54 protein-coding genes are annotated in these 57,110 nt (G+C 60.7%); 25 read left to right on the top strand and 29 right to left on the bottom strand.

Features of this window, described 5'->3' with window-relative positions:
* Window positions 1-90 precede the first annotated feature (90 nt).
* Together AC07YR_RS05215 and AC07YR_RS05210 are read left to right on the top strand one after the other, a co-directional pair.
* Window positions 91-1,086, top strand: a complete 996-nt coding sequence (locus tag AC07YR_RS05215; RefSeq protein WP_494733301.1) for an alcohol dehydrogenase catalytic domain-containing protein — start codon at window positions 91-93, stop codon at window positions 1,084-1,086.
* Between the two features lie 36 nt (window positions 1,087-1,122).
* Entirely contained in the window at window positions 1,123-2,430 is a 1,308-nt protein-coding gene (locus AC07YR_RS05210; protein WP_494733300.1) for an MFS transporter, read from the top strand.
* A 68-nt stretch (window positions 2,431-2,498) separates the two neighbouring features.
* Here the strand turns inward: AC07YR_RS05210 and AC07YR_RS05205 are convergent, their stop codons facing one another.
* A complete protein-coding gene (locus AC07YR_RS05205; RefSeq protein ID WP_494733299.1) occupies window positions 2,499-3,281 on the bottom strand; it encodes a GntR family transcriptional regulator in 783 nt (260 codons plus the stop codon).
* A 282-nt stretch (window positions 3,282-3,563) separates the two neighbouring features.
* On the opposite strand from AC07YR_RS05205, the gene AC07YR_RS05200 reads away from it, so the two are divergent.
* The 10 genes from AC07YR_RS05200 (at window position 3,564) to AC07YR_RS05155 (ending at window position 11,251) form a co-directional block, all read left to right on the top strand.
* On the top strand, window positions 3,564-4,346 hold the full coding sequence (locus AC07YR_RS05200) for a class I fructose-bisphosphate aldolase (protein ID WP_494733298.1): 783 nt from the start codon (window positions 3,564-3,566) through the stop codon (window positions 4,344-4,346).
* A gap of 53 nt (window positions 4,347-4,399) precedes the next feature.
* Window positions 4,400-5,731, top strand: a complete 1,332-nt coding sequence (locus AC07YR_RS05195) for an FGGY-family carbohydrate kinase (protein WP_494733297.1) — start codon at window positions 4,400-4,402, stop codon at window positions 5,729-5,731.
* Between the two features lie 61 nt (window positions 5,732-5,792).
* Entirely contained in the window at window positions 5,793-6,059 is a 267-nt protein-coding gene (locus AC07YR_RS05190) for a hypothetical protein (RefSeq protein WP_494733296.1), read from the top strand.
* 32 nt (window positions 6,060-6,091) lie between these two features.
* Complete coding sequence (locus tag AC07YR_RS05185; RefSeq protein WP_494733295.1) at window positions 6,092-6,292, top strand: hypothetical protein; 201 nt, start codon at window positions 6,092-6,094, stop codon at window positions 6,290-6,292.
* A gap of 269 nt (window positions 6,293-6,561) precedes the next feature.
* Window positions 6,562-6,945, top strand: coding sequence for a RidA family protein (locus AC07YR_RS05180; RefSeq protein WP_494733294.1), 384 nt, complete (start codon window positions 6,562-6,564; stop codon window positions 6,943-6,945).
* The gene (locus AC07YR_RS05175) at window positions 6,942-7,946 is read left to right on the top strand and encodes an FAD-dependent oxidoreductase (RefSeq protein ID WP_494733293.1); all 1,005 of its coding nucleotides are present in this window, start codon (window positions 6,942-6,944) and stop codon (window positions 7,944-7,946) included. Before AC07YR_RS05180 ends, AC07YR_RS05175 begins: the two co-directional genes overlap by 4 nt.
* Window positions 7,947-8,043: 97 nt before the next feature.
* Window positions 8,044-8,991, top strand: a complete 948-nt coding sequence (locus AC07YR_RS05170) for an ABC transporter substrate-binding protein (protein ID WP_494733292.1) — start codon at window positions 8,044-8,046, stop codon at window positions 8,989-8,991.
* A gap of 7 nt (window positions 8,992-8,998) precedes the next feature.
* Entirely contained in the window at window positions 8,999-9,958 is a 960-nt protein-coding gene (locus AC07YR_RS05165) for an amino acid ABC transporter permease (protein ID WP_494733291.1), read from the top strand.
* Complete coding sequence (locus AC07YR_RS05160) at window positions 9,955-10,758, top strand: amino acid ABC transporter ATP-binding protein (protein ID WP_494733290.1); 804 nt, start codon at window positions 9,955-9,957, stop codon at window positions 10,756-10,758. Before AC07YR_RS05165 ends, AC07YR_RS05160 begins: the two co-directional genes overlap by 4 nt.
* A 262-nt stretch (window positions 10,759-11,020) precedes the next feature.
* Window positions 11,021-11,251, top strand: coding sequence for a hypothetical protein (locus AC07YR_RS05155; RefSeq protein ID WP_494733289.1), 231 nt, complete (start codon window positions 11,021-11,023; stop codon window positions 11,249-11,251).
* 704 nt (window positions 11,252-11,955) lie between these two features.
* Here AC07YR_RS05155 and AC07YR_RS05150 read toward each other — a convergent pair.
* The gene (locus AC07YR_RS05150; RefSeq protein WP_494733288.1) at window positions 11,956-12,480 is read right to left on the bottom strand and encodes a MarR family winged helix-turn-helix transcriptional regulator; all 525 of its coding nucleotides are present in this window, start codon (window positions 12,478-12,480) and stop codon (window positions 11,956-11,958) included.
* A 284-nt stretch (window positions 12,481-12,764) separates the two neighbouring features.
* Here AC07YR_RS05150 and AC07YR_RS05145 point away from each other — a divergent pair, with 284 nt between their 5' ends.
* The 4 genes from AC07YR_RS05145 to dmpG all read left to right on the top strand — a co-directional run bounded on the left by AC07YR_RS05145 (window position 12,765) and on the right by dmpG (window position 17,296).
* A complete protein-coding gene (locus tag AC07YR_RS05145) occupies window positions 12,765-13,409 on the top strand; it encodes an NAD(P)-dependent oxidoreductase (protein WP_494733287.1) in 645 nt (214 codons plus the stop codon).
* Between the two features lie 1,150 nt (window positions 13,410-14,559).
* On the top strand, window positions 14,560-15,342 hold the full coding sequence (locus AC07YR_RS05140; RefSeq protein WP_494733286.1) for a 2-keto-4-pentenoate hydratase: 783 nt from the start codon (window positions 14,560-14,562) through the stop codon (window positions 15,340-15,342).
* Window positions 15,343-15,344: 2 nt separating this feature from the next.
* Window positions 15,345-16,286 carry an acetaldehyde dehydrogenase (acetylating) gene (locus AC07YR_RS05135; RefSeq protein WP_494733285.1) on the top strand — a complete coding sequence of 314 codons (942 nt, stop codon included), beginning with the start codon at window positions 15,345-15,347 and terminating at the stop codon, window positions 16,284-16,286.
* On the top strand, window positions 16,283-17,296 hold the full coding sequence (dmpG, locus tag AC07YR_RS05130) for a 4-hydroxy-2-oxovalerate aldolase (RefSeq protein ID WP_494733284.1): 1,014 nt from the start codon (window positions 16,283-16,285) through the stop codon (window positions 17,294-17,296). Before AC07YR_RS05135 ends, dmpG begins: the two co-directional genes overlap by 4 nt.
* A 169-nt stretch (window positions 17,297-17,465) precedes the next feature.
* Here dmpG and AC07YR_RS05125 read toward each other — a convergent pair whose 3' ends face one another.
* Window positions 17,466-18,068, bottom strand: a complete 603-nt coding sequence (locus tag AC07YR_RS05125; protein ID WP_494733283.1) for a PadR family transcriptional regulator — start codon at window positions 18,066-18,068, stop codon at window positions 17,466-17,468.
* 121 nt (window positions 18,069-18,189) lie between these two features.
* Between AC07YR_RS05125 and AC07YR_RS05120 the strand changes: the two genes are divergently transcribed.
* From AC07YR_RS05120 to AC07YR_RS05100, 5 genes are all read left to right on the top strand, one after another.
* A complete protein-coding gene (locus AC07YR_RS05120) occupies window positions 18,190-18,864 on the top strand; it encodes a class II aldolase/adducin family protein (protein WP_494733282.1) in 675 nt (224 codons plus the stop codon).
* A complete protein-coding gene (locus tag AC07YR_RS05115) occupies window positions 18,857-19,768 on the top strand; it encodes a VOC family protein (protein WP_494733281.1) in 912 nt (303 codons plus the stop codon). Before AC07YR_RS05120 ends, AC07YR_RS05115 begins: the two co-directional genes overlap by 8 nt.
* A 2-nt stretch (window positions 19,769-19,770) precedes the next feature.
* Window positions 19,771-19,965, top strand: coding sequence for a tautomerase family protein (locus AC07YR_RS05110; RefSeq protein WP_494733280.1), 195 nt, complete (start codon window positions 19,771-19,773; stop codon window positions 19,963-19,965).
* Window positions 19,965-20,780: an IclR family transcriptional regulator gene (locus tag AC07YR_RS05105; protein WP_494733279.1), complete on the top strand. Its 816-nt coding sequence runs from the start codon at window positions 19,965-19,967 to the stop codon at window positions 20,778-20,780. The genes AC07YR_RS05110 and AC07YR_RS05105 overlap by 1 nt, the downstream gene beginning before the upstream one ends.
* A 1,130-nt stretch (window positions 20,781-21,910) precedes the next feature.
* Window positions 21,911-22,819, top strand: a complete 909-nt coding sequence (locus AC07YR_RS05100; protein ID WP_494733278.1) for a YaaC family protein — start codon at window positions 21,911-21,913, stop codon at window positions 22,817-22,819.
* A gap of 685 nt (window positions 22,820-23,504) precedes the next feature.
* On the opposite strand, the gene AC07YR_RS05095 is transcribed toward AC07YR_RS05100, so the two are convergent.
* The 10 genes from AC07YR_RS05095 to AC07YR_RS05050 all read right to left on the bottom strand — a co-directional run bounded on the left by AC07YR_RS05095 (window position 23,505) and on the right by AC07YR_RS05050 (window position 32,806).
* A complete protein-coding gene (locus tag AC07YR_RS05095; protein WP_494733277.1) occupies window positions 23,505-25,001 on the bottom strand; it encodes an aldehyde dehydrogenase in 1,497 nt (498 codons plus the stop codon).
* Window positions 24,998-25,849 (bottom strand): 2-keto-4-pentenoate hydratase, encoded by an 852-nt coding sequence (locus AC07YR_RS05090; protein ID WP_494733276.1) that lies wholly within the window; start codon window positions 25,847-25,849, stop codon window positions 24,998-25,000. The genes AC07YR_RS05095 and AC07YR_RS05090 overlap by 4 nt, the downstream gene beginning before the upstream one ends.
* Before the next feature lie 299 nt (window positions 25,850-26,148).
* Entirely contained in the window at window positions 26,149-27,243 is a 1,095-nt protein-coding gene (locus AC07YR_RS05085) for a quinone oxidoreductase family protein (protein WP_494733275.1), read from the bottom strand.
* A 170-nt stretch (window positions 27,244-27,413) separates the two neighbouring features.
* Entirely contained in the window at window positions 27,414-28,325 is a 912-nt protein-coding gene (locus AC07YR_RS05080; RefSeq protein ID WP_494733274.1) for a VOC family protein, read from the bottom strand.
* 143 nt (window positions 28,326-28,468) lie between these two features.
* A complete protein-coding gene (locus tag AC07YR_RS05075) occupies window positions 28,469-29,251 on the bottom strand; it encodes an SDR family NAD(P)-dependent oxidoreductase (protein WP_494733273.1) in 783 nt (260 codons plus the stop codon).
* 50 nt (window positions 29,252-29,301) lie between these two features.
* A complete protein-coding gene (locus tag AC07YR_RS05070) occupies window positions 29,302-30,069 on the bottom strand; it encodes an SDR family NAD(P)-dependent oxidoreductase (RefSeq protein ID WP_494733272.1) in 768 nt (255 codons plus the stop codon).
* Between the two features lie 205 nt (window positions 30,070-30,274).
* Window positions 30,275-30,853, bottom strand: coding sequence for an SRPBCC domain-containing protein (locus AC07YR_RS05065; RefSeq protein ID WP_494733271.1), 579 nt, complete (start codon window positions 30,851-30,853; stop codon window positions 30,275-30,277).
* A gap of 98 nt (window positions 30,854-30,951) precedes the next feature.
* Complete coding sequence (locus tag AC07YR_RS05060) at window positions 30,952-31,815, bottom strand: nuclear transport factor 2 family protein (protein ID WP_494733270.1); 864 nt, start codon at window positions 31,813-31,815, stop codon at window positions 30,952-30,954.
* Between the two features lie 112 nt (window positions 31,816-31,927).
* Window positions 31,928-32,335 carry a nuclear transport factor 2 family protein gene (locus AC07YR_RS05055; protein WP_494733269.1) on the bottom strand — a complete coding sequence of 136 codons (408 nt, stop codon included), beginning with the start codon at window positions 32,333-32,335 and terminating at the stop codon, window positions 31,928-31,930.
* Between the two features lie 9 nt (window positions 32,336-32,344).
* Complete coding sequence (locus AC07YR_RS05050) at window positions 32,345-32,806, bottom strand: SRPBCC family protein (RefSeq protein WP_494733268.1); 462 nt, start codon at window positions 32,804-32,806, stop codon at window positions 32,345-32,347.
* A gap of 135 nt (window positions 32,807-32,941) precedes the next feature.
* Here AC07YR_RS05050 and AC07YR_RS05045 point away from each other — a divergent pair, with 135 nt between their 5' ends.
* Window positions 32,942-33,745 carry a GntR family transcriptional regulator gene (locus AC07YR_RS05045; RefSeq protein WP_494733389.1) on the top strand — a complete coding sequence of 268 codons (804 nt, stop codon included), beginning with the start codon at window positions 32,942-32,944 and terminating at the stop codon, window positions 33,743-33,745.
* Window positions 33,746-33,751: 6 nt separating this feature from the next.
* Here the strand turns inward: AC07YR_RS05045 and AC07YR_RS05040 are convergent, their stop codons facing one another.
* From AC07YR_RS05040 to AC07YR_RS05030, 3 genes are all read right to left on the bottom strand, one after another.
* A complete protein-coding gene (locus AC07YR_RS05040) occupies window positions 33,752-34,942 on the bottom strand; it encodes an oxidoreductase (protein ID WP_494733267.1) in 1,191 nt (396 codons plus the stop codon).
* Window positions 34,939-35,748 carry a fumarylacetoacetate hydrolase family protein gene (locus AC07YR_RS05035; protein ID WP_494733266.1) on the bottom strand — a complete coding sequence of 270 codons (810 nt, stop codon included), beginning with the start codon at window positions 35,746-35,748 and terminating at the stop codon, window positions 34,939-34,941. The genes AC07YR_RS05040 and AC07YR_RS05035 overlap by 4 nt, the downstream gene beginning before the upstream one ends.
* 718 nt (window positions 35,749-36,466) lie before the next feature.
* Window positions 36,467-37,357 (bottom strand): NmrA/HSCARG family protein, encoded by an 891-nt coding sequence (locus AC07YR_RS05030; RefSeq protein WP_494733265.1) that lies wholly within the window; start codon window positions 37,355-37,357, stop codon window positions 36,467-36,469.
* 72 nt (window positions 37,358-37,429) lie between these two features.
* Here AC07YR_RS05030 and AC07YR_RS05025 point away from each other — a divergent pair, with 72 nt between their 5' ends.
* Together AC07YR_RS05025 and AC07YR_RS05020 are read left to right on the top strand one after the other, a co-directional pair.
* A complete protein-coding gene (locus AC07YR_RS05025) occupies window positions 37,430-37,894 on the top strand; it encodes a MarR family winged helix-turn-helix transcriptional regulator (RefSeq protein WP_494733264.1) in 465 nt (154 codons plus the stop codon).
* Window positions 37,895-38,299: 405 nt separating this feature from the next.
* Window positions 38,300-38,848, top strand: coding sequence for a ferredoxin--NADP reductase (locus tag AC07YR_RS05020; protein ID WP_494733263.1), 549 nt, complete (start codon window positions 38,300-38,302; stop codon window positions 38,846-38,848).
* 105 nt (window positions 38,849-38,953) lie between these two features.
* On the opposite strand, the gene AC07YR_RS05015 is transcribed toward AC07YR_RS05020, so the two are convergent.
* Window positions 38,954-39,412 (bottom strand): MarR family winged helix-turn-helix transcriptional regulator, encoded by a 459-nt coding sequence (locus tag AC07YR_RS05015; protein WP_494733388.1) that lies wholly within the window; start codon window positions 39,410-39,412, stop codon window positions 38,954-38,956.
* A 395-nt stretch (window positions 39,413-39,807) separates the two neighbouring features.
* Between AC07YR_RS05015 and AC07YR_RS05010 the strand changes: the two genes are divergently transcribed.
* On the top strand, window positions 39,808-40,902 hold the full coding sequence (locus AC07YR_RS05010) for a CE1758 family FMN-dependent luciferase-like monooxygenase (RefSeq protein WP_494733262.1): 1,095 nt from the start codon (window positions 39,808-39,810) through the stop codon (window positions 40,900-40,902).
* Between the two features lie 259 nt (window positions 40,903-41,161).
* On the opposite strand, the gene AC07YR_RS05005 is transcribed toward AC07YR_RS05010, so the two are convergent.
* The 12 genes from AC07YR_RS05005 to AC07YR_RS04950 all read right to left on the bottom strand — a co-directional run bounded on the left by AC07YR_RS05005 (window position 41,162) and on the right by AC07YR_RS04950 (window position 56,669).
* The gene (locus tag AC07YR_RS05005; protein ID WP_494733261.1) at window positions 41,162-41,596 is read right to left on the bottom strand and encodes a GlcG/HbpS family heme-binding protein; all 435 of its coding nucleotides are present in this window, start codon (window positions 41,594-41,596) and stop codon (window positions 41,162-41,164) included.
* Window positions 41,593-43,779: a malate synthase G gene (locus AC07YR_RS05000; RefSeq protein ID WP_494733260.1), complete on the bottom strand. Its 2,187-nt coding sequence runs from the start codon at window positions 43,777-43,779 to the stop codon at window positions 41,593-41,595. The genes AC07YR_RS05005 and AC07YR_RS05000 overlap by 4 nt, the downstream gene beginning before the upstream one ends.
* 70 nt (window positions 43,780-43,849) lie before the next feature.
* Entirely contained in the window at window positions 43,850-44,062 is a 213-nt protein-coding gene (locus tag AC07YR_RS04995) for a hypothetical protein (protein WP_494733259.1), read from the bottom strand.
* 77 nt (window positions 44,063-44,139) lie between these two features.
* Window positions 44,140-45,087 carry a D-2-hydroxyacid dehydrogenase gene (locus tag AC07YR_RS04990; RefSeq protein WP_494733258.1) on the bottom strand — a complete coding sequence of 316 codons (948 nt, stop codon included), beginning with the start codon at window positions 45,085-45,087 and terminating at the stop codon, window positions 44,140-44,142.
* Complete coding sequence (locus AC07YR_RS04985) at window positions 45,084-47,123, bottom strand: alpha-amylase family protein (RefSeq protein WP_494733257.1); 2,040 nt, start codon at window positions 47,121-47,123, stop codon at window positions 45,084-45,086. Before AC07YR_RS04985 ends, AC07YR_RS04990 begins: the two co-directional genes overlap by 4 nt.
* On the bottom strand, window positions 47,123-49,288 hold the full coding sequence (locus AC07YR_RS04980) for a beta-galactosidase (protein WP_494733256.1): 2,166 nt from the start codon (window positions 49,286-49,288) through the stop codon (window positions 47,123-47,125). The genes AC07YR_RS04985 and AC07YR_RS04980 overlap by 1 nt, the downstream gene beginning before the upstream one ends.
* A 200-nt stretch (window positions 49,289-49,488) precedes the next feature.
* Window positions 49,489-50,601 (bottom strand): hypothetical protein, encoded by a 1,113-nt coding sequence (locus tag AC07YR_RS04975; protein ID WP_494733255.1) that lies wholly within the window; start codon window positions 50,599-50,601, stop codon window positions 49,489-49,491.
* A gap of 39 nt (window positions 50,602-50,640) precedes the next feature.
* Window positions 50,641-51,423, bottom strand: coding sequence for an IclR family transcriptional regulator (locus AC07YR_RS04970; protein ID WP_494733254.1), 783 nt, complete (start codon window positions 51,421-51,423; stop codon window positions 50,641-50,643).
* A 49-nt stretch (window positions 51,424-51,472) separates the two neighbouring features.
* Complete coding sequence (locus AC07YR_RS04965) at window positions 51,473-52,324, bottom strand: ATP-binding cassette domain-containing protein (RefSeq protein WP_494733253.1); 852 nt, start codon at window positions 52,322-52,324, stop codon at window positions 51,473-51,475.
* A complete protein-coding gene (locus AC07YR_RS04960) occupies window positions 52,308-54,125 on the bottom strand; it encodes a dipeptide/oligopeptide/nickel ABC transporter permease/ATP-binding protein (protein WP_494733252.1) in 1,818 nt (605 codons plus the stop codon). The genes AC07YR_RS04965 and AC07YR_RS04960 overlap by 17 nt, the downstream gene beginning before the upstream one ends.
* Window positions 54,122-55,066, bottom strand: coding sequence for an ABC transporter permease (locus AC07YR_RS04955; protein ID WP_494733251.1), 945 nt, complete (start codon window positions 55,064-55,066; stop codon window positions 54,122-54,124). The genes AC07YR_RS04960 and AC07YR_RS04955 overlap by 4 nt, the downstream gene beginning before the upstream one ends.
* Before the next feature lie 70 nt (window positions 55,067-55,136).
* Complete coding sequence (locus AC07YR_RS04950; protein ID WP_494733250.1) at window positions 55,137-56,669, bottom strand: ABC transporter substrate-binding protein; 1,533 nt, start codon at window positions 56,667-56,669, stop codon at window positions 55,137-55,139.
* Window positions 56,670-57,110 lie beyond the last annotated feature (441 nt).

The following is a 57,110-nucleotide window of genomic DNA, read 5'->3' as shown; positions in this document are numbered from 1 at the left end:
AGTAGACTCCCGCTCCGATTGTTCGGAGCCGGACAAAACTCTCACGGTCGAGGATCGCCCTCTGCCGTAACCAAGCAGAGAGGAGCGCAGATGCGCGCAGTAATTTTGGACGGGACTGGATCAGTCGAGGTTGCCGAGATCGAGGACCCGGTCGCTGGAGCTGGCGAGGTCGTCATTGCCCCCGAAGCCGTAGGCATTTGCGGAACCGACATCCACCTCGCCTCCGGCGACTACCCCACCGGCACCTTCCCCGTCGTCCCCGGGCACGAATTCGCCGGCACCATCGTCCAGGTTGGTTCCGACGTCAGCGGTTTCAAAGTCGGCGACCGGGTCTGCGTCGACCCGAACGTGGCCTGTGGAACCTGTGACCAGTGCCAGGCCGGTGCGACAAACCTTTGTCGGAACCTGGTGCCCATCGGAGTCACCAGCAACGGTGCCGTCGCGGAACTAGTCAAAGTCCCAACGTCAGTGGTTTTCGCCCTGCCCGACGGCATCGACTGGACGACCGCGGCACTCATTGAACCGCTGGCCTGCGTACTGCACGCCTTGGGCCGAGTTGCGCCGGTCACCGGCAAGCGCGTCCTGATCTACGGTGCAGGCTCCATCGGACTCCTCGCCGCCGCCCTCGTCAAGGCACGTGGCGCAACCAGCATCGACATCGTCGAACCCAGCCCTGTGCGGCGGGAAGCAGCCCTGGAATTCGGTGCAGACAACGCCTACTCCCCAGGGGAACGACCCACCGAACGCGACATTGACTTGGTTATCGAAGCCAGCGGCCACCCCTCCGCCGTTTCGGAGGCCATCGCCAAACTCGCCGAACGGGGCACCCTGCTGCAGATGGGCGTAGTCAGCCCCGCCGCCAGCATCAACCTCTTCCCCTACGACCTCTTCGACCGGGAACTGTCCTTCATCGGCTCACAGTCCCTCGCAACGTCTTACCCGGCAGCGATCGAGGCCATCCAGGAACTCCCGGAAATTGCATCCCGTATGGTGACCCACACCTTCGGGCTCGAAGACTACGCCGCGGCCCTCGAAGCGGCACACTCCGAATCCGCCCGGAAAGTCCACATCCAGCCTCAGCGCTAAGCCCGCCTCCCTCCCTTTCACGAAAGTACTCACTTGATGTCTGCACAATTCGCTGCAAACAGCACCACCCGCCCGCCTGTCTTGGACCGGCTCGGGCTGCCCCGCCCCCTGGTCTGGGGATTCGTCGGGCTCCTGCTCTTCATGATCGGCGACGGCGTCGAATCCGGCTACATTGCACCGTTCCTGGCCTCAAACGGCGCCGGCACCGAAACTAATGCCGCCGTGATCATTACCGCCTACGGCCTGATCGTCACCCTAGGATCCTGGCTCGCGGGAGCGCTCTCTGACGTCCTGGGACCCCGCAAAGTCATGCTCGTCGGCCTGGTCATCTGGGCTGTCTTTGAGGTGCTGTTCCTGGCCGTCGCGGTCCCCTCCCAGAACTTCACACTGATCCTGCTCACCTACGGCATCCGGGGCTTCGGCTACCCGATGTTCGCCTACGGATTCCTGGTCTGGATTCTGGCCGGAAGCCCGGCAAACCGGCTTGGTTCGGCGGTGGGCTGGTTCTACTTCGCCTTCACCGGAGGACTTCCCACCCTGGGCTCCCTGCTGGCCAGCGGCACCGAACCCCTCATCGGTGAATACATGACCCTGTGGATCTCCCTGGTCACCGTCATCGCCGGCGGCATCATCTGCCTCGTCGGGATCCGCAACGCAAAGGGCGGTGCCCGCTTGGCGGCTCCCGGTGTTACGGTCCGCCAGAGCATCATCAACAGTGTTTCCATCGCGGTAAAGATTCCCCGCGTCGGCCTGGGCTGCCTGATCCGCGTCGTCAACACCGCCCCCCAATTCGGATTCCTGGTCTTCCTTCCGACGGTCTTCGGCACCCAGCTTGGGTTCGGCACGGCCGGCTGGCTGCAGCTGATCTTCACCATGGGCTTCGCGAACATTTTCGCCAACCTGTTCTTCGGCGTCCTCAGCGACAAGCTCGGCTGGCACCGCACGCTGCGCTGGTTTGGTTGCATCGGCTCGGCCGTCAGCTCCTTGTGCTTCTACTTCGTTCCGCAGATGACCGGCTCTCATTACTGGGTCGCCGTTGCCTGCGCCGCCTTCTACGGGGTAACTCTGGCCGGCTTCACGCCCATCTCGGTGCTGATGTCCCTGATGGCTCCGGGGCAGAAGGGCAACGCGGTAGCCCTGCTGAACCTGGGCGCCGGCGCGGCGACTTTCGTCGGGCCACTGATTGTCGCTATCTTCCTGGGCCTCATCGGTCCCGGAGGCGTCACGATCATCTTCTCAGGGCTGTATGTCGCAGCAGGTGTGGCCGTGCGGTGGCTTCGCATTCCGGCGGAGGCGCAAGCCGACAATAGCCAAGCTTCTGCATCCGAGCTCGTATCGGCATAACCGCAATTACTCCAATATGGAAAGAGCCTCCTTTTCACTCATGAAACGGAGGCTTTTTCCATGGTTGCCTAGCGGCCGGAACTGAGATCCAGGCTGCTGACATTCACCTCGAGGGGCACGATTTCACTGCGTACCCACGTCTCGTAAACGTCGAAGCGCTCCCCCGCCCTCGTCCAGGACGTGGAGTGAATCTTCAGCAGAGGGGAAGCATCCGTGACATTGAGCGCTTGCGCAATTTCCGGAGTCGGGTTGACCGCCCGGATGGTCCTGTTGGCGCCGCCAAGGCCATACCCGGCGCCGGTCAGCAACGCCGAAAGGGAAGCATGCCCCGCGAGGACGTCCTGCGCCCCAGCGATCACCGGCGCGACCGGCGGCGGACTGTAATTGACGCTGTACACCGCAGGGGTACCATCGACGGAGCGCACACGGACCAATTCAAAGCCCCTGGTCCCCTCAGGAACCTCCAAGGCGCGGCAGGCGCTCTCGGGCAGGACCACCGGCCCGGAACGCAGCACCTGAGTCGTGACAGGCCTGTTCTGGTGACTCAACGCGTTCTCCAGGAATCCCTGTTCACCCTGAATCACCCAGCCGCGATCAGCCGACGGCTCGCTGGCGAAGACCCCACGCCCCGGAATACGGTGGGCCAGCCCCCTTGATTCCAGCAGCTTTAGGGCTTGGCGCACCGTCGCCCTGGACAGTCCAAATTCGGTGCAGAGTTCATTCTCGCTCGGCAACCGCTCACCAGACTCGATGCTCTTAGCAGTGATCCGGTGCTCCAGGACGTCGAATAATTGGCGATAGTACGGTGTTGGGGACTGGCGGTCGATCGCCTCAGCAGCTGCTACGGACACGAGGCCCTCCTTCGTTGAGGTGTGCGGGGAGTGACATTGTCCACCCCATTATAGACGGACCGTACAGTACAGTCAGCTAAGCGTGTGGTCCGATTCCCCGTCGGAGCTATTTGCACGGTTACATTCGGGCTTGACTGGTTCGAGCAAGCCCGAATAAGGTGGACTTTGCTGTCCAGACTGTACATACAATACGAACGAAGTAGATCGAACACAGATTGGACGACGTAAATACAAGAAAGCTGTTCGACAGCAGCGTGGCTCGTCTACAGAAAGCAGGCTTCAATGTCCATGGAATACCGTATGCGCCGCACGCTCCCGAGCGACCGCGCCGCAATCATCATGCCCGTCGACCACGGCCTGATTTTTAAGCGCATTGAGGGTCTTGAAACCCCCGCAGCTCCATTTGCTGCCTGGGCTGACCAAGGTGTCACCGGCTTCATGATGACCCCGGGACAGGTCAAGCAGACCGAGGCCTTCTTCGCCCGTAATTCCCATCTGAGCAGAGTCATGGCCATCGACACCTACTATGACTTCCGGGAGATGGACGGACAGGGTTCCCATGGCCTGATCACTACGGTTGAGGACGCCATCAGAATGGGTGTTGACGCCGTGAAGATGCTGTTCCCATGGAACATGTCCAACGCTGAAAGGACCGCCCTCTGCACGCGCGTGGGAAAGGTCGTGTCCGCCTGCGACCGCTGGGACATCCCCCTGGTTCTTGAACCGGTGCTAATAGGGGCCCCGCGTTCGGAGGAGGTCATCGCTGAGGAAGAACAGGTTGCACGTATCGCCTATGATCTTGGTGCCCACATCATCAAGATTGCGTTTCCCGGCAAAGAACGCACCAAACGCCTCGTCGACGAACTCGGCGTGCCGTTGGTGATCGCTGGAGGCCCGCTCGCTGGCGAGCCTGCGGATACCATCGAGGCGGTGGCGGAAACCATCCGGGCAGGGGCTCGTGGAGTGATCGTGGGCCGGAACATCTGGCAGCGTGAACGCGTCATCGCCGAGGAGACCCTCGCGGAGATTGCTTCCCTGACCCAAGGTGTTTCCTTCAACGACTAGGGACCGGCAATCTTTACACCGCATAGATCAAGGGATGGCGAAATATGGGCGGAATGAGCGAACAGACAGAGGTCGTGTGTGGCATCGACATCGGCAGCACGAACCTAAAAGTCGTCGTACTTGACCGCAACGGCAACGTCGTCGCACGCACCAAACAAAAAACACCCCGCAATTACTCCGACCTTTCGATTGATGCTCAGGCGATCCTGGACGCCATCGAAGACATGATCATCGACGCCTGCGGCTCCGATTACATCGTTTCCGCCGTGGCATCAGCCGGAGTGGGAGAAGACGGCGTCCTCGTTGACAGAAACTTCAAGCCCCTGGGCCGCGCTCTCGCGTGGTTCGACCCACGTCGGAACCGACTATTCGATGCTCTGGAACCCCGCCTTGCCGCGTCAAAAGGGCTCGGCGTCACCACCAACCCCTCCCACACGCTCATCGGCTGGCTCTGGTCGAGCCAACAGGACCATGACGGGAACGCCTCCGCCTGGGCGGCCATCACCGACTTCGCCTCATGCTGCTGGTCACGCAAGTCGTTCATCAGCGACACCCTCGCGGCCCGCACCGCAGCTTGGGACGTCCAGACCCGCACATGGTTGACTGATCGAGTCGAAATGACCCTCGGTTCGTCCGCACTGCTACCGGAAGTGTTCCGGACCGGAGAGCCGGTCGGGCCCCTTCACTCCGCCCGCCTGAGCCAGGCAGGAGTCCTCGCACCCAACGCCGTCGTTGTAGCAGGCGGTCACGACCACCCCATCGGCGGATGGGGCGTCGACCAACTGCACCCCGGCGCGATTCTTGATTCCATGGGCACCGCCGAAGTGGTCGTGGCCCAGTCCCCCACCGCGAACGTGCTCCGGTTCGACGGATGCGATGTCGCTCCGGGCATACTCAGCCCGGGAAGCACCCTGTTGGCCGTCACTGAGTTCGCACGCAACGTCCAATGGATTTCGCAGGACCCGGCTGTCGCCGCGGCGTTTGAGGCAATTGTCGCTGGAAACCAAAAACCAGATGACTACCTGCATTCAGACAGCTTCATTCCGGGCGGACAAGGCGGAGTCCGGCCGCGGTACGCCGCAGACGCCCCCGCCGCACCTTTGTCTCGGGCTTCGGCCGTGGCAGGCGCGCTGGCCCGGGCGGGCGGAGCGGCCATCCATTCAGTTGCTTCCATGATGCCCGCCGGAGCTCCCGTGTATGTTGCTGGCGGCTGGGCAAGATCACAGGGCTGGATAGACATAAAGAAGGCCGTCATCGGCACTGACGTCCGCATCATCCCGGAACCCGAAGTCACCGCCGTCGGCGCGGCACTGCTAGCTGCCCGAGCCATCAGCTGGCCCAGTCCCGCTCGTACAGCGCGTTCATTCAAACCCACAACTATCTAGGCCCCAGTTCTGAGCAAAAACGGCCGTTCGGAACCCGCAAAGATGATCTAAGGAAAAACACATGACTGGAAGCTCTGAGGCTCCTTACCTCATGGAAATCAGGGGCGAGAGGCCGCGGCAGATCAATGAGGACCTCAACGGCGCCGTCGCCACCGCTGTTGCCCAGGCTCTGCAAATCGGTCGACACGGTGTGCTGGTGACCCAACACAGCTACTCCCTGTATACGGTTTCGCTCAGCCGCGACGTTCCGTATGGCCAAATCCAGGAACGACGGGCAACGGAAGCCGGCACCGCCAGACGCGCCGCTAGCAAGCCTCGCCGTGCCTAACGCCATCGACAAACGAGCAGAGTGGCTAGCCCGTGTCGTGGGATGAACTCAAGTTCTTTCTGTTGCTCTCCTCGGGAGAGGTCATTGAGGCGCAGGACAAGCGCACAAAGCAGCGTTGGCAGGGAAACGTTGACGTCGTAGCCTGCGAGCACGGCGTGCTGTGGATGTACACAAAGCTGGGCGAACGGAAGCTGATCGACAACGAACAGCACAGCATCAGCAAACCCTGCTGACCCGCCCAGCGATGTCGGAAACCGATGCAAGGTGACTGACAGGCATGACACGCCAGACGCGATTAGCCCGAATGGCTTTTCATACATATTTTGCCAGGCTCAAATGGCCTGCGTGTCATTGGCGTGCAACAAGCGACTTGGAAAGATCATACGAAGTCGTTGACGTGTGGCTTCGCTCACAAATGGTCCCCCGGTTCGCCGTTTAGGAACTTCGTTGACGCGGCTAGGCCACGTCGTGGCCTCTACTTTGCCCTGACTAAGGAGTTCTATTGCAGCAAGCAAGCGTTGTTCACACACCTGACGCCCCGGGGTTGCCCGTGCTCTCCCAGGCGGTCACCACTGGCCAGTTCGTTCTGACATCAGGGCAGGTGGGACTTGATCCAGTCGAGAGCACGGTTCCCGCGTCCTTCACCGATGAGGTACGGCAAGCCTGCCGCAACCTCCAGGAAGTCCTCCGGGCAGGTGACTGTTCTATGGCCGATGTCGTCCGAACATTTTGTGTCCTGACCGATGCCAGCCACCTTGCCGAATTCAACGACGAATACGTCAACTGGTTCCCTGGAAACAAACCGGCACGGACCACTATTGTGGCTAGCCTCATCGGACCCTTCAGGTTCGAAATCGAGGCAACGGCCCTGAGAATCAAGGAATGAGCACCCCACGTCCAACAGTGGTCGTGGTAGGTGCCGGCGTCATTGGTCTCACCACAGCGCTGGTGGCAGCCCGGGCCGGCCATGAGGTCACCGTCGTGGCCTCGAACCGCCCGGAAGAAACGGTTTCCGCGGTGGCGGCCGCGATCTGGGCCCCCTACCACGCAGAGCCGGCGGCTTGGATCGGACCTTGGGCGAACACCACATTCGAGATACTTGCCGAGCTCGCGGCCACTGTGCCGGAAACGGGTGTGCACATGCGTGAAGGCATCGTCGTTCACCGCGAGGGAACCGCGCCGCTCCCCTGGGCCGCGACTGTCGCCGGCAACCGGCCCGCCCGTGCGGACGAAGTACCCGAGGGAGCCACTGGAGGAACAGTCTGCACCGTTCCGATCGCCACGATGTCCACATACCTGCCGTGGCTGCAGCAACAGTGCACATGGCTAGGAGTGAAATGGGAATGGCGGACGATGCAGTCCCTCGCCGAAGTGGCCCACATGGAGACAGTCGTTGTTCTGGCGACCGGGCTGCAAAGCCATGGCCTGCACCATGACGATGGTCTCTACCCCGTACGCGGACAGGTCGCCCGCATCGGAAACACGTCGGTAAAGCAGTGGATCATCGACGACGCAAACCCAGCCGGCTCCACCTATGTCATCCCCCGCGCCGATGAGATCATCTGCGGCGGAACTGCCGAGATCGGAGCAACGAGCCTACTAACGGACAGGGCAACCGAGCAAAGAATTCTGGACGCTGCCCTGAAGTTATCCCCAAGTCTCGCAGAGGGCACGTTTCTGGACAGCAAGGTTGGACTGCGCCCCGGGCGGCAACTCATTCGCCTGGAGCTCCGGAACGAAGAGGATTGCCGAGTCATACACAGCTACGGTCACGGGGGTTCCGGCGTGACCGTGTCCTGGGGTGTCGCCTACGCAACCCTGGACCTGATCGGCAAGCCGACGCCGTCGTCGTCGTCGCATGGGCGAACGGCGACACCGCCCCGCTAAGCGGCCCGACACCAAAAGCTCACCTCTACTCCGCCCGAGGCATGCCCCACAGCTGTGGCGTGGCTCCAGCGGGCCTAATTATCAAGAAGGAAACATCATGAAAAAGTTCACCACCGCATTGTCGCTCGCGGCAGTTGCCGGCGCGCTACTCACGTCGGGCTGCTCAAACAATCCCGCAGCCGAGGCACCCAAGTCTTCCGAAAATGCCTCCAGCGTCGTGGCCCCCAACCCTCCGATCGAGACGACTAAGGACGAAAAAGCAGCGGCCCTGCTGCCCCAGAGCATCCGGGACAAGGGCGAGATTAAGGCCGCAGGCAACATCCCATACCCGCCCTACACAATGTATGACACTGACAGCAAGCCAACCGGCTTTGACTATGACCTCTCCCAGGCCCTAGGCCAGAAGCTCGGCATCCCCGTCTCCTTCAACCAGCAGGCATTTTCTACCATCATCCCCTCCCTGTTGTCGAAGAAGTTCGACGTGATCCTCAGCGCCATGAATGACACCCCGGAGCGGCAGAAGACTCTCAATTTCGTTGACTACACGCACGGAGGCTTCATCATCCTGGTCAAGAGCGGCAACCCCGACGGCATCAAGGCCCTCCTCGATGTGTGCGGCAAGACGGTGTCAGTGCAGAAGGCCACCGTACAGGGTGACCTCCTGCGCGGACTCGAATCCAGATGCAAGCAAAAGGGCACTGACGGCGTCCAGGTACTGGAACTGCCCACAGATCTGGATGCCCAGACGGCCCTGCGCGCAGGCAAGAGCCAAGCTTATGTCGTGGATGCGCCTGTGGCCGAGTATGTGGTCAAAACCGCCGGAGACGGCAAGGCCTTCGAACTGGTCCGCGACCCCGAATTCCCGTCCGGCTACCTGCCGGTGTTCAGCGGCATGGGCAATCTCAACACGGATCCGGAGTTCACCGAGGCATTGCGGGCAGCGTTTCAGGCACTGCTCGACGACGGAACTTACAAAAAGATCCTGGACAGGTACTCGTTGACGTCCTACGCGGTGAGCTCCGCCGCCGTCAACCAAGGAAAGTAGAACCACGATGACCTCCCCGATCTCCACCGGGACCGCAACGGCCGTCTCCCCGGCGGCAGACGTCAAGGCGATCCCCTTGCGTAGACCTTGGCGCTGGATCAGCGCAGCAGCATTGCTCGCCGTCGTCGCCTTATTCGTTGAGTCCCTGCTGACCAATAAGAACATCGCGTACCCGGCCATCGGCCGCTACCTGTTCGACACCCACATCCTGGCCGGTGTGTGGCTGACTCTCGTGCTGACCGTGCTCTCCATGGTCGTTTCCACTCTGCTTGCAATCCTGATCGCGGCGATGCGACTCTCCACCAACCCTGTGCTGTCCACCTTGTCGTGGCTCTACGTCTGGCTGTTCCGCGGCACGCCGCTGTTGGTGCAGATTGTCCTGTGGGGCTATCTGGGCCTTCTCTACAGCAGGCTGTCCGTCGGAATACCCCTGACCGACGTCGTCTTCTGGTCCGTGGACACCAATTCACTCATCACGGCGTTCGTAGCCGGATTCCTGGCCCTGACGCTGAACGAGGCCGCCTACTCGTCGGAAATCGTCCGCGCCGGCATGCTCTCCGTTGACGAAGGCCAACGCGAAGCAGCCTATTCGCTAGGGATGTCCCCGCTCTACACCTTCAGCCGGATCCTCCTCCCGCAGGCGATGCGCGTCATCATCCCGCCTATGGGCAACGAACTCATCTCCATGCTCAAGAACACCTCGCTGCTCTCAGTCATAGCGGTCCTGGAGCTCTACACGCAGGCCTCCCTCATTTCCGCCCAGAACCTCAAGCAGGTCGAGCTGCTCGCTGTGGTAAGCATCTGGTACCTGTTCATGACCAGCGTCCTCTCCGTCCCGCAGTACTACCTGGAACGCCGCTTCGGCCGCGGCGCATCACGCAGCCTGCCGCCCACCCCGCTCCAGCGGTTCCGCGCCATCCTTGCGGACCGGACCCGAACCACCGAGACTTCACAGGTGAACCCTTGAAACGAGAATCAATCCCTTCCACGACAGAGCAGGCCATCAGGCCGCTCGTGCGCATCGAGAACGTACGCAAGAGCTTCGGCAAGAACGAGGTCCTCAAAGACATCACCCTCAACGTCAACGCAGGCGAAGTGACTTGTCTCCTTGGTCCCTCCGGCTCCGGAAAATCGACCCTTCTCCGCTGCATCAACCATCTAGAAAGCATCGACGGCGGCCGGATCTACGTTGACGAGGACCTTATCGGGTACCGGCAGCAAGGCGAGAAAATCTACGAAATGCACCCGAAGGAAATCGCCACGCAACGCCGCAACATAGGCATGGTTTTCCAGAAGTTCAACCTCTTCCCCCACAAGACCGCCATCGAAAACATCACCGAAGCCCCCACCGGGGTTAAGGGGCTGCCCAAGTCGAATGCCTCGCAGCGGGCAATGGAGCTTCTCGACAGAGTGGGATTGGCTGACTGGGCCGGCCACTACCCAGCCCAGCTCTCCGGCGGCCAGCAACAACGGGTGGCCATTGCGCGGGCGCTGGCCATGGATCCAAAGCTGATGCTCTTCGACGAGCCCACGTCCGCACTGGATCCGGAACTTGTCGGAGATGTGCTCGACGTCATGCGCTCTCTCGCATCCCAGGGCATGACCATGATCGTCGTCACCCACGAAATAGGGTTCGCCCGCGGAGCCGGTGACCAAGTCGTCTTCATGGACGGCGGCGTGGTCGTAGAGCAGGGCGACCCCGCGCAGGTCATCAGCGCACCCAGGCACGAGCGGACGAAAGCATTCATCGAGAGCGTCCTCAAATAGCCGAACGGACAGCGGGGCAGGCGTCGGCCATTCCTCAAGCCGGCACCTGCTCCGTCTCCGCGTCCCGACAAGCGCCCCGCCAAGCGAAACCGTTTTCCTCGAAAATGTTCCCTCCAACGGAGGTAAACCACTTCCGATCCACCGAACTAGGCACGAACGATTGACCACCACGTCCAAGACAGAGCTTCATTATTGTCCTGGCCGGGCTCCACCAATGGCCGACTGAAGGCCCACCTTTCCCAATTTACAAGAAGGTACGTCCATGAGAATGAACCCGTCCGTCGACAGCCCCACCGCGTATGAACCACAGAAGTGGAGCGGACTAGAAGAACAGGATGAAGTTCGCATCATCAACACCGACGGACACTGCTACGACGCCGTTATCGAAACAAAAACTGCTAACTCGGACGTGGTCTGGGTTCGTCGCCAAGACATCGGAACCAGACACATGCTCGAACACCGCGACGGAATCCGCATCGTGCCCGCATATTGATCAGGATGATGCCCCGCTGGTTCGTAGGTTGACTGAGCACCGGTTCAGCCCGCGCCCCTCAACTGGCGAAGCTCCGGTGCGTAGCCACTGGACAAAGCTTCGGTCCATCGTGCCAAGCAGAACCTGGGGTTTGCGAGGCATCCGGCGTCAGGAACGAGGCCTATCCAGGAGGGACCTCAGGCCTCGTCCTCCGAACTGTCAGAAAGGCCCACGGCGGCTTCCCCGGAAAATGGGACTTCCGAAGTAGTGACGTTGACCGATGGTCGCTCATTACTCAAAATCCGTTCATGCCCGTGATGGCTCGCTAGGCTGGATCCTCTGACGTCGGTCTACGGGCAGCCATCTGACTTGCATCAGGAAGGCTGGCGACAAATACATCAGCAGCGCTGGTGTCGGCCAGTGCTTTGAGACGTGTGTCGTCCAAATAACCAACATGGGAGGATGCAGACTGGCAATCTCTTGCTCCAGATCGGCCGTGGAAGTGGACGATGCGACAGTACCGGGAGGCCTATGGGCAAGCAATGTCGCGTACCGCACTTATCGGCATGCTGAACTTGTCCGAAGATGCAGAGGCTGTAGCCATGCACGAGTCCCTGGCCATGACCGTCGACACATCAGGGCGTTCGTGCTTCCCAGCAGGGAATCACGCCTCCGGCGGAGGCGAAGAGTTGATCCTGGGGACCGTGATCGGTGCCATCGTTTTGTCAGTGGGAGGTGTCGCTGTCAAGGCGCACTTCATGGATGACGGCGTCTAGGCTGGTCTCCATCCGGGCCAGGAGCTCGAGCACGGCAGCACGTTCGGTATTGGTCAGGTTCCCCGCAGCACTGTCTTCAAGTTGCTGCCAGGCGGATTCGACGCTGGCACGCAGGGCACGGCTGGCGACGGTGGCTTCGACGATGCTCACGCGCCGGTCGGTAGCAGATGGCGCACGGTGGACGAATCCGCCTTGTTCTAGCCGTTGCACCGTACGGGTCATCGTGGCTGCGTCGGTGCCGAGGATGCGGGCTAGGTCACTTTGCCGCTGCGGGCCGCAGTCCCACAGTTGCATCATCACCAGCTCCTGCGAGGGGTGCAGCCCCACCTGTCGAAGCAACTGACCGGCAAGGATGCGGTGCAGCCGCGCCACCTTGACGATGGCTTTACTGACCTCGCCCGCCGTCGAGGTCGGCCCCAGCAAGGACGCCACGTCGCCGCAGTCCGGTGCGGCGCTGGCTTCGGACTTGCTCATCAACTTCAACCTTCGTTCGATTTGGCGTGGTTAGTTGCACACGCATCTACAGGGATTAGACCCTTCCCATCATCCAACTATTCCATAAAATATGCGGCCGAAACCTTGGGAATAGACCCTTGTCGAACGTGGTTTACTTGTCTGGACAGGTAATCAGATATGGGCCCGAGCACCTACGTCCGCAACCCGAAACACCGGCTTCGGCGCCGCCGCCACGCACACCGGCGCGCGACGACGACTGGCACCATTCCTCCACACGAACACCCGCTAAGGAGAACCACACAATGTCCCCAACAGAAACGCACCACGTCCTGATCGTCGGTGTCGGCGGCCTCGGCTCCCACATGGTGCGCGAGGCCCTCGAACGCGGCGCGCAAGTCTCGGTCGTCGTCCGCGATAGGGCCAAACTAAACACCCGACTCGACCCCGAAACCATCGGCAAGCTCACCTTCATAGCCGTCGGAGACGCGACCAACCCCGCAACCCTTGACGCGGCCATGCAGAACGTCGATGTCGTTCTTTCCGGCAACGGAGCACACCCGAAAATGGCCCGCGAAATGGCAGCGGCCGTCAAACGCAACGGCGTACAGAAGCTGATCTGGCCCGCTGGTGGGTCCAACGCCATGGCCGAAGATGGAGTGACCCCCGCATACAAGCAATACCTCGACTGGTGGCCCGGTGCTGAAAAGGTCTACCGAGCACACCAAGCCTGCATCGACGCGATCGAAGAGACCGGAATCAACTACGTCATTTTCGGCCCGGGCCGGATGGCCGCTGCCGGCCACCGCAGCCCGGACGTGCGATCCACAATCCGCATCAACCGGGTCGCGGGAATGTCCGTCTCCTACGAAGACGCTGCGTGGGTCATGCTCGAAGCCGCGCTCACCGACACCTACGACCGGGAGCTCATCAGCGCAGCCACGCACTGACGAATCGACGCGAAACCACGACCGGGCTTCCCGTCCATGCCCGCGCCGTCGAGACTCGATACCCTAGGACAGAGACACCACAAGTGGCGCATTTACGCAGCCATATGTCACCCCTCGTGTCCGGAAGCCAACCGGTTTGCGACACTGCATTGATGATAGATCTGCTCCGTACAGACCATCCCGTACCCCTCGGGAGGGATATCCCGCCGGACCTGTTCCGAACGTCAGGTTGCAGGAAACCGCGCAGTCTCCGCGTCGCTGTCCTCACGAATGCAACGACGACCGGCGAGCCTGTCGCCCCCGAAGTGGATGCCGCCGTCACCCTGGCGGCGGCAACCCTCCAAACGCTGGCCCCAAGGCCCGGAAAGGAGACTCCCTCGGCGATTCACCAACCCGGCCAACATCACAGCGTTCTAGACGCCTTCAGCGGGACTGCCACATCGTCGATTGATTTGCTTGCCTCAGCCACCGGCCGACGGCTCACCGACGATGAGCCCGATCCGGTGGCCGCACTCTGGGACCGGCGGGGCCGAACGGGGGCGCCCCAACGCGGGATTAGGCGAGCGCAGGCTTGTCCCAGAGGTTCAGAACGGTGCCGATGTTCTCCTCCTCGGCGACGCGGTAAAGATCGGTTGCCCACGCGACATCCTCTACAGGCATTCATCCCACGGAATACAGGATGATTTCCTCGTCATTGCGGCGACCAGGGACCTTTCCGGTAGCCACATCAGCGATCTCCTCGATAGTTGATAGGGAATTCTTCTTTTCTCGAGCAGACCGAACCAGTACGACCCCGGGACGCCCAGGATCTGGTAAGCGGTGCGGCCAAATTCCTCGAGCCACGCTTGGTAGAGGCCCTCGGCCTCGATCACCAGCCGCGCGTCACCCTTGCCCCAATCTCGAACAATGGAACTCTGCGGACTCAGCCTCCGGGTGTTGGGTTGGTGAGGTTCGACCTCGCAACGACACGCGTCCACCGCCGTGAGAGTGCCGAAGTGGGCCGCATCCCTACTTCTGTCGGCCGATACTCGCGACACCCAACCGCGGCGTATCGTTCAGTGGCGGTCCGGCGAGCGTGTCCCGGCCACCGGCACAGATTTTCTTCGCGGGCACCCCGGACGTTCAAGATAACCTCATGAAGGAAAATTCCGTGACCCTAGCAGCCGACAGGCTTGAGGCCGCAGCTCGCTCAAGAACAGCTTGCTCGCCCATTGCCGAGCTTATCGGACCGACTGACGTAGAGCTCGCCTACCAGGTTCAGCAGACTGTCACCGCCCGTCGCATCGCCGGCGGGGCTCGCCTCGTTGGCCGCAAGATCGGCCTCACATCGGCGGCCGTGCAGCGCCAGATCGGCGTCGATCGTCCAGATTTTGGTGTTCTGTTTGACGACATGCGGTACTCCGACGGCGGCCTCATCCCCCACCACAGACTTCTGCAGCCGAAAGTCGAGGCCGAATTGGCCTTTACTATCAGCCGCGATCTCACAGAGGTGGTGGACCTTCACGACTTGTCTCAGCTCCGGGCAGCGGTCGATCGGGTGTTTCCAGCGATCGAAGTCGTCGACAGCCGAATCGTCGATTGGCGCATCGGGATCACGGACACCGTCGCCGATAACGCCTCGTCCGGAGTCTTCGTGATCGGCACGACGGGCTTCACTCTCGACGAGGTCGAGCCAGCCGCGGTCACAATGTCGATGCATCGTGGACAAGATGTGGTCTCTTCCGGCTCCGGGCGCGACTGCCTGGGCGACCCGCTCAATGCACTCGCGTGGCTTGCGAACACCGCTATCGAATTCGGCTCTCCCCTACGTGCAGGCGACATCATCCTGTCTGGCGCCCTGGGGCCAATGGTCGATGCCAAACCGGGCGATGTTTTCGAGGCAAGGATCGCCCCCTTGGGCACGGTCACCGCACGATTCTCACGAAAGGAATAACAGTGACGAACAAGACAGGAATCGCAATCATCGGTTCTGGAAACATCGGGACAGATCTCATGTTCAAAATCCTCCGCGGATCGGAGACCCTCCAAATGGTCGCCATGGTAGGAATCGACCCAAAATCCGACGGACTCGCCCGCGCGCAACGGCTCGGAATCGCGACGACGTCGGACGGTGTGGAGGGCCTGATCAGCCTCCCGGAGTTCGAAAACGTACACGTCATCCTCGATGCCACGAGCGCAGGTGCTCATGTGGCGAACGCACGAGCACTGGAACCCTACGGGCGACGGTTGATCGATCTGACTCCGGCGGCGATAGGACCATTCGTGATCCCGTCGGTAAATCTTGAACAGCACCTCGACGCGCCGAATATAAACATGGTCACGTGCGGTGGGCAGGCGACAATTCCGATCGTCGCAGCTGTATCAAGCGTGGCGCCGGTTGCCTACGCCGAGATCGTCGCGTCTGTGGCATCACGGTCGGCGGGTCCGGGAACCAGAGCGAACATCGACGAATTCACCGAAACCACGTCGCACGCCATCGAGGTCGTCGGCGGTGCTCTTCGCGGCAAGGCGATCATCGTCCTGAATCCGGCCGAACCGCCGCTCATCATGCGCGACACTGTGTTCTGTCTGATTGGCAATGCGGATCACAGTGAAGTTCGCAGATCGATCGAGGAAATGGTTTCCGCCGTGGCGTCATATGTACCCGGGTACCGCCTCGTCCAGGATGTACAGTTCACCCCCGTCGACCGCACCGACGTCGTGACGCTTCTGCCCGACGGAGCGGGACCCGTTGACACAAAGGTCTCGGTTTTCCTCGAAGTCGAGGGTGCCGCCCATTACCTACCCGCGTACGCGGGAAACCTAGACATCATGACGGCAGCGGCCGTGCGCGTGGCCGAGCGAATCGCCGAACGATCGGAGCTGGTGACCCAATGACAACCAAGGTCTATGTCCAAGACGTAACTCTTCGCGACGGAATGCACGCCGTCCGGCACCGGATCACACCGGAGACTGTCGGTCGGATTGTCTCCGCCCTTGACCGTGCCGGAGTCGCGGCAATCGAGGTCAGTCACGGTGACGGTCTGGCCGGATCGAGCCTTAATTACGGCCCGGGCAGCCACACCGACTGGGAGTGGATCGAGGCCGCGGTCGCCAATGCCTCGAGGGCCGTGATCACCACCTTGCTGCTTCCCGGTGTGGGCACGATCAAAGAGCTGAGACGGGCATACGAGCTCGGTGTGCGCTCGGTGCGCGTCGCCACTCACTGCACTGAGGCAGATGTAGCCGCACAGCACATCGCCGAAGCCCGCAATCTGGGCATGGACGTCTCGGGCTTCCTCATGATGTCCCACATGATCGGCCCAGCGGAACTTGCCGCCCAGGCTGCACTCATGGAAGCGCATGGCGCGCATTGCGTCTACATCACGGACTCCGCGGGTCGGCTGACCATGGAGGACGTTCGCAAGCGAGTACGCGCCTACCGTGATGTGTTGGACCCATCAACTCAGATTGGCATCCACTGCCACGAGAACCTCTCGCTCGCCGTCGCGAACTCCCTGGCGGCCGTAGAAGAAGGGGCGTATCGCGTTGACGCTTCGCTAGCCGGGCATGGAGCGGCCGCGGGAAATGCTCCCATTGAGCCTTTTGTCGCCGTTGCCAACCTTCGCGGATGGGATACGGGATGCGACCTCTTCGCGCTCGAGGATGCCGCGGACGACCTGGTTCGTCCATTGCAAGATCGGCCTGTTCGCGTGGACCGCGAGACGCTTACGATCGGCTATGCCGGCGTGTACGGCAGCTTCCTTCGCCACGCGGAGAATGCGGCTCAGATCTACGGCATCGATGCTCGTGACATTCTGGTCGAGGCCGGTCGGCGCAAGCTCGTGGGCGGCCAGGAAGACATGCTAACGGACATCGCTCTCACATTGCGGAGTCAGGCGTCCTGACAGGCGCCGGAAATCAAACAACGAATAAGGATGACCCCGAAGGCTGACAGCGACCTTCGGGGTCATCGCTCTTCAAGTTCAAATCGTTCGGCGCAGCCCCACCACAATCGGCGCGTAAGTCTCGCCCAGGGATTCAGGAAGGCTCTTAACCGGTTCGGCGGGTTATCGGTCAGCTCGTCTCGGCAGGCAGGTCGATGTCGACGCCGTGGAGGATCTGCCGGGTGCGTTCCACCCAGGCGATTCGCGACGTCGCAGCATCTATCAGATGATCGAAAGCGTGCGCTTTGAGCGCAGCGACTCTCTGGTGGTCGGTGGGATCGCGGCGGGCAAGCCGCTCCCGCAGAAGGGGTGTTTCTCGCGCGAGCAGCAATGTGCGATGCGCTGTCCACTGCTCTATGTTCTTCTGCAGCCGTGCGATGTGCTCCACGAGAACGGCATCCGCCTCGTCCGGATCGATAATGTCGAGGAAAATCGCCTGAAGGAGGAGAGGGTCGCGCGGGCTAGGCTCGTCATGGTCTTCGCGCAGCCAAGACCGAAGCTCGTCCAAGCCGGCTTCTGTGATTGAGTACTGCACACGCTTGAGCCGCTCACCACGAACCTGCGCCTCCCCTTCGATGAGACCGGCTTCCTCAAGGCGACGTAGCAGTGGATAGATCTGACTCTGCGGCGCCGACCAGACCCAACGCGCACTCGATTCAAAGAATCTAGTTAGTTCGTACCCGCTCATTGAGCGGGCCTCGAGAACGCCGAGCACTGCGTGTTGTAGAGACATGCTCAGGACCCCATCACTTTTTCTATTCCCATTCATCCATCCTAATCTCTTGCCTACATGTATGCATTGACATTTCTATATATACAGGTATGGTTTGATAAGTATTCGATGAGGAGTAGGTGTGACGAAGACATACAGCGGAGTGACCGAGCAGCTACACCGCGCAGCGGCCGCCGTCTCAGATGCCGGGTTGAGCGATGCGTTCGGGCATATCAGCATTCGGACCGGCGAAGGTCTCCGCATCACGCCCCCGATCCCCCTCAGCGAAGTAGCTCTTGGTAGCGACGCGATCGACCTGAGAATCGGTGACACAGCCCTACCCCCGGGGGCTCCTCTAGAGGGATGGCTGCACATAGCACTTGCCGCTTCGCGCATAGGCGTCGGCGCAGTCGTACGCGCCCAGCCGCCCGCGACCGCCGCATTCGCCTCGCTCGGGCGCGATCTTCCGATCCTGACGGGCCACGCCGCCATGCTGCAGGGCGTTCACTTGCACAGAAGTTCCATACTGATCCGCGACCGGTCATCTGCTGAAGAGGTCATCGCCGCCGCAGGGACAGCAAAAACCATCATGCTCCGCGGGAACGGCGCCATCACCGTGGGCAAAACGGTGGCCGAGGCTGTTGCCAGGATGTGGGTTCTTGAGCGAAGTGCCCGCCTCGCTCTGGACGCCCTCGCTGCTGGAGACCCTGAACCGCTACCAGCGGAAGAAAGCCTGTGGTGGGAGGAGCGCGCGGACGAGCTACTCCCCCGCATCTACCGATATCTCGTCCATACGGAAGGAACCAACCATGATTGAGTTGTACGACATTGCCTATGTGCGATCAGGCACAGCGAATGCCAGCGAGGCCGTGCGTTTCGCCACCGAAATCGTCGGAATGCAGTACATGGGCGCCGAAGACGGCACCCACTACTTGCGTGCCGACCGCCGCCACCACTGCCTGGCCTTCGTGGAGGGCGAGTCCGGTGTGCTTTCCTCAGGGCTTTCGGTCGCCGACCATGCAGCGTTGCGCCGCGCCGAAGACGAGCTCTCACTCGCGGGAGTGGCCGTTCGACGAGGAACCGAAGCTGAGGCGAGGTCCCGACGGGTGGGCGGATTCATCTCGTTCGATGATCCTTGGGGCAACAGGTTCGACTTGGTCTACGACCAGGTCATGGACGGGCGCGCCGTTGAATATCCCCGGCGGGCGGGAATCCGGGAGTTTGGTCACCTTTGCGTCGATGCCCCGGATGTGCACGCCGCCTTTGAATGGTGGAGTTCCCTCTTCAACCTCCGGATCAGCGACTGGGTAGGTGATGGGGCAGCGCTGATGCGCTTCGATGAGGTTCACCACAAGTTCGCCGTCTTCAAAGGTGACAAGCCAGGTCTCTGCCATATCAACTTCCAAGTTGAGTCCCTCGACGACCTCATGCGCAGCTGGCGGTTCCTCGAACGTGAGGACGTCGAAATCGAGATGGGCCCAGGCCGACACCCCACCTCGACCGCGATCTTCATCTACTTCAAGGGCCCAGAGGGACTGACCTACGAATATTCCTTCGGCGTACAGCTGATCACGGATAACTCATGGGTCGCTCGTCACTTTGACCCTACAGTAAGTGCCTCCATCGACATGTGGGGCGGTCCAGTCCAGCGTGTGTCCACACAGGGACAGGCGCCACAGGAGCCGCTGCTTCCCGCCAGGCCTGAACTACAGGGGGTGTGAAAATGCCACTCGTAGAAATCACACTTACCACCGGACGCGATCCAGAGCTGCTGCGCGGGCTGATGGGTGAAGTGCATGAAGCAGTAATGCACGCCATAGGCGTTCCCGCCGCCAGTGTTCGCGTCGTGCTCCGCGAGGTCCCGCCCGAGCATTGGCTCTCAGGGGGGATCACCATAGCCGAACGGACATCCACCTGATGACCGTTGTCCAGATGCGGGCGCGTCCGTCGGCCAAGGCGGAGGCGGAGGCGGCTGCAGTCGAAGACCACCGATCGATGGTCGGCCGTGTCTCGATGATTTTAGGCGCCTTCAAGCCTGGTGATCGACAGCTCGGTATCACCGAGATCTCGCGCCGAGTTGGCCTGCCGAAATCGTCAGTCGCGAGGATTGTGAATGACCTCGTCGAGTACCGGATGCTCGAGAGAGACGGCAAAGGAGTTCGATTCGGAATTCGGATGTTCGAACTCGGCGAGTCGGCCAGCCAACCACACAATCTCAAACGAATCGCTCTCGCCGGCATGGCTGAATTGCGGGCAACAGTGAACCTCACTGTGCACCTCGCGGTGCTCGAACGAACCGACGTCGTATATCTCGAGGTACTTCGGACACGAGAAACCCCTCCGCTGCCAAGCCGGGTCGGAGGACGGATGGCCGCCTACGCGACTGCAGTCGGCAAAGTCCTGCTCGCCTGGTCGCCGGAGTCGATCGTCACGGAAATGCTGTCACGACCATTACGTCAAGTGGGTCCGCGTACCATCACCGACGTCGCGGAGCTGAAGCGTGAACTGGAACTCGTGCGAGCGGCGGGCGTTGCATATGACCAGGAGGAAAGCCGTGCGGGAATCGCCTGTGTAGCCGCTGCAGTCATGGGCGCAGACGGGCTTCCAATCGCTGCAATCTCCGCAACGGGCTGGACCCAGAACGTTGATTTGGAGCTGGTGGCCATCGCCGTCCGGAGAGCCGGACTGACGGTCAGCCGTACCGTAACCAAGTACCCGCAGCTCGTCGGCTGAGGCGGCAACAATCGTCACAGGGGCGGCTCTCGGTTCCTAGAACTGGGGCCGCCCTTGTGGATTTGAACGCTATTTGGCGGCGTTCTGTGATCGCTTGGTGTCGCACCAGCGCCCGTTGAGGATCCCTTAACGGGCGCATTCGCAACGTCGCAACGGCGCAGCTGCAGGCCCGTGCGCAAGGGGTGTTGGCCGCAGGTCCGGAGCCGATCGACGCGACACAGCAGGCCGGCCTACGATTTGGGCTTTCGGCAGCCATCGATGATCTCCAGGGACGCCCGGATCCTGGAGAGGAGTTCGCCATAATTGCTGACGTCTAAAAGCGCGCCGGGTAACTGCTGCTCTTAGCCAACCGCAGCTGGCTTGGGAGCGGCCAACGGCTTGTGCGGCGCCTCGGGAATCTCCAACATCCCACTGCGAAGCGCCTCGTCCAGTGGGCGGAGCCAGTTCCACGATCATCAGAGAAGCATTGCCTCATCGCGCATGAGGTCCTCGACAGCGGCGGCGGACCGTTGCAGGAAGGGCATACTCAGGGTTCCCGCGAGGCTGGGTAAGCGATCCTTCACCAGGCACAAGGATGCCGGATGTCCGCGTTCTCAGCGGTCAAGCACTGAATCCGCGATCTGCTTCGCGGCTTGGTCCGCTGTGATGTGTGTGGTGTCAATGACGTCGGCTTCATTGTTCAGCCATTTATGAGCAGCCTCGGCGTATGTTCCAAGTAGGCGAAGCGGAACGTCGAGGGGCCGAGGACTTAGTCGTTCTGAATCCGTTCGAGGAGCCTGGCCTGGTCGGCGTGGAGCGCGAAATGTTGAATAGGAATGCCGTGGAGTTCCGCTTTGCGCTCTGACGTCTAGACCCACGGGGTCCGAGTCTAGGGTCTCTGGTCGGGGTCGTAGGAGTTGTCGCCGGTAGGGCTCGTATGGGGGCAAGACCCGGGCTGATTATATTCCGGGCGCAGTTGTTCGACGGCTGTCCCTACTGCGTACGCTTTACCCATGCCCACTACGAACTACTCAATGAGCCTGATGACCGCCTCGGAATCCTGGCGTTCAATCCGTACAATTCGGGCAGAACCGCAGGGGTCGCTTGCTAGCATTCTCCGAAGTGATAAGTCGCGTTGGCGCGAGTTTCACATGGCACTGGAACAGGCTCAACAGCAGTTCGCCGCCGCCGAGCGAATCGGATATGAGAGTCGGCCATTGAACCTCTTTTACGGTCTTTCGCAGGCCGGGCGAGCAATCGCTGCAGGGTCGCGTCTGCTCGGACGCGGGACGGATCACCAGTGGCAGGCCAACGGGCATGGCCTCAAGTACGACATAAAGGTCCCCAACGGGGTCCTTGCGACGCCGATCAAACAGGACCCGGGTACCCGAGACCTGTTCTCACGGGTATCCCTCGCAATCGACTCGCCGCTTGATTTCAATGCGATCGACTTCGGGGCTGCCATGAACCAGCTGGTCGATTACACGATGGCATTCCAGGAGCCCAACGGGTATAGCCGCCCGATCACGGACGCGCACGTCTACAACGTCCAGGGAAAAATATTCCCCATAGAACTCGAAATCCGCGTTCCCGATCTGACAAACGGACACGGTGCGACAGCTGAAGAAGTCCGTGCAATTCTCGCGGGCTACCCCGCATTGGGCGACCTCGAAGTCGCTCTAGACGACGCCGGCAGCGTCCGTTGGAGCCACAACGAGGGATATTGTTTCGTGATCGTCCCAAGCGCCGGTCAACTGAAGAGCCGCCATGGAGGCGCCGTCGCCGATCTCGACGGCGCTGAGTACTACAGGCGAACGTCTATTCTTCTGCCACGCGCAGGCGGTAGTGAACGAGCCCTCCGCCCGCTGATGTCCTGGTGGTGCGTGCTCTACGCCCTGTCGATGCTTGCGCGATACGCACCCAGTAAATGGACGGAAACACTCTCGCTCGCCGACAGCCCTATCGCATCGAGGATCGAGTTCCTGCTCGACTCGGCAATTGATGCCGTGCCCGAGTTGCTCTGGGGTGAATTGTCCCGCCTGAGCGGGCAGCAAAGCTAAACAGACAACAGTCGGTTTTTGGTGCGACTAACCAACGGCATCGCATTCTGGTTCGCGGACCCTCTCGATGAAGCGACTTCCACCACAGCGACGCGTACCTCCTCAGCAACGCGAACCGCGGGGTTCTGCGGGGTGCCCAGCCTGTCGCGCCCGTGGGCTGGCAGCGATTCGGCGATTCATGCTTGACGCCCTTACGTTGATCCGCCGGCGTGATCAGCACACCGCCGGCTGACGCGTGCGTGCGATCGGTTGATGCATACACCGACGACTCGGTCTCGCGCTGAGCAGCGTTTAATCGTCGGTGGTCGCCTCCGACTGTGACTCCCGAAACCACGGCGGCCCCCGTAAGCCATCGGCCCGGGCGGCCGGACTACCCAAATCACAATTGAGTGCAGGCATCAGCACTAGAATTCCCCGCCGTCGTGGAGTCCGGACGGAACCAAAATCCTGCTACAGCGTGTTTGAGCTAGCCCCCTGTGCAGAACCGTGAGAACACGCTGCCAGCCCGCACCGGTTGATTGCCAGGTGCACGTGAAGCGCCCGGCAACGCCCCCGGTGCAATGCCGCACCGATGACGCGCCCGGACTCCGCGGGTGCATGCCCGCAGCAACCACACGCGACCATGAGGTGCTTCATTCAGCCCCTGGGACCACGGGCATGCATTGATACCAGACACGCGAGGTGACTACCGGCGACTGTGAGACGGATCGACCTGCATGATGATCGCTTTTGGCTCCGTGAAGAACTCCCGGCTGAAGTTCCCGCCTTCGCGACCGACTCCCGACTGCTTGGCACCGCCGAATGGCGCACGGAGGTCCCGGACGAAAAAGCAGTTGACCCAGACTGTGCCCACGACGAGCGCGGTCGATACCCGGTGGGCCCGACTGAGATCCTCAGTGAAGAGCATTGCGTTAAGGCCGTACGGGCTGTCGTTCACGAGACCTATGGCTTCATCTTCGGCGTCGAACGCAGTGATGGTGACGACGGGCCCAAAGATCTCCTCCTGCTGGTGACGCGATCCGGCATCAGGTTCACGGATGACCGTGGGCCTGACGAACCATCCGTCGTCAAGACCGCCAGTGACCTGTTCACCTCCGGATTCGGGGATCGTCTCAACGTATCCACGCACCTTCTCGTAGTGAACGCTGCTCGCGAGCGGGCCGATCTGCGTCTCAGGGTCTTTGGGGTCCCCCAGACGCATCCGCTCCGCGGCTTCAACAAACCGGCGCGTGAACTCCGCAACGAGCGGACGCTCGACGTAGATGCGACTCCCGGCGAGACACACCTGACCAGTGTTGGTGTAGATCGCCTTGATCGACCACTCGATCGCGTTGTCAAGATCGGCGTCGGCGAACACAATATTCGCCCCCTTTCCGCCCAGCTCCAGACTCACGGGGATCAGGTTCGAGGCGGCCGCGCGGGCAATGACCTTTCCAGTCGACGACTCGCCCGTAAAAGTTATGCGGTCGACATCAGGATTCGACGTGAGAGATTCCCCTACTGAGTCGGGCCCAAAGCCGTGTACAACGTTGAAAACACCGGGCGGAATCCCTGCCTCAAGGGCGAGCCTGGCCAAGATGGTCGCACTGGCAGGCGAATCCTCCGCAGGCTTCAGGACAACGGTGTTGCCCCATGCCAAAGCGGGAGCCACCTTCCAGCTTTCGAGCATCATGGGGAAGTTCCAGGGAGCGATGGCCACAACCACGCCGGCAGGGTCGTACCGTGTGTACGCGTGATGAGGCGTGTCCATGGGAAATACTTCCGACGCAGAAGCGTGCGCGTGGTCGGCGAAGAAGCGGAAGTTCAGGGCTGTCCGGGCGACGTCGGTGCCACGGCTCTGCGTGATCGGCTTGCCCATGTCGCGAGTATCCGCGAGTGCTAGTTCGTCGCCGTGCAGCTCAATGAGATCCGCGAAGCGGTTGAGTAGCCTCCGGCGTTCCGTGCTCGTCATCCGAGGCCACGGCCCCGTGTCGAATGCCCACCGCGCCGCGGCCACCGCACTTTCAGCTTCCGCCGTGCCTCCCAGCGGGAAGACCGCCCAAGGCTCGCGAGTGTAAGGGTCGATGCTGGTGAACTCTTCACCGGACGTGGACTGGACCTCTCGCCCGTCAATGACGTGGCCGAAGCTGACTAGGTCAGTCCCGACTACCGACTTCTTCGCCGCTGTCTTGATTGTGCTCATCTTGCGTCCTTCATTGTTGTTGTCGACGTCTCCGCTGCCTTCAGGGAAACGGTGCCAAGAGTGGAGAATTCGACCGAGACGTTCGACCCAGGAGGAACAGCCCGGGCATCCGTCATCCCGCCGGTGAGCACGATGTCGCCTGCACGGAGGAAGTCGCCGCGGGATGCCAGCTCGTTGGCTGCAAAAGCCAAGGCCCGCAGAGGGTCGCCAAGCACAGCCTCTCCGGTTGCGACCGCGACGACCTCACCGTTGATCCGGAGTTCAACCCGCTCCTGGGTGAGGTTGCACTCCGCAAGTGTGAGCTTGGTGCCGCCAACGACGAATCGAGCCGAGGATGCATTGTCGGCAACCACGTCGGGCAGTCGGAAGTCGAAGGCACGATACCGGCTATCGATAACCTCGATCCCGGCGTGTACACGGGCTACAGCTCGAGCGGCGGACGCGACGTCGATACCGGGTCCAATGAGGTCCTCACCCAGCACGAAGACGATCTCGGGTTCAACCTTTGGATGAATTAGCTCATCTGTGGGAATCTCATCTCCGGGTGCGAGAAGCATGTCCTGGGTTAGGACTCCCGTGATCGGCGCCGACACACCCATCTGAGTTTGCTTCGCGAACGACGTGAGGCCGAGTTTGATCCCGACGCGTCGTCCGCCGCCTTTGATACGACGAGCGATTCCGGCCGCTTGAATTCGGTAAGCGGTGTCAAGGTCAAGATCCGGCCAGAGCAACGTAAAGCGCTCGATGCTTCGTCGGCCCTCTTCTGCCACTGTCAGCGTCTCAAGGACGGACTCTTCTGCCTTTGCGGCGCTGGCTACTGTGGGCTGCTCGTGCCTGGTGGCTTTCATGACTTGTCTCCTGAATTGGATTTCCTGTCGAGACTCTCCGCTAAGGGATCTCGGATCTTTCTGCATTCTTCCCCTCACCCCCCGGAACAACATGGTCCTGTGCCGCTGGGCGGGATGTTCTCAGCCCTCGTCGGCTCTCGGAGCCATGTGGCCTCAAATTAGAGATTCGCCCCCTAACATGAAGCCTTTCGCCGCACGTTTCGGGACAAGCAAACCCCATCTGAGCCAGCCAGCGTCCAAGAGTTGGTTCCCTTTCCGCGATTCCTGTGACAGTGCCATTCAAGGTCGCAGAACGGTTTTCAGGGAACCAGCACGACCTTGCCGACATTGTCGCCATGCTCGACGTATCGATGCGCGTCAGGCGCATCAGAAAGCCGGAAGCTACGGTCTACGACGGTGCGGAACCCAGCTGCTACGTGGGTCCACAACTCGGTGACCGAAGCAGGCGTCCCGGATCGCACCCCCACCACTCTGATGCCAGTGGAGTAGAGCTTTTGGAGATTGAGTGGAACAGTGTGCCCTAGGAAGGCTCCTGAGGAAACCACCGCACCGCCGGGGCGCAACGAGTCGAAGCCGTGCTCCCAGACCAGCGGTGCGCCCAGGTTGTCCACGATGAGGTCTGCTCCTCCGCCGAAGGCGCCGTGGACCTGGTCACTGAAGTTATCGTCGACTGCATCGAAGACATGCTCGAAGCCGATGTCCCGAAGACGACTTCGCTTGCTTTCGTGCCGTGAGCTCACAACGACCTCACAGCCAAGGTGCTTGGCGAGCAGAGCGGTTGTCAGCCCGAGGGCGCTGCTCGCGCCCTGCACTACCACCCGGGACCCTTGGCCGATGCCGCCTACTCGTGCGAACTGATTCGTCGCAACTGCTCCGACGCTGGCAAGTGCCGACGCCTGCTCCGGACCGACGCCTTCGGGAACAATCGATGCATTGGCGGCCGGCACTGCCACATACTCGGCATATGCGCCTGGACGGTGCGTACCGATGATCCTCACGTTAGGTGACAAATCGGAACGGCCCGACCGGGTGTATTCGTCCTCTCCGATGACCACGACCGGAAAGATCGCTACGTGATCGCCAACGCTGAGACCAGAGACTGCATCGCCAACAGCGGCGACGGTTCCTGCGTGGTCTCCCCCCAGAATGTGCGGGAAAGTGAAGCTTGCGTAGGGATGTTTCCCGGAACGAGCAACAAGATCGAGAAGCCGCCCAATGCTTACGGCTCCGACTCTTACCAGGATCTCCTCTGGGCCGATGTCCGGCACGGGAACGGACTCAAAATGGAGCACGTCCGGACCACCGAATTCCTGGAACACCATAGCGTCCATGGTGTTCGGGACTTGCCCCTTTAAGGCGGGCCAAAGCTCCCCCGTGATGCTCAGATCAATCATTTTGTGCCTCCAACTAACTTTTTGTCATACGGGCGAACCTTTCGATTGCTACTTACGATCGATTGGTGACGCCTCCTGCGACGTCCCGGCACACATTGGTGCCGGACCGTATGTTGAGTCTTGCTTTTAACCAGAGCTTCTCGATGTCCCACTGGCCACAGGTTCTCTCCTCAGTGTTCGAGGAGCGCCGGATTAATAGGTCCCCAGCTGTTGGCTGCGATCACGTCGACTTCCCAGGTCTTCGGAAACTGTGGGAATTGGTTATGCCAGGGGCGCGGCTCGAAGTACCCCTTCGACTCGTCGAGCATGACGTCGAGTTGAGTGAACAGTTCGATCGTGTTTCCGTCGGGGTCTTTGTGATAAGTGAAGACGTTGTGCCCGGCTCCGTGCCGACCCGGTCCCCATTCGAGCCGGATGTTCCGGTGCGCCATGTGGTCGAGCATGGTCTGCAGGTGGTTCAGGTCACGCATCTCGTACGCTATGTGGTGCATGCCGGCACGAGACTTAGAGGCCATGAAGTTGGCGGCGTGATGGTCGCTGTTGCAGCGGAGGAATACGAAGAAGTCACCGATGGTGTCCGACCATCTGAAACCAAGCAGGTCCTGATAGAAGCTCTGGGTCGGCACAAGATCGGGGGTAAACGCGGCGATATGACCGAGTTTCGTGGGCCGGAGGACACTGTCATCAGGTCCAACGCCGCTGCGGGACTGCTGGTCGTAAAGGTGCAGCATCGTTCCTGTGAGAGGTTCCGCGACCACAAGAACGTCGGGGGTCGACGGGGCGATGTCGCTTCGCCTTTCAACTTCGTACCCAGCATCACGGATGCGGCGCTCGGCATCAGCGAGATCTTCCGCAATCTCGTAGCCGACAACAGTTCGTGCCTTGTGCTCCTTGCTGGCACGCAGGACGACGGAGTGGTGGTCAAACGAGGGCGTCAGGAACACTTCCTCTGCCGTCTTCTCGACGGGGACGAAGTCAAGGACCTTGGTGTAATACTCGGTGAGCCGGTCAAGATCTGGAGTCTCAAACTCTACGTAACCAAGCTTTGTTACGTTTACCGGGGAGCTAGGCTTGGTGGTCATTCAACAGTCCTTTTTACAAATTTTCGTGGATCAAACTAGAGGATCGGGCTGGTGTCGCCTAGACAAAGGTCTCCATTGCCGCGGCATTCTCGTTGGGTGAATATTGTGGGGCGGGGCCGGGGAGATGGTCCCGCGCGGGCGGTTCAGGCCTCCGTGAGGTACGCCCGGAGGTCTGGGTAGACCGTTGTCGTCCAGGCACCGTCGACGAGAATGTCTGATCCATTGATATAGGAGGCGTCGGAGGAAGCGAGATAGAGCGCCACACCGGCGATCTCTTCAGGCTCTGCTGACCGGTTTGCGGGGATGCGCTCTAGAAACGCCTCCATCATGCCTGGGATGTTCATCAGCCCGCCGGTCAGTGGGGTCGCAACGAGGCCTGGTGATACGGAGTTAACACGGATACCCTTATCTCCGAGCTCCAGCGCTGCCCCTCGTGTCAACATGATCACCCCGGCTTTAGCAGCCGAGTAGGCGACCCCGAAGTGAGCCGGAACCTGGGCATTCATCGAAGCGATGTTGACGATCGCACCGGATTTGCCGTCGGCAAGGAATTGTTTGGCTGCCAGCTTCGTCCCGAGGAAAGCACTGTGCAGATTCAGGCGGACATTGAAGTCCCATGTGCTGAAATCGCTGTCTACGATGAGGCTGGGTCGAGAGCCCCCGGCTACGTTGAAGACGGCGTCAAGTGTTCCGAACCTCTCACGTGCGTGCCCAAATAGCCGCTCCATATCGCCCTCGTTGGTCACGTCCGTGCGAAGGCCTAGCGCTTTCGGGCCGAACGTCTCCGGAACGCCTTCGATGGCATCGGCGTTAATGTCAGCTACGAGAACCTGCGCGCCTTCGTCTATGAGGCGGCGGGTGATAGCGGCGCCAATGCCCGACACCCCGCCTGTGACAATAGCGTACTGTCCGATAAATCGGTTCACTAGATTCCTCTCAATCGAATTCTCCGTAAACTGTGTGGGGCGGTGAATCCTCAGGCCCGAACCCAGCCGCCGTCGACCACGAGTGTCTGTCCGGTCATGAATCCAGCGTCTTCCGAGCTGAGAAAGGCCATAGTTCCCGTCAGGTCTTCGGGCACGCTGACCCGCTTGATCGCCTGTGCGGCTTTGGCAAACTCGAACACGCCCATCTCTTCCTGGGGGCCAGCAGCGGTGCCAGGAGTTCGCACAATCGAAGGTGCGATGGCATTGACTGTGATGCCATACTCGCCTACCTCGGCGGCGAGGGACCGCACGAATCCTATGACGCCTCCCTTGCTCGCAGTGTAGGCAACAAGGCCGGGTGCCCCTGAGTGAAACGTCGTCGAAGCCATTATGACGATTCGTCCCCATCCGGTTTCCTTCATACCGGGGAGGAACGCTTTGGTCAGATGGAAGGCTGAGTCCAAGTTGACGCTCATGATGCGCCGCCAAGTCGCCCAGTCTGTGTCCTCGAAGCTGCCCATCGGGTAGATTCCGGCGTTGTGTACCAGGATCTCAACTGGCCCGAACTGAGCTGTGACTGCGTCCGCGAAAGCAGCGACGCTCTCCGGGTCTGACACGTCACACTGTCCGACAAAGACGGTGCCTCCGACCTCGCGAATGAGTTTCTCTGTGGCATCAGTGGGGCCGATATCGGCCACCGCGACGATATGTCCTTCCTTAGCAAGCCTCACGGCGTATGCCTGGCCGATGCCTCCGCCACCACCCGTCAAAACAGCCACTCGCTGCTGAGGGTCTCGCCGTTCGTCGTCGTTGGTCATAGTCAGTTGTCCTTATCTATCGGTCACGCGCCTAGATTTGTTGTCGGTCGCCAGGCAGCCGATGTCCGGCGTCATGGGTGTTCAGCGGACGGGCGTATGGGAAGACACATGTGCGGCCGGCTCAGACTGCACCCACCAACGGGCGGGCGAGATTCCGGACGACGACAGCAAGTCTTAGGGCACAGTCGTTTGGAGGCGGAAGATGCTAGGAGTGACTGCTCATGTCGAGGAGATCAGCGTAGCGGGCGCGTTGGCTCTCGAAGTCTGCTTCGAGGTACTGGGCGGTTAGCGATTGCACGCTGTTATGTTCGATGGTGTACTTGTCGTCGTTGCCGACGAGCAGTTCACCGAGCTGATCGAGGTGCAGGGTCCACGCGGCTGCCAGCAGGTGTTCCCGACCAACGGTGTAGGGCAGTGAATGGGTGAGCAGGATCTTTGATCCGTCGCCATCGGCGACGGCCTCCCAGCGCATCACGGTTCCCAGCAGATCCGGGGTATGCCCCCAAGCCGGCACATTCCAGGTGAATTTGAGGAGACGGCCCGGAACGTACTCCAGCACCTCGCCAGAAGCCGTCGCCCCAAGCTTGGGTGCGATCTGGACGACGACTTCGCCGCCTTCAGCGAGCTCTAGTTTGTCGATGGGACCACCCATCCACTTCGCGAGTTCGTGCGGGTCAGCAATATACTCCCATAGCCGTTCCACGGGGGCTTCGAAGTGGCGTTCGAAGTGAACCTCGTTCATGTCGTGGGTCCGACGAATGATGCCGTCGAGAGTGCCTTGCATGTGTTTCTCCATTCTTCTTCTGGGGTGGTGTCCGCGTCGAGAGGATCGAGGATGCCCTCGATACGAACTTTCGGCTTGCTTGTGATGCAGTAGGCCGGTCAGGACGCGACCGACTGCACCTCAGCCTTGTGGTACGGATACCGATCCGCGTCCTCGTTGCCGAGGTCAGGGTCGAAGTAGACGCACATCCGGCTGATCTGACCGTCGCGGATGTCGTAAACGCCGCAGAATCGGCCGGAAACTGACGAATGCCCGTCCCAGGCCCGACCCGTCACGGTCTCGCCCTCGGTCGTTCCCTCGATGATGACTCGGTTTCCGTGCTCGACGACAGAGAACTCGTCGATGTGGTGAATCATTCGCGCGAAGCGATCGCGTCCAGCGCCAGCACTCTTCATGGCTTCCAGCCCGAAGCCCGGCCCGAACTTCGGAGCATAGATCTCCACGTCGTCAGTGAAGAGCTCTATGGGGTTGCCCTCAATCCTCCCGTCGGCAATGCCATAAAAGCGCTTTACCAGGGCAACATTCGCCGATTCGACCATGTCGGGCTCGCTGTCCATGAAGGCCGGCGGCTGGGCCGCGAAGACAGGAGCGATGTCCATGAAGACATGCATGCTATCCACAAGTCCGTCAGGTCGGTGATGGACGTGGGTGACGCAGGGCAATGAGACGATGCTGCCGTCCAGCCGCGTGTACTCAGCATCCGCTACCAGCATCACCGAGTCGCCGTTCTCCCACACTTCCTTGAAGTGGTGCTTCATACCCCCGATCGCTCCGTAGAGTTGCATCGATGCTGCACGTGCGTTCTCCCGTCCGATGACGGGATCCGCGTTTCCGGATCTCAGGCTCACATCCTCGCTCAGATGTCCGACAAAGCCATCGACGTCTCCGGCGTCCATCGCCGCATAAAGTCCCGCCGCCCACTCGGGTGCGGGGATGCTGGTTTGCACACTCTTTCCACTCATTTCGTCTCCTTTGACGTCCTCTGTCAGGAATGCCGCCTGACGGGGGTGGTTTTTTGTTTGTATTGCAGTGCCACTGCGCCGATGAGGCGCTGGTTCTAATGTCGCGATGCAGCTATACAGGATCGACCAGAGGCCTAGTACCCGCCAACTCGCCTAATGCGGCGCCGATCAGGTCTCCGGTGTCGATGTGGACGCGCAACGACGTTACGAGTCCGCTGGAGTCGCGATCGACAATCGTCACGCAGGGCAGGACGAATTCGGTTCCGCCTCGCGTGGCGTAGTGCACGTCCGCTTCGAGCACCGAGGTTGTGGAGTTGATGTCCCAGCGGTTGCGGAGCTCATGGCGCATGCTGCTGATCAAAGACCAGAACGACCCCAATGCGCCTCCGATCGCCTCATGTCCGACCGCTGGGGGGTTATTTCCAAAGACGACTACGCCATCCGGGGCGAAGTGCGCCAGCACCTCATCCAGCCGGAGTGCGTCAACGCTGACGTAAAGTCCATCGATTGAATCAGTCATGTCGGTCCCCTACGCTGCTTCGCCCAAAGCGATGCGCCGCAGAGCTGTCAGTGTCCCCGTAACGCCTTGGATGTAGTCCCCTGTCATCGTCTTGGCGAAGGTTTCCTCGGCTTCGGAGCCTCCAGGCGTGCCGAGTACGACGAGGGCAAAGCTGAATCGAAGCTGGAGATTTTCGCCCTCTCCCTCTATTTCGTTGGCGATCGTCCCCAGGACCGGGCCCGACAGCCGGGTGAAAGTTACGCGATGGGGCTCCTCCAACGTGACTCGCTCCCTGAAGTCATTTCCGCCAACCGTGACATCCCGGTCGAAGGATCCGTCGTCGTATCGGGACACGATTTCGCAGGAACTGATTGCCGGCACGAACGGTAGAGCGTTGTTCGCCTTTTTCACTAAGCCGTCCCATACATCTGCTCGGGTGAGCAAGGGAACGTCCTGCCCATTAACAGGGATGGCCCTGCTGACAAAGATCATGTTGCCTCCTCTGTGCGGTGACCTCTTTGTTCACCATCAGATATAACTGTATGCAGTTTCATTGCGAAGTCAATAGTCTTTTGTACACACATTTAAGTATGACTTCCACAAGATAGTGTATGCAGTTTGCCCAAGATGCGACAGAATGGCTGTATGCCACAACCAAGTCTTTACATTGCCGGTATCGAGCCGCTTGTCCTCCCTGAAGCACGCCAGGCTGTCGGGCGCCTTCACTGCTACCTGCGAGAGTGCATCCTGGACGGACGGCTGCCTCCTGGGACCACACTGTCCCAAGCCGCCCTTGCTAAACAATTGGGCGTCAGTCGGACACCGCTCCGGGAGGTCTTGCGCATGCTGCAGGAGGAGGGTCTGGTGAAGTCAGAGCCCAATCAGCGCATGCGTGTGGCGGGTTTTGATGCAGCCGAACTCGATGCCACATACGGTTCCCGCATAGTGCTGGAGTGCCTAGCTGTAGCTATGACGATTGACGAGTTTGGCGCGAAGCAATCCCGGCACGCGAAGTCTGCGTTAACTACTATGCGCAAGTTGGCTGGAAAGCGTGACCTCGGAGGTTGGTTTGAAGCACATATCGAGTTTCACGGCTTGCTCAACCATGCAGCGCCCGAGCCTCTACGCACCGCGCTCAGATCGATGGCCGATCGAAGTGCACGGTATATTAGAGTGGGCCAACAGCTAGATCCCTCCGGCTGGCAGGAATCCGGCGACATAGAACACGAGGCCATTCTCGAGGCAGTCGTCTCCCGCGACGATGAAGCCGCAGTGTCAATGACTGCCCACCACCTTGAGCGGACGGCTATTCGGGTCTTGGCTAGTTGCGCTCCCGACTACGTGCCGAGGGCCGTCCCGCTGGCGTTGATCCAGGTCCACGCCAGTCGGGACGGTTGCGGACTTACGCCGCGGCGGCTTGCCGGTGCCTGAACTCGATCACGTGGTTGCGTCGTCGTAACCGACATAGCCGAGGGATTGGGCACCCTCTGGCCAATGTCCGCAGATGGCTCCGGTCAACTGGGTCTGCAGACACTTAGGCGGATCACAGGGACAGGCACGAATGGCATCGGAAGATCCTGCCGCTACTTTTCGCGGCCAATCGGGGTCGACGAAGATGGCGCGGGCAAGGGCCACCGCCGACGCCTTGTACTCCGTCATGGCATTCACCAGATCTGAAGGATCGCTAAGCCCTCCGTTAGCGATGACAGGAATACTCACCGCGTCGGCCAGAGCCTTCGAATCGGATAGGGCGTATCCCTTCCGTTTCAACAGGCCCTGGTTAGCCGCAAGCCTCAGGGTCTCGAACGTGGCCGGGATAGCAAACAGGAAATCCGCGCCATCAGCTTCCAACAAGGGAGCTAGGCGCACCGCATCTGCGAGCGTCCATCCGTCCTCAATGAGCTCATCACTGAGAAGATGCACGCCGACAATGAAATCCGGCCGCGTGCCCGCGATGACTCTCCGGACAACCTCCCGGGCAAATCGCACCCGGTTCTCGAAGCTGCCGCCCCATTGGTCCGTTCGCTGATTGGTGCGCGGCGATAGGAAACCCGATATCAGGAAGCCCTGCGCCGCGTGCAAATCGACACCATCAAATCCTGCACGCTCACACAGTTGCGCGGCGTACACGAATGCCTCGATTGACTCCTCTATCTCCCCTGCGGTGATCTCCTGCGCTGCGACCACACGACCAGGCGTGAGTTCGAATGGCACTGCTGACGGTGCGATGCGCCGCCTGCTCTCATACTCGTCCCATGGCCCCGCGTACCGGCCAGAATGCACGATCTGAACCACGGCGAGAGACCCGTGCCTGTGGATCTCTTCGGCCAGCTTTCGCAAGCCGGGCAGATGCTCCTCGTTGCTAACGACCGTCTGAAGCGGCATCTGCCGTCCGGACACGTTGACTGCGAAGTTCTCAGTGATGACCACGCCTAGACCGCCTTGGGCGCGCCGCCCATAGTGTTCGATCTGCTTCTCGCTCACAGTGCCGTCAGCGTTGCCGTACGAGACAGACATCGGTGCCTGCATGATGCGGTTGGGCGCCGTCCGCGTTCCCAGAGTCAGCGGTTCGAACAGAGGAGCGAATCCGGCATCCGTTGGACCGATTACCGTTACCGGCGCTGTCATTTGACTCCTCCGACAAGCCGTGCGGAAGGAACGTCTACCGAATTCGACAACTGCACGTTGTTGCTCAGTGTTCCCAATCGCCCGATTGTCACCTCAAGCCGATCGCCGGCCCGCAGCACCTCGCCCTTCCCCGCCCCGACTCCGGCAGGTGTTCCTGTCGCGATGACGTCACCTGGCTCCAGAGTCATGATGGAACTGGCGTGCGCGATGAGCTGCGCTACTCCGAAGATCATGTCCGATGTGTTGCCGTCTTGTTCGAGTGCGCCATTGCGCCACAGTTGCACCGGAAGCGCTTGTGGATCTGGGACAAACCACGCGGGGGTAACGCCGGGGCCGATTGGCGTAAAAGTATCGCGCCCCTTGGACCGCAGCCAGTCGAAAGCGAAAGGCGGCGCCAGCGGGTCGGGCCGACCATGGTGTCCGCGGGCCGAAATGTCGTTGACGATCGTATAACCGGCTACTGCGCTCAGGGCCTCCTCGACTGGCACGTCTTTCGCCCGCCGGCCGATCAACACTCCAAGTTCCGCCTCCCAGTCAACGCGGGCCGATCGGTCATCCGGAATCGCGATCTCCTCGTCGCTACCAATAATCGAGGTCGGGGGTAGCAGAAAGAAGAACGGTTCAAAGTGAGCGGGAGTCTCCGGCGACCCGAGCATTTCCTGCAGATGGCTACGGTAGTTCGCGCCAGCGCAGACTAGCTTGCCGGGTGACGGCACTGGCGCCAGCAGACGCAAAACATCGACGAGTTCTCCCTCGTCTGGCCGCAGCTCGCGAAGTGCTGGTTCCAAATCTGACCATACGCTCATGACGGCAGACACGTCAGGATAGGGCGCTAGTAACTGGTGGCGCCATACTCGCCCGTCCGAGTCAACGACACCGACGAATGATGCCCCCGGGTCGTTTTTCGACTCGCACGCTACCAAACTCCAAATAGACATCCGTACTCCCAGCTTCTTTGCTCGCAATGCGCTGCCCGTAGCAGCGCAGATGATTAGAGTGCATACAGTTTTAGCGGATGTCAAGGGATTGACATCCCATGTGAAACTGTACACACTTTATGTGAGCGACGAAACCGCGGTGACTGTCTCTCGTAACCTCCGACCGCGCATGCTTCCTCGAGTCAACCGGCAAGCCGAGGTCGGTTCTGATCTGCGGTGAGGCGCCCGATGATCATCCGGATCATCAATATTCGCAACGCCAGGCGCCTCACCGCTTCAACCAACAGTCCATAACATCACCGGAAGGAACGGGAACCGATGAGCCTTCACCTCCAACCGGACTGGCAACGCGTCATAGGGCAGTACGTGGAAATCAGACGTCCGGGCAAGAACGTTCGGACCGGGACCGTAGAGGCTGTCATGCCGGACAGTTCGATACTTTGGATCTCCGCCGAGGGAGCAGATCCGCGGGAATTGGTGGAAAGATCCGACGGCAGTCTCGTCTATGCTCGCTTCGCATGGGACGCCCCTCCGCCCATCGGCTGAGTCGAACCCAAAGCGAATTGCAGGAACTGTATGAGCTTGGTCAGCCGGCGGGCTTCCAGTCGGTGGCAGACAGCCAGCGCGGCAGGTCGTACACGTCCGGATCGATGGCACGGGTCCGTTCGAAGTCAGCCCGGTAGGCCGGCAGATTCACGAACCATTGGAACATAGCCTGCGCGTCGAATTGCCCGTCAAGGGCTCCGATCGGTACAGCCTCATACCGTGCCGGCCTGCCCGTATAGTCTGCAAAGGCCTCAGCAATCTGACTTCCGGTCCGCTCATCGCCGGCGATCTCGATGCTGCCGCCAGGGATGTCCGCGGTGCCGAGCATCACTGCCGCCGCGACTACCCCTACGTCGCGGACGGCGACCATTTGCAATGGAATACCGTCCGGAAGCGCCATGCGGACAACAATCTCCTCGCTCTCGATGCCAACTCCCATGAAGGAAAAATTGTCGAGGAAGAACGCGGGGCGAATGAACGAGGTGCGTGGGCTCAATGTCTCCAGATGCTCCTCGACGCGCCGCTTGCTCTCGAAATGCGGAATCCCGGTTTCGCGCTCTGCGCCGCCCACCGAGCTGAAGACGATGTGGTTGACACCGGCGGCAGCAGCAGCGTCAGCGAGAGTAATGCCTTGCCGAGTCTCGCCGGCCGGGCCCACTCCAGACTCACCGCCGGGCGAGGTCATGAAGAAGAAGGCATCGATTCCGGAAAGGGCTGGAACCAGGCTGTCCGGCTCATCAAGATCCGCGTAGACGAGTTCGACGCCACGCTCCGAGAGTTGGCGAGCACCCGCCGACTCAAGCTGTCGCACCAAGGCGCGCACATGCGCCCCTCCCTCAAGCAGCGCGTCGACGACTGCGCCACCTTGTTTGCCGGTAGCACCGAACACGGCAACTGTCGCCGGAGTTCCGGCGGGGGATGCAATGGCCATGATTTACTCCTCTAAGTAGTGTTTGGACAGCAATATAACCTTAGCCGGCTAAAGAATATTCCAGAAGGCCCCATGACTGAAGACAGCGCCACCCGCATTGCGCGCCACCCCGACGAAAATGGCCCGGTCAGCTCGCTGATACCGGCCGTGGCAAGAATCCATCGGACAATCGCACAATCACTTTTGAAGGATCTCGGGCTGGCGCCCGGACAAGAGCTCCTCCTGATGATGCTTTGGGAACGTGAACCCATCCCGCAGGCTGAGATCACACGCGACCTGCTAGTTGAACCACCGACCGTAACCAAAATGCTTGCCCGGATGGAGCGCGCTGGCGTGATCGTGCGCGCGCGCTCTGGAGAGGACAAGCGCGTGTTGTTGGTATCCCTAACCGATAAGGGCCGCGCACTGCAGGCGCCAGTCCAGGAAGTCTGGGCTGAACTCGAGCGCCGTACTGTCGCCAGCCTTTCCGCAGCCGACCGAGATCAGCTCATCCGACTCTTGGGGATGGTGCTCCTTGACCTGCGGCACGTCCTTTGATGCCGCCAGGTCTGACCGGACCTGGCCGGACTCGGAGCGCGACGAGAACTAATGAATCCGCTGCCGAGGAAGAAAAGCTTAACCAACTCAACTGTTTACCCACTGTGCTAATCTGAGGCCATGGCGGATTATGAGTCTCGGCTCACGCTCCGGAAGGCTGTCCTAACCACAGAGTCCGGCTATGCGAGACTGCCGGGCCTACCCAGAAAGAGTGGGTCCGCACCATGAGCGGGGCGCCAGGGGCGGCTGGCCCCCACGGCATTCAGGACCCAGGTAATCTCCTCCCGCCAGCTCACGCCCACGACGCACGCGATAACGCTGCGGAAGCCAAATTTCTTTACATTCCGTCCCACACAGTTCACCTTCCTCCAGCTAATGACCGAGGAGGGCGCTGACACACGGCCGATGTCACTCGCCACGAGTCCGACCCGGCCGTACCTGGAATACGCGGTCCGCCTCTCCGACTCAGCGTACAAACGTGCCTTCGCCGCCCTCCGCCCAGGGGACGAAGCGGCCGTCTTCGGCCCGCTAGGTGACTTCGTACTCCACGAGACGCGGCCTGCGATCTTCATCGCCGGCGGGATCGGCGCCACCCCCTTCAAAGGCATGGCCGAGTACGCTGCAGACTATTCGCTGCCCATTAGGGTCCGTCTCGTCTACAGCAGTCGCAACGAAGGCGAAATCGCGTATCGCGACGAGTTCGCCGCACTGGAAAAGCAGAATGACCGCTTTCGCCTACTCCACACACTCACTCGCCCCGACGGGGCCAGGTGGCAGGGGGCGACAGGACGAATTGATCGGGTCCTCCTCCTTGAGGCTGCTAACGGTCTCATTGACCCGATCTACTACATCAGCGGGACGCCAAGGATGGTCGTCGACACGTTGCATATACTCCGAGCCGGGGGCATTGCGGCGGACGCTATCGAGATCGAGGCGTTCCGCGGGTATGGCTAGGATCGAGCGGTCGGCTGGAGTCATCGGCGCTCAGGGGCAGGGCCGCGATCCTCCCCGTCGTAGACTTCGTTTTCAGGGAACACCTTCCGTGACACCTGCTCCTTCTTAGCCGCTCGTCTGCGGGGGGTTGTCGTCAGCGTCGTGTCGGGTTGTCAGGTTCGCCTCGACACGCTTGAGCAACCGTTCCAATACGTCCTGCTCCTGCTGCGAAAGGCCTTCCGTGGTCAGCTCCTCCAGCGTCGACCATGCCTGTTCCACCTTGTCCCGCAGCGCAAGGCCTGCTCGGGTGGCTCTCACCATCACGGTGCGGCGGTCTACGTCTGAGTGCCGGCGTGTGACAAAACCGGACTGTTCAAGGCGCTGTACCATACGGGTGACGGTCGACGGATCCAGTCCGAGCGCCTTGATCAGATCCCCTTGATGCTGTTCGCCCCGCTCCCACAGCTGGATCATCAGCACTTCCTGGCCGGCGTACAAGCCTGTGTCGCGCAGCAAACAGCCCGCTGTGGCCCGATGCGCCCTTGCAGCCCGGAATATCCATTCACTAATAGGCGTGCCCGGCATGGACCGAAGCGCATCGGGTACTGGCACGCTCGTCGGCGTCGTCAAAACAACCACCCCTATCTAGGAACCCGGGCGAAATCCGCAATTAATCTTGTCCAACCAATAAGGAAAGTCAAGCACGCCCTGCGATCGCCTACAAGGTGAGCAACGGGGAACTTCGCTGTGGAATGCGGTGTGCAGACTGGCTGTGCCAGTCTGGGAATATTTTCCGACGGATGTGCGCTAAAAGAATCATTGGCCGACCAATTAAACAAGCTTGCCGATGCACTTCGGCTTTCAGGAGGTGCGGCAGCGAGGACGAAGATGGTCGGCGCTGTAGGGCCGCAGGGCCATGCGCGACATCCCTCAGGGGCCAGCCAAGCCACTCAACACCACGTCTAGAAGGAGTCCTTAGCATGCAGTTCGGCGTATTTTCTGTCGGGGACATTACACCCGATCCCGTTACGGGCCGCTCCCCCAGCGAGCAGGAGCGGCTACACATGATGGTTGCCATCGCGGAGAAGGCTGAGGAGGTCGGATTCGATGTCTTTGCCACCGGCGAGCACCACAACCCGCCATTCGTGTCGTCTTCTCCGACGACCTTGCTGGCTTACATCGCTGCAAAGACGGAACGGATCACCCTGTCAACGTCGACGACCTTGATAACCACAAACGATCCGGTCAAGATCGCCGAGGACTTCGCCGTCCTGCAGCACCTGGCTGGGGGGCGGGTCGACTTGATGATGGGCCGCGGCAACACTGGCCCCGTCTACCCGTGGTTCGGCAAGAACATCCGGGACGGGATCCCCCTGGCAATTGAGAACTATGCACTCCTGCACCAGTTGTGGCGGAAAGAGTCCGTCAACTGGCAGGGCCGATTCCGGACGCCGCTCAATGGCTTCACGTCCACACCACGGCCGTTGGGCGGGGTTCCGCCGTTCGTGTGGCATGGTTCAGTTCGAAGCCCCGAGATCGCCGAGCAAGCCGCGTACTACGGGGATGGCTTCTTCGCTAATCATTTGTTCTTCCCCAAGGATCACTTCGTCGAGTTGGTCAACCTCTATCGGGATCGATTCGAGTTCTACGGGCACGGAAGCCGCCATCAAGCCTTTGTCGGACTGGGCGGTCAGGTGTTCATGCGCAGAAACTCCCAACAAGCACGGGGAGAATTCCGCCCATATTTCGAGAATTCGCCGGTCTACCGAGGGGGGCCCTCCCTTGAGGACGTTGCAGACCGTACTCCACTGACCGTTGGGAGTCCGCAGGAGGTCATCGAAAAAACGCTGACCTTCAGGGATAGGTTCGGCGACTACCAGCGCCAGCTTTTCTCGGTGGATTCCGCTGGCATGCCGCTAAAAACCGTGCTGGAACAGCTCGACCTGTTCGGTGAGATTCTTCCCATCCTACGGAAGGAGTTCGCGGCTGGCCGTCGGGAAGGCGTGCCCGATGCCCCGGCGCATCCTCTGTCCCCATCCCCGAAGCAGCTGGACGAACAACCAACGGGACTGTGAAACAGCGGACTCCGGAGACTTGACCTCCTGGTTTTGTATCACCGCTGGCCTCGTACCAACCGGAAACGCTGGTATCGTCCAATGGCCCGTGAGGACCTCACGAGCGGTCCGCGAGAGCCAAAGCAAACTCCCGCTGACCAACTGGAGGTCCTCACACGCGACCGCGACCTTCTGGTTACCGGCACTCACGAAGTCAGCCGGCGTCGGTGGTGCAACCCTTGAACCGCCCGATTGCAGGGGTTATCCACGGCCCACCTCGTCAGGCTGCCTGTGCCTGCAGCCCGGCCTGTTCGATGCCTCCAACAGCGGCCTTTTCGTCATTGTCGGATAAATCCCCGGACACACCAACCGCACCGATAAGCACTCCGTCAGAGGAACGAACCAGCACGCCGCCGGGCACAGCAATGAGCGTGGAGCCGACAGCCAGAGATGCGCCAGTAATGAAGTACGGCTGCTCCTCTGCCCTTTTCATCAGAGCACGCGAGCCTACACCCAGCGAGATTGCACCGAATGCCTTCGCATGGGCGATTTCAAACCGCTTGTTGGACGATCCGTCCTCTCGTTCGGCCGCGATGACATGGCCCCCGGCGTCGAGCACTACTACGGTTAGGGGATTCAGCCCGGATTCATTGCCCACGGAGAGGGCACCTGCGATGATCTGTCGCGCTGTTGCCAAGTCAATTCTGGTCGTCATGAGGTCACCTCAACTTCGGTCCGGCACTTCGCAAGTTGTCGATAACGGTGGAGGATGGGCTCTGTATAGCCGCTGGGCTGGGACCTGCCTTCGAAAACGAGAGCCCGGGCGGCCAGGAATGCCTCGTTGTCGTACCCCGGTGCCATATGCCGGTAGAGGGGATCGGTAGCATTCTGTTGGTCCACGATGAGCGCCATGCGCCTCAGTGACGAGTCGACCTGCTCAGGAGTGATGAGTCCGTGCAGCAGCCAATTCGCGACATGCTGTGATGAAATCCTGCACGTTGCCCTATCCTCCATGAGGGCCACATCGTTAATGTCGGGCACCTTTGAACATCCAATCCCTTGATCGACCCAGCGTACGACGTAGCCGAGAATCGACTGGAGGTTGTTGTCGAGCTCGGCTTGCTTCTCCGCCTCGGAGTAGGCCGTAGTGGCCAGCGGTATGACGAGGAGGTCACTCAACTGCACGTTTGAGGCCTGGGAGACGATTTGCCTCTGGGTCCTGAAGACGTCGATCTCGTGGTAGTGCAGCGCATGCAAGGTGGCAGCCGTCGGTGATGGTACCCAGGCCGTCGTGGCCCCAGCCTTGGGCTGCTCGATCTTTTCTGTCAGCATGGCTTCCATCAGGTCGGGCATTGCCCACATTCCCTTGCCGATCTGGGCACGGCCGGACATTCCGGCGCCGAGGCCGATCTCGACGTTGGACGCCTCATAAGCGCGGATCCATTGCTGCGTCTTCATCTCGGATTTCCGGACGAATGGGCCAGCGTGCATAGATGTATGGATCTCGTCGCCGGTACGGTCAAGGAATCCCGTGTTAATAAACACAACGCGTTCCCGTGCCGCGCGGAGACAGGCGCGGAGGTTCACGGAAGTCCGTCGCTCCTCGTCCATGATTCCGAGTTTGATTGTGAGTGCCGGCATTCCCAGAAGTCTTTCCACCCTGTCGAAAAGCTCGACAGTGAAGCCAACTTCTTCGGAGCCATGCATTTTAGGCTTGACCACGTACATGGCCCCAGTTCTGGAGTTAGGAAGCTTCCTTAAGCCGAGTAGGTCGTGCAGCGAACCAAGACCCGTGAAAATGGCGTCAAGAATGCCCTCCGGCACTTCATCGCCGTCCTCGTCGATAATCGCGTCGGTAGTCATCAGATGGCCGACCTGGCGGACGAACAGAAGTGATCGTCCCGGCAGGCTCGCGGTGCCGCCGTCGGGTGTGACGTAGGGACGGTCGCCGTTCAGGACTCGGTCGATGGTGGCCCCGTTCTTGCTAACCCGTTCTGACAGGGTGCCGCGCATCATCTCCAGCCAATTGCGGTACCCGTCCACCTTGTCACCTGCGTCCACTGCCGCGACAGAGTCTTCAAGGTCCATGATCGTGGTCACGGCGGATTCCAGAATGATGTCCTTGATGTTCGAGGCGTCGGCGGCGCCGACTGCGTCGTTGCCGTCAATGACAATTTCCAGATGGAGACCGTTGTTGACGAAAATCAAGGCCTTGGGAGACGCCGTGTCCCCTCGGTGCCCTACAAATTGCCGTGTGTTAGTCAGTCCCTTGCGGAGTCCTGTTGTGGTGAGAGCGACCAGTTGCCCATCCTGGACGAAATACGATCTGACGTCCCGATGGGATGCGTCCGTAAGCGGAATCGCCATGTCCAGGAATCGGCGACCGGCAGCGACGACGGCTGAACCCCGCAGCGGGTTGTAGGAATGACCGGCTTTGAGGGACCCTGTTTGGTCGATAGCGTCTGTTCCGTACAGGGCGTCGTAGAGGGAGCCCCAGCGGGCGTTCGCAGCGTTCACGGCGAACCGTCGGTTCAGCAACGGGACCACAAGTTGCGGTCCTGCCTGATGGCTGACTTCCGTGTCGACGCCGTCGGTTGTCACGGTCACATCGGTGAAATCCTCATCGATGAGGTAACCGATCTGCCGGAGAAATTCTTCATAGGATTCCGGATCCACCTTGCCCGGAGACTTCACGTGGTAGTCGTCGATCTTGGATTGCAGCTGCTCACGCCGGTCCAACAGGCTGCGATTGCGTCCGCGTAGTCCGCGAATGATCGACGCAGTACCCGCCCAGAACTGCCTCGGATCGATCCCAGTTCCGGGAAGTGCTTCGTTCTCTGCGAACTCAACCAGCGCGGAGGCGACCGATAAGCCCTCAATATTGATGCGTTCGTTCACAACGCTCCTTTGGGAAATACGTAGTTTGGATTGAAGTTCCGTGCAGGAAATGGCCCGGGACTGCCGCTTTCTATGGGCGCAGGTCGCGCTCCTGAGTTGAGCCGAACGGAACATCTGCCGTCAACTCGACCTTGACCGTGTGATGATCAGATCGAGTGACAAGAATTCCTGTTCGCGGAGAGTCGTGTGCCTCCTTGATTGCCTTCTCGACAGCCTTGTCCAGTTCGCGCTCGAGCTCCTGTCGGTCAGTTAACGTGAGGGTCACCGGGTATTCATTCGTCATGGTCTTCCTTGGTTGGTTTTATGGCCGGCGCGCCCGGCCGGCCATAGCTCAGCCCACGTACCGGGGTGAGTGGAGCGTCAGTATCCGGCGTGTTTGTCCACGATGTTGGTCAGCTTTTGTCCGTGAACGAACCGTTCGAGGTTGTCCAGGAAGATTGAAGTCTGACGATCCAAGGTGCCTCCCGTTGTGGCGCCGTTGTGCGGTGTCACGACGACGTTGGGCAGGTCCCAGAAAGGGCTCCCGTCCGGTAGCGGCTCCACGCCGTGCGCGTCCAGCCCGGCGGCTCGGATCTGCCCCTGCTGCAGCGCGTGCAACAAGTCGTCATCGTTAATGATTCCTCCGCGGGAAATGCATACGAGATTCGCGGTGGGCTTCATGGCAGCGAAAACGCCGGCGTCAAATACACCTCGGGTCGCGTCCGTGATGGGTGCCGTGATGACAATGTGGTCGCACTCACTGGCAAATTCGTGAAGTTGATCCGGCGAGTACAGTCGGTCAATCCCCGGCGCAGGAAGATCTGCGCGCCGCCGCAGACCCACCACTCGCATATGGAACGCCCGTGCCTTGTGGGCCAAATCCATGCCCGACCTCCCCAGCCCGAATATTCCGACGGTAGTGCCTGCCAGCTCACCATGGCGATACCTGTCCCAGCGGTGGGCTTCCTGCGCTCTCACCCACCGGGGAACGTCACGATCCAGCATCAGCAGCAGAAGCATGGCATGCTCGGCAAGCGGCACGGCGCCGTTTCCGACGGACGACGTCAGAACGACAGGACCGTTGACCAATTCAGGGAATAACGCACTATCGGGTCCGGCAAGCCAGCTGTGCACCCACTGCAGGCGGGGAGCCTGTCGCAGCTCGGCGGGAGTCACAGGACCGGCGATGGCCACGACATCTCCAAATGCCTGGCCGTCCACGACCGGGTCCGCTGTGTATCGGATCGTGAAGGGGCCGGCCAAGGTGTCGGCCATCTCTTGGTGTTCCTGCTTCAGGGAGCCCTTGATGACGATGACGCCGGCGCTCAAGGCCTGTCCCTTTCCTGCGGCGTGTGCTCCGTCCACACGAGGACTTCAAAACGATCAATGACTGGCAGGTCTACGACGAGATCTGCTCCGTCCACCCGGCCACTCAGTTTGTCACCGGACACGAGAGTACGTGCGGCGCCGCCTGCACCTCCCCTGATACGCAGTCTGTGGCCCCCAACCGGGGCGTAGTCTGCATAGCCGTGGCTCCGCACTCCAGAATGGTTGATGAGGTGGAAAACCTGCTTTCCGTGACTTCGGGCCGCCGTGACTTCCACGAAGTCCGGCAAGGTTGTGTCAACGTTGAGGCCTCTACCCAAGTGGTTGAGTGATTCCTCCAGCGCGCTTCGTATGCCGGCCAGTGCGAGGTCCCGGTAGGCGCGTCCAATAGACCAGGTATAGGTCAGCGCCCGTCCCGTCCCCAACTTGTGTTCGATGACCGCCGCGTCCGTCGACGGTACATGCCCGAAACAGTACTCGGGGGGCCCGAAGCGGGCAGGCGGGACCAGGAAGGCCCCAGCGCTTGCGTCTTTAGCGAGCCTAACGTGGTGGGCCCTGCCGTGTAGCGGGATGACGTCGCCGTTGGTATTTTGTGCGTAGGCCGACAGCAGTTCGGGGCCTTCATCGCTTCCGATGATGGCTTCGGCACCGGTACTCAGAGGCAGCACCGTGGCGTTTGTGACGTCAGCCAGTGTCGAAAGGAGAGAGCCTCCTGCCTCAACCCAGCTATCAATCACAGCGACGGCCTCCAGCTCCAGGGCGGAGGCTATCGGGAGAACCATCAGTTCATAGCATTCCAACTGCGAGGCCGGGAGACGATGCAGATGCTCGAGTTCGATGACATCGAATGGCACATGCAGTTCCACCAGGGCGCTGTAGAGTCCGCGGAACTCTGCCACAGCCGGCGGTAACGACCCACGGTCCATGTGTTCCGCCGGTGAGACGAGAAGCACCTTGGATGCGGTCGTCAGCTCGGCGTAGGTGTCGTCGTTGGCTTGGTGGAACTGGGTGATTTCCGCAGCTACACCTAGAGCGCTGTATTCGATGGCGCCGGGCGGACCCATGATGTAGGTCGAAATGGAACCGCCCCGGGACATTGCCTGGATGAGGTACTGGGCAAAGCGTTCGGGATGTTCGGCGGCCATTCGATAGGGGAAATCCAAGAATGCTACGCAGTTGACCAATACGGGAGTGGACGGCGCCCGCGTGAATGCGGCACTAACGGACTCAGCGGTCTGATGAGGCCAAAACTCCCGTCCGACAGCATTGTTGGCCTCGACGTACCGCATGTCCGCGGTGTCGTGAAGGATAAGCGGTGCCCCACTTTTTCGCTTTGCGATATGAGCCCGGATCCGCCCGCCAATGTCGAGGATGTTTTGATGCGCCCAGGCTTTCCAACGCGGATAGTTGGCATCCTGCGGCCCCTTCGGAAGGGCTTCCCCGGTTACCTGGCCCCATGCCTTTGCACAGGTTTCACAGTGGCAGGGCCCGAGGTATTCATGTGCGTAGTTCATTTCGCTGTACATGAACCAGTTGATGAAGAAGCCATCCACGTCGTACCGTGTCAGGACTTCATCGAGGATGGTGAACACTTCCTCCTGGAAGTAACCCGCGCTTGGGCAGGTCGTCACCAGATCGTTGAATATCTGGTGTTTGCCCTCGGCGCTGACGTATAGCCAATCGGGGCGTGCAGCAGCCATATGCGGCAGCACTTTGGAGAAGTCCATGCGTGCAAGAAGTTTCAGCCCACGCTCGTGGGCTGCTCTTACCGCGTCAAGGACGATGTCGCCCGAGGACCTTAGACCCAGGTTGGGATTGGATCTCTGAGATGCCAGGTCACTGGGGTAGCTGGCATAGATTCCGCCCGTATTGAGCAGCCAAGCATCAGCCCCGTGAGCTTGTACAAAATCAGCGACAGCGTCGGCGTCCAGTCCGGCGTCGATGAGGCGCAGATTTGTTTGCATCATCCGGAACGGAGCACGCCACCATTCCGGCCCGGCCATCCGGGCGGGGGCGGTTTGAGTGAGGGTCGCTGACATTACTGGTCCCCTGCGTCGATCATGAAGACGACGGCGTCACGCGGCGGTACGGTCACCACGAATTCGTGGGCTCCGACCCGGCGGACTGCCTCGTCTCCACCGCGATGCAGGCGGGGAACGGCAACCGAAGACATGTCTTCGCTCACCGAGATGACTGCTTCACGCTGGCTGCGAGTAGGGTTTAGAACCCACACGGCGAGCTGGCCATCGGCACGATGTAGCCGCACGATAACGTCGGCGTCGTCCGTCGATGCCTGCGGGTTCACTCCGGCCCAGTCCACCATCCACGCGAATATGTCCCGCGAGGCGGGGTCTTCATGCCGGGCATAGCCAATTCCCGGGTGGGACCCCAGCAGGAGTGTCTGACCGTTTCCGGATGAATTTTCGACGACGGCGGTGCGTCCGTCATCGTGGGTTCCGAGGGCTGTGCCGGTCGTTGTTTCATACCACTGGCGGTTGCCGCCTATGCGAAGCTCACCCTTCGGGGTGGACATGGTTGTTTGATCCAGGAGGTCTGGAACGAATTCCACGTCCACTTCACGCACTCCAAACAGTTCGTCCAAGGCACGGCCGGGCTGTCGTGGCTGTACCCATCCGTTCTGGCCGAAGTAGCCGGGGCAGGCTTCAGAGATGAGGCGTCCTCCAGCTTCAACCCACCGACGCAGCGTCGAAACAGTCTCGTCCTTGAGCATAAGCGGATACGGAAGGTATACGGCTTTGTAACCGCTGTCGATGAGATCGTCCACATGGACGAAGTCTGCACGGATACCGTTGTCGAAGAACGCTCGCCAGGCTCCGGAGGCAGCGTCGTGGTATTCCGCCGAGCTGACCCAATGATTTGCCAGGCCGGCGCCCGTGGAGGCATTCAGTTGCTGTGCGTAGGCAAGATCTTGAGATTCGGGTACAACGACGATGGCGACGTCGGCCTGCTGTGGCAGGGCCTCCCAGAGTTGGGTACGTTCGGGGGCGTTGACCCATTCCGCCATGTCAGCTACCGCAGCGGAGCGCGGTGTCCGTTCGCCGTCCATCCCGTAGGGGCCGAAGGCACCAAACAGGGGTCCGTTAAGCAGCGGGCGCCACCGGAGGTAAAACAGGCCGGATGCACCGTGAGCGAAGCTGGCCAGGTTCCAGTAGCGAATATCGTCGGGTGAGGCGATTCGCCCGTCGTCGCGTGATCGCCCCACTACCTGCGGCTGTAGCCACAACGGACCACCCTGAAGTTCGGCGTGCCAGAATGGCTTTCCCCGTGAAGCCGATCGTGTGAGGTCAAGGGCCAAGGGCTGGCGCCACGACTCGTCGCCGTGCCGTGCAGGTACGAAGGTCATGCCATAGAGATCGACGTCGTTTGCGGCCCTCCAGTCATCGGCACCGCGGGAAGAGGCATGACCAAGGGTCGCGGCGACCCCATGGGCGATGATGCTGTTGGACGGGTCGAGGTTGCGAATCAGGTCGATGCGCCACCGCATGAGGCGGTAGGCATTATCACGGCGGAACTCCAGCCAGTCGAGTACATCTCCATAGGCGTAGCCCCCACGGGGCGGGACGATGTCTTCGAAGGACGTAACGTGCCGTCCCCAGGCGGCGCCGAGGGCTTCAGGCCTGTCATATTTTTCCTGGAGCCATTCGCGGAATCGTGCCGCTGTCGCGTCGCAGTAACAGGCATCTTCCTCGTAGTTGCATTCATTCCAGACGTCATAGCCCATCAGGGAGGTACGGTCCCTGTATCGGGTGACCAAACGTGTGAGGAACTCCCCCGCAAGCTCGCGTGCATCCTCGTTGTCCAGGCACACGCCGGGGTTCCCGCCAATAGCGCTGGAGTCAAACATGCCGGACTCCACGGAGGAGCCGTTGCGCCGCTGATACCTTGTGTGCGGCAACCGCTTGAACACCCACTCGGGTGCCGTCTTGGTGAGCTCGGCAATGACGGTCTCGAGTCCGTTCCGTTCAGCGAGATCGAACTGCGCGTCGAAGTCCTCCCATTCCCATTGGTCCGGTGCGGGCTGGATCACGGACCACATGAACCAGTGTCGGAACGCCGTCATCCCGTCTTCGGCTGCAACCGCGTAATCGCGTTCCCAGTCTGCCCGGGGCGGGTTGGATTTCCGGTAGTAAACAGCTCCGTATGCGATTTGGCGGGGCTGCTTCGCCACCTGTGACTCTGACATGCTGCTCGAGGCTCCTTAGGGTTTCCGCAAATGGTGCGGAATGAACTGAATAATGTGCGGCGGTTGACCGGCTGGCTACGCCTGAATGGACTCGGGAAATTTGAGGGAAGGGGTGTGCCAGAGTGGAGGTCCGGGCACACCCCTCCCACTGGCTCACTGCCGCCGGACTCGCGTCCTGGGGGCAGTTCGCTAGGAATTTGTCAGAATGCAGCGCCGCGCGGGAGTGGCCTCGGCTGGCTTTCCACGCGTGACAGGGGGGTTTCCCATTCTTGGGCTTCCGGTGTTTTTTCCCACGCCTCAAGATCAAACAACCCGATGCCACGCCCATAGCCGGCTTCGTCGCTTTGCAGCCCCAACATGAAGGCCATCGTCTTACCATCCGGGCTGATGTTGGAGTTGACGGCACGCCACGAGTGATCCTCGGGCATCCGGGTCATCCGAACCCTGCGCATGGTTCCGTCCAGCTTCAACTTCCATAGGTCTTTGGGCGGATACGGCTTGTTCACGTCGCAGGAAGACTCCAGGCAGATGTGCTCGTTGTCGGGGAAAATTCCCTCGGGTTCGTTGTGTCGGTTTGTCTCGTCGACGTAGGTGCGCACGCGGCCTGTGACGAGGTTTACGCCGCGGGTCACAGAGTTGTATTCCGCTCGGTCCCCACGCTCTGGGCCCTGGTACTCGGCGAAGATGATTTCGGTGTCATCAAAGCGGAAGTCCTGCGGCTCGCACCAGCGGTACTGGCCGCCGGTGTAAACAATGCGGTCCTGGCCAAGCTGCGGCCGTCCGTCGGCACCATATTCAATCTCCCGGACATGGATCTGGTAGGTGAACTTGGGCAGTTCCGGGTTCTGGTGGTAGCCCTGCAGGTACGCGATTCGCGGAGCAGTCCACGATACTGCGAGGCCTTCCTGGATGAACGTATCTTCAAGGGGTGTGGGCGGGAGGTGCCTGTCTGCGGGCATCCACCAGATCTCCGACTCATGAATCCGGCTCGTGATCCGGTCCTTGAATTCCTTGGGACCGACCAGCAGATAGTCGCCGTTGTGCATGACCAGAACGCGCAGGAATGAGTGGCAGTCGCCGTGCTCGGTGATATTGATGGTTTCGCCGGTCGCAAGGTCGTACTCGAAGGCGTCCCCATAGTTCTTTCCGATGAAAGCAAGCTTGCGGCCGTCGGGGTACCAGTACGGCCGTTCGCCCCACTCGGTGACCTTGGTGTGAAAGGGCGGGGGGTTGTCGAGAACGTGCGGGATGGTGAGCGGTTTGTGCTCACGGAGCCAGTCGCGCTTTGCCGATTCCATGTCTTCGATGTCCATAGGATTCCTATCTCGTGCTTCTTGGGTAGGTGTGGTGTTTCAGGGGTGGTTTGCTTTAGGTGTGAGGCTGCCGCCAAGAACACGGTTCAGCTCCAGTGAGGCTGTCCGCAGGGACGCAATGATCAGGGATTCTCGTTCGACGGTCATGCGCGAGTTCGGGCCTGAGACCGATACCGCCATGGGCGCAACGGCACCCGGTACCCCCATCGCGTAACAGCGCACGCCAGTCTCCTGTTCACCTTCGTCGATGGCGTATCCCCGGCCGCGAATCAGGGCCAGCTCATGCCTCATCGCGTCGAGGTCGACGATCGTGGTCTCGGTGTAACGGAGCATTTTGTTGCCCCGCAGGATGTGGGCGGCTCGGTCGTCTTCCAACTGGGCGAGGATAGCCTTACCCACACCTGTGGAGTGCAGATTGACGCGTTTGCCTACTTCGATAAACATGCGCATTTGGCGCCGTCCCGGTACCTGGCCGATGTAAGTCACCATGTCGCCATCCAACATCGCCAGATTGGCGGTCTCGTTGATCTTCGCTTCGAGACGAACGAGGACCGGTCGGGCCCATTCGGCGAAGAAACCCGACGCCTGGTCGCCCAGCAATGCCAGGGACGGCCCCAGCGCGTATCTGCGCGATGGAAGTTGCCGCACGTACCCCATTGTCGTGAGGGTGCGGATCAATCGGTGAGCCGTCGGCAGTGCTACGCCGAGGTCCGCGGCCAGTTCGGAGATGCCTGCTTCTCCGCCCGTAGCTCCCATCCGCTCAAGCAATGCAAATGTCCGCTGAACAGACTGAACCCCGGTTCTTGCGGGCGTGGCGCTCATAGTGCAACGCCCTGTGGGCGGACCGCGATGATTTTCATCCCACGACTCCTCAGGCACCCATGCCGAGAAGGGCAGCGCGTTCGCGTCGACGCTGCTCCTGCACCAGGGGGTCCGGAACGGGAGACGCCGTCAGGAGCTTCTGTGTGTAGGGATGTTTCGGTGTGGAGGTGACTGTTTCCCCGTCTCCGTATTCGACTATTTCGCCGTGGAGCATGACGGCCACGCGATGACTGATATAGCGGACGACCTCCAGGTCGTGGGAAACGAAAAGGTACGCCACGCCTGTCGCCTGCTGAATCTCAATGAACAAATCGAGGATCCGGGCCTGGTTGGACAGATCCAAGGCAGAGACTGGTTCGTCGCAAACGATCAGGGACGGTTCGAGCGCCAGCGCTCGAGCGATCGCGATGCGCTGGCGCTGACCACCGGAGAACTCGCGGGGAAGGCGGCGGCCCGCATCGCGGGGCAGGTTCACCCGGTCAAGCAACTCGGCGACCCGGTTTCGAGCCTCGGCGCCCGCCAGTCCGCGTGCACGGAGCGGTTCCGAGAGGATGTCGGAAATTTCCATTGACGGGTTCAATGAATTGTAGGGGTCCTGGAAAACTACCTGAAGGTCACTGGACAATCCCCGGCGTTCGCGGCGGGAAAGATGGGTAATGTCCCGACCCCTGAAATGGATGCTCCCGCCGGCCACCGGGGCGAGTCCGAGCACAGCCCGGCCGAGAGTCGTTTTTCCGGATCCTGACTCGCCGACGAGGCCCATGGTCTCGCCCGCCCGGATGTCGAGTGAAACGCCCTTCAAAGCACGGAATGGCTTTCCCCTGAAGTGTCGGCTGCGGAATTCGATCTCGAGATCTTGAACCTTGAGCAGTTCTTCGCTGGGCTCAGATAGCGTGGACATGTTTGATGACCTCCGTGTTGTCGCGCTGGACCCGGGAGGGCCGGCCATGAAGAGTGGAGCCAAGAAGCATCTGGGTGTATTCGTGACGCGGGTTAGAGAAGATCGAGGACACGTCGTTTTGTTCGATGATTTTTCCGGACTTCATGACCACGACGCGGTCGCAAACATCTGCGACGACGCCGAAATTGTGCGTCACGAGAATGACTGCGAGATTGCGGGATTTCTGCAGGCGGCGGAGGATATCCAGGATTTCCGCCTGGACCGTTACATCCAGTGCTGTAGTAGGTTCATCCGCGATAATCAGTTCCGGGTCACACGAGACGGCGCCCGCAATAAGGACTCTCTGAGCCATCCCACCGCTGATTTCGTGCGGGTAGGAGTCATAGACACGCTGCGGATCGGAAATGTTGACCTGTTTCAGGAGATCGAGGGCACGCTTCCTGGCTTCGTCCCGTGAGAGGCCAAGCTTGATCCGGATCGGTTCAGCCAACTGGCTTCCGATCCGGGCTGAAGGATCCAGGTTGCTCATCGGCTCCTGCGGAATGTAGGCGATCTCACCGCCGCGGAGCTTCGTCATTTCCCGCTCGTTGGCGGTAGTGATGTCCTTCCCTGCCAGCCAGATGCGGCCAGCCGCGATCTTGCCTCCGTAGGGAAGGAGGCGAAGCATCGCCAGTGCTGTCTGGGTCTTGCCGGAACCGGATTCTCCGACGACTCCGAGCATTTCCCCGGCGCGTACGTCGAACGAGATGCCGTCAACGACCTTTGTTAGCGTCCCGTCCTTTCGGTCGTATCCCACGACCAGGTTGGCGACCTTCATCAGCACGCCCGGATCGATTTCCGGGTCTGTCTCCTTCGCTGCTGGTTCGGCTGTGTTCTGCAGATGAACCGCTGACTTCGCACGGCCAGCACGGCGGCGTTTGACCTGCGGCGCGAGGTCCTCCATGGCGTCACGCAACGCGTTGCCCAAAAGAAGGAGGCTTGCCACCGTAATGCCAATCGCAAGCCCGGGCCAGATGAAGGAGGTGGGCGACTGATAGATGGCCCGGAAGGCGTCCTGCAGCATTCCGCCCCAGGTCGGGACGGCCGGGTCGCCCAGGCCGATGAAGTCCAGGCCCGACTGCACAATAATCGCCACACTCATGATGAGTACGAAATGGATGACAATCGGTGCGCGTACCGCCGAGAGGATATGGCGGGCGATGATGCGGGAGTCCGAAAGGCCGGCCACCCTGGCCGCGTCCACGTAAAGGTTTTTCCGGACCTGAATGACCATGTTCCGTGTCAGGCGGAAGAAGCTGGGAGCCAGCATGATTCCAAGGACGGACATGGCGATGTAGGCGTTAGGTCCCGTCACCGTGTACAGCGCCACAAGAACGATCATGCTCGGCAGCACCATCACAAGATCAGAGATGCCTCCAACAACCAGGTCGAAGCTCTTGCCCCGGTAACCGGCAACGAGACCGAAACCGACGCCGACGACGGCGGCCACGGCAGCTGCGATGAGAGCACCGACCAGGGTCAGGCGCGCACCAAAGATCAGTCTGGCGAAGACATCCCGCCCGGCGCTGTCACCGCCCAGAAGGTAACCGTCACCCGGAGCAGCATTAATGCGATTCAGGCTGGCCATTCCGGGTTGGTTCCAGGTGATGAAGGGAGCAAACACTGCGCAGAACACGATGAGGGCCAGCACGGCGAGAGCCGCCACGCCTAGCGGGCGGTGCAGGAATCTCCTGACCAGGCCGCTCCTGCCCTCTGCAGCAGTCGTCGCATCATTGAAACTGATAGACGTCGATTCACTCATGACGAAATTCGCGCTTTCGGGTTGATGAAGCCGTTGAGGATATCGATGGCAAGATTCACTACGACCACCACAACGGTCATCGTCACCATCACACCCACGACGACGGGGATGTCATTTTTCAGGGTCGAGTCCACTGCCAGAGACCCCATTCCGTTGATTGCGTAGACCCGCTCGATGATGACAGCACCGCCGACCAGCGAGATGAACTGCAGCGACAGAACCGTCAGGGCAGGCGGGGCGGCGTTGCGCAGCACATGCCCCCAGAGAACCCTGCGGCCTGAAAGACCTCGGGCGCGGAGGGTCCTGACGTAGTCCTGTTCCAGCACCGAAATGACAGCTGACCGGACTTGCTGCGCCGTTGCGCTGCTCGCGCCGATGGTTAGTGCTGTGACTGGCAGGATGACCGACGACAACCATGCGGACGGCGATTTAGCGAAGGGGACGAAGCCGGTCGCGGGCAGGATTTGCAGTGAAATGGCGAATACCAGGACAAGGACAAGCGCAACCCAGAAACTCGGCAGGGCCAACCCGATAACGGAGACGAACTGCAAGGCACTGTCGATCCAGCCCCGCTTTACAGCAGCCAGCACTCCGATGCAGACGCTGAAGATTGTCACCAGGGCTATGGACAGCACGACGATTGAGAGGGTTACGGAAAGCCTCTGAAGAATGGTGGTCAGGACATCCTGCGATGTATACCAGGATGTTCCAAGGTCGCCCTGGACCGCTCCGGACAGCCAGCCCAGGTATTGCTGCCATAGGGGCTGGTCCAGCCCGAGTTCTGCAGCCTTCGCGGCCACAGCCTCTGGAGTTGCCTCGCCTCCGAGCACCTGGTCAGCGATGTTGGAGCCGCCGCTGTAGATCAGAGCATAGGTGACGGTGGATACCCCGAGCAGCAAAGCGATACCCATGAGCACCCGCTTGGCTATAAAGTGCAACATTCATTGCCTCCTCGCAATGGTTTTGTTTGGTGTTGGGGACACATTTCGTGTCCCCAACACCAGGTGGAACTCAGGACGTTGGCCGGTACGTCCGCAGCTCGGGGGTGGTGGCCCAGGGGCTATAGGTAAACTCGAACGTCTTGTCGGTGACAAAGAGTGAATTGATCCGGTACCACGGTGCGTAGTACGCCTGATCCACGATGTAGGTGCTGACAGCGGCCATGGCATCCTTGTACGCCTTGTCGTCGCCGTAGGCTGCCTGCGCCTTGTCGATCAGGGCGGTCAATTCAGGGGTTTCTGTGTGGAAGGAATTCCACGTGGCCTTGGCCGGCAGGTTCTTCTCCACATTGCGCCAGGCATCGCCGGATGTGAGCTGAATCCAGAAGGCCGAGAACTTACCCGACTTCATGACCGCGTTGTACTGGTCAGGAACGACCTGCTGTGTTTTCACCCGAATTCCAACATCGGCTAGCTGCTGGATCATGACAGGCTGAACTCCGCTGCGGAAGTCGAACGCCGGCAGGACAAGATCGAACCCGTCCGCGTAGCCGGCCTCCTTGAGAAGTTCCCGAGCCTTGGCAGGGTCAAAGGGATAGCGGTCTTCCAGCCCCTCGTCGTAGCCGATGTCGCCAGGAATGAAGATCTGGTTGGTGAGGGCGCCCTGTCCGAGCTCGATGTTTTCGAGGAATGCCTTGCGGTCAAGGGCATAGTTGATTGCCTGGCGTACGCGGACATCGGCCAGGGCCGGCGTGATGGCTCCCTTCCGGTCGACCAGCATGAGCCCGCGCCAGTCGACAGCCTGGGATGCGACCTTCAGCCCGCTGGATTCGAGTTCCTTGCGCGCAGCAGGATCGTACACACCGCCATCGACCTGATCGGACTTGACGGCATTGACCCGGGCCGAGGCCTCAGCGATTGGCAGAAGGCTGATTTCTTCAAACGGGAAGCTCTTGCTGTTCCAGTACTCCGGGTTGCGCTTGAACACGTACTGGGAAGCCGCGACCGTACGCGATTCATCAAGAACGTACGGGCCGGAGCCGGCCGGCTTGGTAGCTATCCCTTTGGTACCGACCTCCTTCGGGTTCCCGATTGCCCCGCCAAGGGTGGTGAGGTAGCCCAGGAATGCCGGGTCGGCCTCCTTGAGCTTGTAGATAGCTGTGTGCTCATCCACAACTTCCACATCGGCCAGATGCGCCATCATGATGGCGCTGCTACCGGCCTTGTCACGGAGGGCAATGGCGTTGACCTTGAGTGCCTCGGCGGTGAGCTTGGAACCGTCAGAGAACTTAACGTCGTCCCGGAGCTTGACGGTCAACTCGGTGTTGTCCGAATTGTAGGACCACTCGGTCGCCAGGTTTGCTTCGGGCTTGAGCGTCTCGTAGTTCAGCTTCAGCACCGTGTCGTAGACGGCCTGCCAGTAGTTGTCCTTGGCCCCACCCGAAAGCTGGGCCGGGTCAAAGGTGTCGTTGTCCACTGCCACTGCAAGCTTCAGTTCCGTTGACGTGGCACCTTGCGTATTTGTCGAGCCAGCGCCACAACCCACGAGTGACATCGCGAGAACGGCAGCCCCGATGGTCGCCAACTTAAGTCGATACTGCTTCATCTGACCTCCTTGTCAAAGAGTTAGGGATTTCCAGTGGTGTGACCTGCCTCACCGGTTGTGAAAAATACTGTACACACTATTTCCGGCCTTGGAAAGCACTTTTCGCATTGCGGAAGTCAATGAGCGCAAGCAACTAGGCGCTAATGGGACTCATGGACGGGTTTGGAAGGGTTAGAAAGTGCATACACCGCTGTTGAGGCTATAAATCGACCGGGCCGCCGCGAGAATCGGCGGCAGCAAGGCGCGCACGACCGATCGCACTTAGCGCATGAGTGGAGCAAGTTTGCCGCTGGCGCGATCATGGGTGATTTGTGAGCGTCGCGCGACCATGGGATTTCTGAGCGCCGGCGCGCCGGTAGCCGTGGCAATAGCTCAGCAGCTCATGGATGGCGCCGTCGGAGCCGGAGGCAGGATCACGGGCTTCAATCGCACAGGGGTAGG

Source organism: Arthrobacter sp. GW460-12-1-14-TSB2, assembly GCF_059423525.1.
The sequence above is the reverse complement of the archived record's forward strand: the minus strand, read 5'-3'. Positions and strand labels throughout refer to the sequence as shown.

What these genes read in the sequence shown, in the direction of transcription:
- AC07YR_RS05215 (WP_494733301.1), top strand. Translation starts at nt 91, where the DNA reads ATGCGCGCAGTAATTTTGGACGGGACTGGATCAGTCGAGGTTGCCGAG.
- AC07YR_RS05210 (WP_494733300.1), top strand. Translation starts at nt 1,123, where the DNA reads ATGTCTGCACAATTCGCTGCAAACAGCACCACCCGCCCGCCTGTCTTG.
- AC07YR_RS05200 (WP_494733298.1), top strand. Translation starts at nt 3,564, where the DNA reads ATGTCCATGGAATACCGTATGCGCCGCACGCTCCCGAGCGACCGCGCC.
- AC07YR_RS05195 (WP_494733297.1), top strand. Translation starts at nt 4,400, where the DNA reads ATGAGCGAACAGACAGAGGTCGTGTGTGGCATCGACATCGGCAGCACG.
- AC07YR_RS05190 (WP_494733296.1), top strand. Translation starts at nt 5,793, where the DNA reads ATGACTGGAAGCTCTGAGGCTCCTTACCTCATGGAAATCAGGGGCGAG.
- AC07YR_RS05175 (WP_494733293.1), top strand. Translation starts at nt 6,942, where the DNA reads ATGAGCACCCCACGTCCAACAGTGGTCGTGGTAGGTGCCGGCGTCATT.
- AC07YR_RS05170 (WP_494733292.1), top strand. Translation starts at nt 8,044, where the DNA reads ATGAAAAAGTTCACCACCGCATTGTCGCTCGCGGCAGTTGCCGGCGCG.
- AC07YR_RS05165 (WP_494733291.1), top strand. Translation starts at nt 8,999, where the DNA reads ATGACCTCCCCGATCTCCACCGGGACCGCAACGGCCGTCTCCCCGGCG.
- AC07YR_RS05155 (WP_494733289.1), top strand. Translation starts at nt 11,021, where the DNA reads ATGAGAATGAACCCGTCCGTCGACAGCCCCACCGCGTATGAACCACAG.
- AC07YR_RS05150 (WP_494733288.1), bottom strand. Translation starts at nt 12,480, where the DNA reads ATGAGCAAGTCCGAAGCCAGCGCCGCACCGGACTGCGGCGACGTGGCG.
- AC07YR_RS05145 (WP_494733287.1), top strand. Translation starts at nt 12,765, where the DNA reads ATGTCCCCAACAGAAACGCACCACGTCCTGATCGTCGGTGTCGGCGGC.
- dmpG (WP_494733284.1), top strand. Translation starts at nt 16,283, where the DNA reads ATGACAACCAAGGTCTATGTCCAAGACGTAACTCTTCGCGACGGAATG.
- AC07YR_RS05125 (WP_494733283.1), bottom strand. Translation starts at nt 18,068, where the DNA reads ATGTCTCTACAACACGCAGTGCTCGGCGTTCTCGAGGCCCGCTCAATG.
- AC07YR_RS05115 (WP_494733281.1), top strand. Translation starts at nt 18,857, where the DNA reads ATGATTGAGTTGTACGACATTGCCTATGTGCGATCAGGCACAGCGAAT.
- AC07YR_RS05110 (WP_494733280.1), top strand. Translation starts at nt 19,771, where the DNA reads ATGCCACTCGTAGAAATCACACTTACCACCGGACGCGATCCAGAGCTG.
- AC07YR_RS05105 (WP_494733279.1), top strand. Translation starts at nt 19,965, where the DNA reads ATGACCGTTGTCCAGATGCGGGCGCGTCCGTCGGCCAAGGCGGAGGCG.
- AC07YR_RS05100 (WP_494733278.1), top strand. Translation starts at nt 21,911, where the DNA reads ATGGCACTGGAACAGGCTCAACAGCAGTTCGCCGCCGCCGAGCGAATC.
- AC07YR_RS05095 (WP_494733277.1), bottom strand. Translation starts at nt 25,001, where the DNA reads ATGAGCACAATCAAGACAGCGGCGAAGAAGTCGGTAGTCGGGACTGAC.
- AC07YR_RS05090 (WP_494733276.1), bottom strand. Translation starts at nt 25,849, where the DNA reads ATGAAAGCCACCAGGCACGAGCAGCCCACAGTAGCCAGCGCCGCAAAG.
- AC07YR_RS05085 (WP_494733275.1), bottom strand. Translation starts at nt 27,243, where the DNA reads ATGATTGATCTGAGCATCACGGGGGAGCTTTGGCCCGCCTTAAAGGGG.
- AC07YR_RS05080 (WP_494733274.1), bottom strand. Translation starts at nt 28,325, where the DNA reads ATGACCACCAAGCCTAGCTCCCCGGTAAACGTAACAAAGCTTGGTTAC.
- AC07YR_RS05070 (WP_494733272.1), bottom strand. Translation starts at nt 30,069, where the DNA reads ATGACCAACGACGACGAACGGCGAGACCCTCAGCAGCGAGTGGCTGTT.
- AC07YR_RS05065 (WP_494733271.1), bottom strand. Translation starts at nt 30,853, where the DNA reads ATGCAAGGCACTCTCGACGGCATCATTCGTCGGACCCACGACATGAAC.
- AC07YR_RS05060 (WP_494733270.1), bottom strand. Translation starts at nt 31,815, where the DNA reads ATGAGTGGAAAGAGTGTGCAAACCAGCATCCCCGCACCCGAGTGGGCG.
- AC07YR_RS05055 (WP_494733269.1), bottom strand. Translation starts at nt 32,335, where the DNA reads ATGACTGATTCAATCGATGGACTTTACGTCAGCGTTGACGCACTCCGG.
- AC07YR_RS05050 (WP_494733268.1), bottom strand. Translation starts at nt 32,806, where the DNA reads ATGATCTTTGTCAGCAGGGCCATCCCTGTTAATGGGCAGGACGTTCCC.
- AC07YR_RS05045 (WP_494733389.1), top strand. Translation starts at nt 32,942, where the DNA reads ATGCGACAGAATGGCTGTATGCCACAACCAAGTCTTTACATTGCCGGT.
- AC07YR_RS05040 (WP_494733267.1), bottom strand. Translation starts at nt 34,942, where the DNA reads ATGACAGCGCCGGTAACGGTAATCGGTCCAACGGATGCCGGATTCGCT.
- AC07YR_RS05035 (WP_494733266.1), bottom strand. Translation starts at nt 35,748, where the DNA reads ATGAGCGTATGGTCAGATTTGGAACCAGCACTTCGCGAGCTGCGGCCA.
- AC07YR_RS05030 (WP_494733265.1), bottom strand. Translation starts at nt 37,357, where the DNA reads ATGGCCATTGCATCCCCCGCCGGAACTCCGGCGACAGTTGCCGTGTTC.
- AC07YR_RS05025 (WP_494733264.1), top strand. Translation starts at nt 37,430, where the DNA reads ATGACTGAAGACAGCGCCACCCGCATTGCGCGCCACCCCGACGAAAAT.
- AC07YR_RS05020 (WP_494733263.1), top strand. Translation starts at nt 38,300, where the DNA reads ATGTCACTCGCCACGAGTCCGACCCGGCCGTACCTGGAATACGCGGTC.
- AC07YR_RS05015 (WP_494733388.1), bottom strand. Translation starts at nt 39,412, where the DNA reads ATGCCGGGCACGCCTATTAGTGAATGGATATTCCGGGCTGCAAGGGCG.
- AC07YR_RS05010 (WP_494733262.1), top strand. Translation starts at nt 39,808, where the DNA reads ATGCAGTTCGGCGTATTTTCTGTCGGGGACATTACACCCGATCCCGTT.
- AC07YR_RS05005 (WP_494733261.1), bottom strand. Translation starts at nt 41,596, where the DNA reads ATGACGACCAGAATTGACTTGGCAACAGCGCGACAGATCATCGCAGGT.
- AC07YR_RS04995 (WP_494733259.1), bottom strand. Translation starts at nt 44,062, where the DNA reads ATGACGAATGAATACCCGGTGACCCTCACGTTAACTGACCGACAGGAG.
- AC07YR_RS04985 (WP_494733257.1), bottom strand. Translation starts at nt 47,123, where the DNA reads ATGTCAGCGACCCTCACTCAAACCGCCCCCGCCCGGATGGCCGGGCCG.
- AC07YR_RS04980 (WP_494733256.1), bottom strand. Translation starts at nt 49,288, where the DNA reads ATGTCAGAGTCACAGGTGGCGAAGCAGCCCCGCCAAATCGCATACGGA.
- AC07YR_RS04975 (WP_494733255.1), bottom strand. Translation starts at nt 50,601, where the DNA reads ATGGACATCGAAGACATGGAATCGGCAAAGCGCGACTGGCTCCGTGAG.
- AC07YR_RS04970 (WP_494733254.1), bottom strand. Translation starts at nt 51,423, where the DNA reads ATGAGCGCCACGCCCGCAAGAACCGGGGTTCAGTCTGTTCAGCGGACA.
- AC07YR_RS04965 (WP_494733253.1), bottom strand. Translation starts at nt 52,324, where the DNA reads ATGTCCACGCTATCTGAGCCCAGCGAAGAACTGCTCAAGGTTCAAGAT.
- AC07YR_RS04960 (WP_494733252.1), bottom strand. Translation starts at nt 54,125, where the DNA reads ATGAGTGAATCGACGTCTATCAGTTTCAATGATGCGACGACTGCTGCA.
- AC07YR_RS04955 (WP_494733251.1), bottom strand. Translation starts at nt 55,066, where the DNA reads ATGTTGCACTTTATAGCCAAGCGGGTGCTCATGGGTATCGCTTTGCTG.
- AC07YR_RS04950 (WP_494733250.1), bottom strand. Translation starts at nt 56,669, where the DNA reads ATGAAGCAGTATCGACTTAAGTTGGCGACCATCGGGGCTGCCGTTCTC.